We start from the raw sequence: 57,671 nt of genomic DNA, 5'->3' as shown, positions 1-57,671 counted from the left end.
GAAGTCAGTTATGAGCTTTCAAGCAATATTAATGTATACGCTGGTATTGGGTATTCAAAATCTGAGTTTGATGAATTCACCGCAAGCTTTAACGGCGAAGAGCAAGATTATAAAGGATACTCGTTTGCAGGTGCTCCAGAGTGGACTGGCTTACTAGGCCTTGATTACTATAATGATGCTGGATTTGTAGCGAACATTAATGCCAGTTATACCGGTAGCTCACAACGTGTCGCTACCAGCCTAGATCCTCGCAACGATGCGTATTGGTTAGTTAATTCACGAGTAGGTTACCAGTGGGATAACTACGGCGTATACGCGTTAGTAGATAACCTATTAGATGCTGAGTATATCTCTGTGGTTGACGCACAAGACTTCGGCAATCAAACTTTAGGCTCACCACGTACACTCAGCGTGCGCTTTGAAGCTAATTTTTAAAAAATAATAACATGCGGTGTGGCTAAGACTATTAGCCACACATAGGGGCTAAAAAACAAATGAATAAAAAACGAACCTTTTCCGCAACAAAACGGCGTCACCTGATGGCATGTTTACTTGCACTGATCACCGCAGTAGTGATGATCCCTGGCATGACAACTTACTTACCGTTTGCCATGGAAGAACAAATACTAATACCCATCATGTTATTCCCTTTTATTTGGGCTGGGCTATTTATCTACGCCTACATGGCTGAAAAAGCATGGCAACCATGTGTGGTGATGCTGTTAATAATACTTAGCCATGCTGGATTAAGCTTCATGGCGTTATCAGGGGCACAAGGATGAAATCAATCTCATTAAAAAAATTATTTTTACTGCATAGTTGGGTAGGAATAGTTACCGGTATTTTACTTTTTGTGGTGTGCTTTACAGGCGCCCTGGCTGTACTTAGCCGCCCGGAGCTAAAAATTTGGGCCAACCCTGAATTACATCAATTAAATTCCGTACCCAGTGAAAAGGTCACTGAGTTAATTAATCGCTATCATCAACAAGTCCCTCAAGAGTTTGGTGAAAACATTCACGTTTATTTACCTACTGGGCACAATACACATTTACTGACCATCTTATTTGAGTCCCATGATGGTGATGAAAACTACGACGAAGAAGCCGCTTATGCTTATCAATTTGACCCTCGAAACTTTGAGCTGGTCAATGAATATTATGGCGCTGCGGGTTATTTTTACGAACAACGAAAAACTGATGCCCCTTCATTTATCGGTCACTTTCATGCTGACTTACACTTAGGTCGCCCTATTGGCTTAATACTCACCGGTTTTTTGGGTTTAACTTTATTGGTATCAACTATTACCGGCTTATTTATACACCGCCAATTAATCAAAGAATTGTTCACGTTTAGGCGTAAAAAAGACCTTGATGTAGTGGTGAATGACGCGCATAAGATCATGGGAATATGGGGTAGTTTATTTCATGGAGTAATTGGTTTTACCGGTGCATTTTTAGGCCTTGCAACCATCATACTCTTACCTGCAGCTGCCTTTGTTAGCTTTGGGGGCGACCAAGATAAACTGGTAGCAAAGTTCACGGCAATGCCAGAACCTATCATTACTCATGATTATCAAGCAACGGATATAAATACTATTTTAAGTGATGCTCAGGCACGCTACCCAAAAGCTAAAATAGTAGATTTGACGATTATGGCCCATAACGATGTCAATGCTGAGGTTTACCTGCGCTTAATTGGTGGCGATGCTGTTGCATCACAATTGTTGCAATATCATGGCGATGGCGAGTTTAGTAAATCGATGAGTAATTTTGGCGACATACCCGGTCCAGCTATTAAAGTTTTAGAGCTACTTTTTCCACTACACTTTGGTAATTTTGCCGGTGTATTTGTAAAGCTAATTTGGGCTTTATTAGGCTTAACAACGGCATTATTACCGCTTTCAGGCATGATGATGTGGTTAGCGAAGCGCACTAGAGGGAGTAATCCAACACTCACCGAGCTTGGCTATCAGCGTTGGAATCGTATCATTATTGGTAGCTGCGGCGGTCTCGTGTTGGCAACCGCTATCTTATTTCCAGCTCAGGTTCTACTTAACCATTTTGTACCAACGCAGATGCACAATAGTATGTTTGGACCCTTATTTTTCTACTCCTGGCTTTCGTGGTGCTTACTGGCTATTTTACCGTTTAATTACCACCGTTATTTACAAGTAACAATGGTGCTTACAGCGCTTGCTTGTATAGCTGTATTACCTCTTAACTTAGTACTTTCATCTAGCCACGCTTTTACAGCCAATAACTTATTGGTGACAGTTGTCGATATCAGCTTTTTAATCATCGGCATGCTAATTATGTTTTTTGCAAAACGCATTGACGTTAAGCGGCTTGAATTGAAAAGCCAAACTAACGTACGTGAGGTAACGGTATGACGTATATTTACTTAACTCTCGGGTGTTTGCTATTAGTTGCAACTAGCTTATTACTTAGGAATGCAACAAAACGCCAGCGTTTACTTAGCATAGCTACATTTGTGCTTGCGCTGATTTGCTTTATCACCATTTACGGCAATATTGCAGGCGTTTTTGTTACAATTACCTCAGGGCTACTTTTTGGTTTGCTTACAGCCTTTATATTGGGAAAACCTAAAAACAACTAGTATTTTACCTATCTAAGGCCTTCAAATTGTTATATGAGGGCCTTCATCTTCCCCGTAATTTAGAAATTGTATTTCACAAAAAAACAACTAATCGTAATGATAACTCATATCAATTGTGTTAATGTATCGACAGTTTAATTATGCAAAAATCACAACAATATACAATCTACGTCATTACTTGGAGAACCGAATGAAATTTAGCCAACTTCCCGTTGCTGCAGCAGTTATTTATGCGCTAGCCCCACATATGAGTATTGCACAGGAAGAGCCAACAGCCGAGGGCACAAGCATTGAAACACTAGAAATTGTCGGTGTTCGCCAAAATCGAATTTCTGAAGGTGCGACGGGTTTAGCGCTTGAGATTGATGAAACGCCACAATCGATCAGTATTATTTCAGCTGAACAATTAAAAGATTACGCTGCTTTTAGCATCAATGATGCCTTACGACTCGCACCAGGTATAAATGTTGAAGAGTGGGAAACAAATCGTACCAACTATACAGCTCGTGGTTTCGAAATTAAAAGTACACAAGTTGATGGCGTAGGCTTACCTAATGATTGGGGCATAGTAACGGGTGCAATGGAAGCATATGGTTACGAAAACATTGAAGTCATCCGTGGTGCAAACGGTTTATTAACCGGTGTTGGTAATGCATCTGCAACACTTAATTATGTTCGTAAAAGACCAAAAAATGAAAATGGTGGTGAAGTAGGCGTTTCAATCGGCTCATGGGACTTTAAACGTGTCCAAGCAGATTACTCTGTTTTATTGACAGAGTCTGGCAGTTGGGCTGCGAGATTTGTCGCTGCCGCTGAAGATAAAGCGTCTTATTTAGATGGACTTGAAAATAGTCGTGAGTTTTTCTCTGCCATTGTTGATGGACAGTTAACTGATAACGCAACGATAACACTCGGTTACTCATATCAAGATGCCGACACCGATGGCAATACATGGGGCGGCCTAGTTTATAATTACACTGATGGCACTCAGGCACAGTGGGATGTAAGTGACACCACAACTCAAGACTGGACGATGTGGGATACTGTTAATAGCTCAGCATTTATTGAGTACAATTATATTTTTGCTAACTCATGGCAGGTTCAAGCAAGCTATAACTATCGCTCTTTTGAAGAGCAAGACAAACTCTTTTACGCCAGTGGCGCAATTGATAAAGATACAAACTTAGGTTTATCTGGTTGGCCTGGTAGATACGACAGTGAAGTTGACTCTGATATATATGAAATCAAAGCATTTGGTGCATTTGAATTATTCGACCGCGAACATGAAGCAAATTTTGGTGTAAGCGTAGCTAAAAGTAATGATCTAATGTATCAATATGGTTTTGACTTTGCTAATACTCCAGCCTATGGCCCAACTCCGGCATTTCCATATGATTTAGACGCCATTGCTGAACCTGATTGGCTGCCTAAAACACAGTATTCTGATATTGATCAAAAACTGACTCGTTACTTCGGCTCAGCGAAGATTAACTTAACTGACTCATTATTTGCTGTTGCAGGTTTCAATTCTATTAAGTTTAAACGCTCAGGAAACAATGCTGGGGCTGATATTTTGAACGAAGAAAACGAAACGAGCCCATACCTTGGCTTAACATATAAAGTACATGATGACATAAATCTATATGCTAGTTATTCTGATATTTACCAACCTCAAGAGCAAACTGATTTTGATGGCCAATACTTAGACCCAACAAAGGGTAAAAACTTTGAAACCGGTGTTAAAGTACAATGGTTTGATGACTCACTTATGACGTCGTTTGCGATATTCACAGCTGAACAAGAAAACTTTGCCCAATATGCCGGGACCACACCTGCTGGTATCTACTATTACGAAGGGGTTTCGGTTGAATCAAAAGGTTATGAGTTTGAAGCTGTTGGTAGCGTTACAGAACAATTAAACATCGTTGCTTCCTATACTAAACTTGATGTTACTGATAAAGATGGTAACGACACCAACAAATGGGCACCACGTGATGTATTTGGCTTTTCTGTAAATTATGCTCTATCAGATAACTTAAACGTAGGTTTTGGTGGCCGCTGGCAGTCAAAAATCGAAAATACGGATTACAACGTAAAACAAAGCAGTTATTTATTACTTAACGCGTTTGCTCGTTGGGGCATTACGGAACAACTAGCCGTGCAAGCAAATGTGAATAATATCACTGATGAAAAGTACATAAACAGCTTACAAACTGTTGGCTTTTATGGTGCACCTGCTAACGCAAGTTTATCACTTACATATCAATTTTAACTTCTGAAGACTTTTGAGGCCTCACCATGAGGCCTCATTAGGCTAATATCTCTTTTTCTTCATTATCTGTGTGACATGCCGTTATTTAATGTAATAATTACTAAAACTGTTTGATGCTATATACCCTCCGCTTACTTGTAACTTTTTAACACTTAATAAGACGACGCTAGATGAATCCTAAACTATTTCGCTCATTGAGTATCTTTGTCAGAATCGTTGAGACTGGTAGCATGAGTAAAGCTGCCCATGAGCTTGCAATGACGACTTCTGCTGTCAGCCAACAAATTAAACAAATTGAGTTGGATGTAAATTTAAGCTTATTTAACAGAAGCCCTAGAGAGATAACACTCACTGAAGCAGGTGAACTTTATTATCAAAGTTGCTTAACTATTCTCGCAGCTGCACAGCACACCAGTGAAAAGCTGCAATTATTGCAAAATAGACCTAGCGGCCAATTAAAGCTAGTGGCCCCTGTAGGGTTCGGTGGCGGAATTCTTAGTGAACCCTTAAAACAATTGACCGACCAATATCCTGATTTTGATGTACAATTGAGTTTATCTGATGAACCTGTCGACCTAATAAAATCAGGGGTTGATTTAGCTATTGCAATTGGTCCACTGGAGGAATCTAACTTAGTGTCGAGGGCTTTAGCAAACTGGCCCTTAACCCTCTGTGTCAGTAAAAACCATGCTTTAGCAAATAGTTATTTACTGCCACCGAATGAACTCAGTAATTTTACTCGTATTGCCCACACCACGGCTGAGTTTCCACTAACGAATATAAAAGATCAACAAATAGCTCATTTACCGAAACCTCGTATTGTAGTTAACAACATGCACAGTATTATACAATTAGTCTGTGATGGCGTGGGGTATGCTATTTTACCAAAACCCGAGGTTAAGTCCTTATTAGACAATGGCGAGTTGATTGAGGTATGCCCGCAATGGCAGTTACCTAAATACAGTGTGTTTGCCATTACACCACAACGGGATATATTAGCCGCTAAAACAACTATTGCCATTGAAATATTAAAGTTGCACTTTGATAAAATCAGCGCAGCTTTGTAGTTCTTACAATCAGTCAGTGTATCTTAAGCTTTCATGGGTATATACTTAAACAAAATTGTTCTAATAAATTGTAAGTAATGACAACACCTAAAAAGAAAAGTAATTTTTTCAGTAACCTCATTTTTAATATTGCTCTACCTGCGGTTATTTTAAGCCGTTTTAGCACCCCTGATACCCTAGGCCCAGTATGGGCCGTGGTTATTGCACTTGCGTTCCCATTATTATTTGGTTTATGGGAACTCAAGCAATCTGGAAAAGTTAACTTTTTCTCTATTTTGGGAATTATTAGCGTACTGCTAACAGGTGGTATCAGCCTATTCGAGCTCGACCCAAAATATATTGCAATAAAAGAAGCCATGGTACCCGCGATAATAGGTATCATTGTATTGATCAGCCAATACACTCCCTACCCGCTAATTCGCAAGCTGCTAATTAACCCTGAGCTGTTAGACATAGAAAAACTCACTCAGTCACTCGAGCAACAAAATAACACAGCCGTTTTTGATGCTAAAATGCGACTTGCTGGCTTTATTGTTGCAAGTGCATTCTTTTTATCGGCAACCTTAAATTACTTTTTAGCAAAAGCCATTGTAGTCAGTATGCCGGGAACTACCGCCTATGCCGAAGAGCTGGGTCGTATGACATGGTTAAGTTATCCGGTCATTGTTGCACCAACTATGGTGTTACTCGTCGGCGCGATTATTTTTACCTTTATGCAAATTGGTAAACTCACTAAGCAGCCGATAGATGACTTTATTTTGCAGTAAATGGCAACTGTAGCCCTTTAGCTGTACATTTTAATAAACCGCGATACACAATCAGCAACATAATCCGCTGGCGGTAATTCGTCAGCTTTTGCGTGCCCTAGCGCATGGCGCAACTTCCAATCCCCTTGCGTCATGCCAAGTAGCTGTAGCGTTGCATATTTAGGATTCTCAATACTCAGTAAACCTGCCTCAGCCATACACTGTAAACAGACTTCAACTTGCTGTATCACCACTTTTGGGGCGGCATCGTAAAACAATAAAGCCAACTCGGGGTATTCATCTTTATGTGCTACACAAGTGTCATACACTCTTAACGCTTCAGGTGAAAATACTAACGTTATAAAGTTAGTCACCACCCTAAATAAATTTTCTTCAATACTTTGTGCGGGCTCAAAGCCCTCTTTGCGAAGGTTCGAAGCAGAGCAATGAGCGGTCACTGTTTCAACAAATAAATTATTTTTGTCTTTAAAGTGGCTATAAACCGTTTGTTTTGACACTTGAGCGAGTTTCGCAATTTGATCCATGCTGGTATTCGGAAAGCCTTTGTCCATAAACAAGGTCGTTGCAGCCGTAATAATTTGTTGTCGTTTTTGTTCTGACCGACTAAGGGTAGTTATTTCCATTATCACCTCAAATCAAACTAGACAGTCTAGTTTGATTGGTTTATATTTATTCGAAATTAGACTCATGAGTCCAACTTTAATCATTCTGCTTTTAGCGCAAAGTATACCTGTGTTTTCTGCAGCTGACTAACCACACCGCTTTTACTGGCAATAAATAAGGACATTGCAATGATCAAATACTTGCTCAGTGCATTCATTTTACTCACTCCATGTATAAGTTATAGCGAAAGCTTAGTGCATGTAGCCGCATACACAGTACAACAACAAGCAGGTTATTATCAAACACGCACCCTGAGCGGCCAAGTTATCAAGCAACATGATGCCAAACTAAGTTTTGAATTTCCGGGAAAAATCGAGCAGGTTTATTTTGATCAAGGCGAGTACGTTAAACAAGGCGACATTATCGCACAGCAAAATACCCAGCTTTTAGCCATTGACGAGCAAAAACTACACGCACAAAAACAACGAATACAAGCACAACACGCATTAGCTGAACTTGAAAAAAAGCGCTTAGCCGAACTTGATAAAAAAAATTACTCGGCCGCCTCGGCCCTTGATCAAGTTAAAACCAATATTGCAGTGCTTAATGCTGAGCTCGCTGAAATAGAAGCCAGTTTAAATGAAATCAATATTCGCACTCAAAAAGCCCATTTAACAGCCCCTTTTAATGGTATTTTAGGCCAACGCTTTGCATCAAAAGGCGAGATTGTCGCAGCAGCTACCCCCATAGTTCGCTTAATCGAAAACCAACACGCGCAAGTTAGCATCGGTATTCCACTGATATTAAAAAACACCATAAAAAATAGCATGGATATTGAAGTAGCGGGACAAACCTTTGCAGCACAATCACTTAGTAAAGGAGCGAGTATCGACCCAGATACACAAACCTTAACTATGCGCTTTTCATTGCCTGATCATGCCGTGGTTTACTCCGGTCAATTAGCAAAACTAACACTACAACAGTATCAACAACAAACCGGCTTTTGGGTGCCACTTGACGCCCTTGCAGATGGCATTCGTGGTACTTGGCAGGTTTACCAAATTAAAGACAATATTTTAAAACCTATCATAGTTCAGCTTTACTATGCCCATGATGGTTACGCATTTATTGGTGCACCGCTGCAAAATGGCGAACAAATTGTTGCCAATGGCATGCACAAGTTATCAGCCAATATTTCGGTTAATATTGCTGAAAATCAACCGACCAAGGTGTTGTGATGATCCGTTATTTATTTAATCACGGCCGCTTTCAAGCGTTACTGGTTGCGTTGCTTATTGTCAGTGGATTAGCCGCAATAAATGGCCTACCACGCAGTGAGGATCCGCGTATATCAAATCGTTTAGCTATTGTGACTACAGCATTACCGGGAGCCAGTGCCGAGCGAGTTGAAGTGCAAGTCAGCGAAAAAATTGAACAACGTCTTAAATCTCAAGCTGAAGTAAAGCATGTGTCGTCTATTTCTCGCCCAGGCTTGTCGGTTATCACCGTCGAATTAAAAGATGAAGTAACCCATGCCCCGCCAGTATGGTCGCGGATGCGTGATTTGCTCAGTGATGTGCGCAACCAACTTCCCGCTAACGCTGCACAGCCACTGCTTGATGACGAGCGCGGCTACGCATACACCCGTCTTGTGTCACTTGCTGCACGTGATGACTCAATTACAATGGCAACTCTTAACCGTTATGCAAAAGAATTACAAAACCAATTTCGTAACGTCTCCGGCGTTGAACTTGTGCATATATTTGGTCAAGCCGAAGAAGAGATCCGCGTTACTGTTGATCAACAAAAAGCCAGCCTTGCTGGTGTTTCGCTAGCGCATATTCATGCTGCAATAAAGGGCGCTGATGCCAAAGTGGCTGCGGGCACATTAACCAATGCTAAGTCACAAATGCAAATAGAAGTAACAGGGGCATTTAACTCTGTTGCACGCATTGGTGCTATCCCCATCAGCAGTAATCAAACCGCAAGCCAATATCAACTCGCTGATATCGCAGACATTTCACGCACCACCAAAACCCCGGTCAGTGAAATTGCATTAATTGACGCTAAGCCTGGTGTTTATATTGCTATTCGTATGCTGCCTAAACTGCGCATTGATAAGTTTTCAGATAAAATCGATGTGGTGGTACAGCAATTTGAGCAACAGCTGCCCAGTCAAATTGAACTACAAAACATTTTTGATCAACGTGGTTATACCCAAGCCCGTTTAGGCGATTTACTCGCGAATATTGCCGTAGGCTTTATACTCATTTTAGCTGTATTGTTTGTAACCTTAGGTTTTAAGGCCGCATTAATTGTCGGTACTGCTTTACCTCTCACGGTACTATTTACCTTAGTAAGCATGCATTTATATGGTTTACCTATCCATCAAATGTCTGTCACCGGTTTAGTGGTTGCACTGGGGATCATGGTTGATAACGCTATTGTGATCACCGACGCAGTACAGCGCTATCGCCAACAAGGCCTTAATGCTCTTGCCGCGGTTGAAAAAGCAGTGGCACATTTTTGGCTACCGTTACTTGGTTCAACCCTCACCACGATTTTAGCGTTTGCACCAATTGCCTTAATGCCCGGCGCTTCAGGTGAATTTATTGGTGGTATCGCCCTCAGTGTTATTTTTGCGCTGATTGGTTCCTACCTAATTTCCCATTCTTTGGTTGTAGTATTTGCAGGGCAATTTATAAAAAACGAGCAACGTACGGGTATATTTTATCAAGGCATACGTACACCAAAGCTCAGTAAACGCTTTGCCGCGACGTTAAAATACAGCCTAGAAAAACCAAAACTTACATTATTACTGGTGTTTATATTTCCCGTTGCTGGCTTTTTTGGCGCAGGGCAGCTCACGGAGCAATTTTTCCCGCCTTCAGACCGCGATATGTTTCAAATTGAAGTGCACTTTGCCCCGCAAGTGAGTATTGAATCCACCCGTCAAGCAATCAAAGAAATGGACGCCTATATTCGCAAGTCCCAAAGAATAGAAAAACTTGATTGGATGATAGGCACAAATTTCCCGAGCTTTTATTACAATATGATGCAACGTAACCGCGGCGCAAATAATTACGCACAAGCAATGGTAAAAGTCACCGATTTTAGACGAGCCAATGAATTAATTACCGCGTTACAACATCAGCTAGATAGAGAGTTTCCACATGCGCAAACGCTAGTAAGAAAACTCGAGCAAGGCCCGCCATTTAATGCGCCTATTGAAATGCGTATCTACGGCCCAAGCTTAGATACTTTGTCCGAACTAGGTCAGCAACTACGTACGCAGCTGATCGCTCATGATAACATCACACATACTCGCCCTACTTTGCTCTCGGGCTCACCCAAGTTATGGCTAAACACTGATGAAGCAGCTCTCACTCATGCGGGCTTAAGCCTCAGTGACATGGCTACACAATTGCAAAGCCAATTTAATGGCGTTATTGCTGGCAGTATTATTGATAATACTGAAACGGTGCCGGTACGAGTTAGGGTTGCCGATCAAGACCGTGATGACATTAGCGCATTATTTAGCACTCAATTAACCAGCCCCGCAGCAACGAGCCAAGGATTGTTAGTTGAATCTTATGCAAGTGTAGAGCTTACACCGTCGCGTGGTTCAATTGCGCGACGTGATGGAGAGCGAGTGAATATCATTGAAGCCTATTTAAACACTGGCGTATTGCCGCAAACAGTGCTTAATGAGGTGACTGCAACCATAGAAAAATCTGGCTTTGTGTTGCCTCACGGCTATAGATTAGAAATTGGCGGTGAATCGCAAAAGCGCAATGAAGCGGTTAGTAAATTGCTTGGCCAAGTGGGGATTATTGTCGTGTTATTGATCACCGTGCTGGTGATGTCATTTAATTCGTTTACTACCACAGCATTAATTTTAGTCAACGCCTTGCAAGCGGCGATGCTTGGCTTATTAAGTGTATACATTGCAAACTACCCTTTCGGTTTTACTGTGATCATCGGCTTATTAGGTTTAATGGGGCTGGCAATTAACGCTGCGATCGTTATTTTATCCGAACTTAACGCAACCAGTGCTTTAACCGATAAAAACAAGATCATTGCCGCGGTCATGACTTGCTCTCGCCATATCAGTTCAACAACTATTACCACGGTGGGTGGCTTTTTACCGCTGATTTTAGCCGGTGGAGGCTTTTGGCCACCGTTTGCAATCGCGATTGCTGGCGGTACAGTGCTAACTACTATGCTGTCATTTTATTTTGTACCTATCGCTTATTATTTACTATCAAAACGAAAGTTGCACTGTAAATAAGCATTCACTCGAACTAAACAAGGCCTCAATTGAGACCTTGTTTATGTTAAATTACTTAAAACTCCCAGCCCAGTGACGCCCAATAACGGCGGCCGTCTTCAACATAACCGTACTCATCCTCAGTGATGGCTTTATCGAAAATGTTATACACACCAAAGCCAAGCTTTACCCTATTGGTTAAGCTATAGTTACCACCGATATCCGCCAAAGTATAATCCGGTGCAATAAGGCTACTTTGCGATGGCCCGGTTGTTGGTTGGCTTTCTTCACCGCGATAATGCACACGCAACCAGCTGCCAAATGTATCGCTCGGTTGCCAATTTAAGGACGTTTGCAATATATGTTTAGGTAACTGATTTAACGGACTGCCTTTGTACTTACCCGATTTTTGCTCGGAATCGGTGTAAGTGTAATTTGCCCTGACGTCGATATCACTGCTGATGTCATACGACAGCGTAAATTCAAAGCCTTGCGTAACCGCTTCATCAACATTTATATATGTCGTTGGCATTGAGCCAAACTGATTTGGACCATCGGTGCATTGTGTTAACGGACAAGCAATACGGGTAATTTTGTCATCAAACTGATTATAAAACACGGTACTTGAGACATTGAGATCGCGGCTAACATCATAGTAAACCCCCATTTCATAGTTAACGGACTTTTCTGGGCTTAAATCCGCATTACCATAAATATTACCACCTCGACTTACTTGCCCCCAATCTGGCGTTGATTGACGAATATTTGGCGCTCTGTAGCCTGTTGAGATACCACCTTTAATTGTGAAATCATTAGTTGCTGAATAAACGCCATATAAGCGAGGACTCCAATGGCCAGCGAAGTTACCATCGTGATCGTATCTAAGCCCTGTCGTTAACTTAAATGTTTTAGTAGCACTCCATTCATCTTCTGCAAAGATAGACCACTGTTCATTCTCTATGTGTGTTAAATCACTAATTTTATTGCTGGTGTAATCATCCAGTAGTTCTTTTAAATACGCCGCGCCTACCGTAGCATTATGATCGCTAATAACTGGCAAGGTCCAGCTAGTTTGAACGTCGGTGTTTTCAACAAACATTTCACGGGAGGTGTTGTCGAACTTATCGTATTTTAAGTAGCTACGAGAAGAGCCAAAATCGTAAAAGCCATTATGACTGAGTGAAAATGTTTGTTGTTCATATTCGCTCATTGATGATTCTGGACAACCACGGCGCCCACAAGATTCACCAGGAGCGAGTGGCTCTATCGTTTTACCTAAAGTAGCATCAATGGTTTGATTCCCAGTGCCCAGCTCAAGCATAATTTCATGGTTATCTGTAGGGGTTAAAATGAATTTAGCCTTAAGGTTGCTTTGCTCTTTGCCTCTATAACCTGTCGGAAAATCATCTTCATCTCGTTTGGAAAATTGCCCAGAGAACTGCACACCGAGTAACTCAGGAATTAAGCCGCCCGCAGTAAAAAAGCTACCTTGGTTAATATTACCCGACTCATTACGCTCTTGAATTGTGCTATCAAGGCGTACTTCGCCATACCATTGCTCTGGTGTTTTACGGGTAATAATATTGATCACCCCACCAATAGCATCAGAGCCATAAAGCGATGACATCGGACCGCGAATAACCTCAATGCGTTCAATTGCGGAGATCGGGGGCGTCCATGCCCCTTCGACACCCGGTCCATCACTGTTTGGGCGAGTTTCGCGAGATGTCTGCCGCTGCCCATCAATTAAAATTAAGGTATATTGACTCGCCATGCCGCGCAGACTAATGTCTTTTCTATCGCCGCCGCCAGTGACAACAACACCGGGCACGTCGGTTAATGCATCGGTTAAATCACGATAAAAACGTTTCTCGAGCTGTGATCTGTCTATCACGCTAATACTGGCTGGTGCCTCTTTGAGCATTTGTTCACTGCCAGATGCTGATACCACAATCACTTCCATATCTTGCTTTGCATCATCCGCATGGGCTGACACACTTAAAGCGCTTAAAATTGCTGCAGTTAACGGTATAAATTTACGGCTTACCGTATTCATGATGATTCTCCGTGACTTCTGTCTTATAAATGATAATAATTAGCGTTTGCGATATTAATCAGAAGTTCCCTCGTTCTCAACGTGTGAATTCTTAAAGCTATATTAAGTAGGACTTAAAGTTATGAATGGGAAATTACTAAAGGCGCTCAATGTGTTCGCACGCACAGTGGAAACAGGAAATATGAGTGGTGCAGCACAAGAGTTGATGATGACCACCTCTGCTGTAAGCCAACAAATAAAGCAACTTGAGCATGAGTTAGGTTTAAGCTTGTTTAATCGCAGTCCGCGGGTGCTCACACTCACCGAAGCAGGCGAGCTGTATTATCAAAGCTGTATCAAGATGCTGGCCCTGAGTGAATCTGCGTCGCAGCAGTTACAGCACTTACAAAATAATCCCAGTGGCCGATTAAAGTTAGTGGCACCGGTGGGCTTTGGCGGCGGGCTGTTAAGTGCACCACTACAGCAATTAATCAGCCAATACGAGGATATTGATATTCAACTCAGCTTGTCTGACGAACCTGTTGATATGATAAAAGCCGGCGCTGATTTAGCCATTGCGATTGGCCCTTTGCAAGACTCGAACTTAATCGCAAGGCACTTAGTTGACTGGCCTTTAGTGTTATGTGTGCACCACAGCCACCTGTTATCCAATGAGATCAGTAACGATATTGAGCAATTAACACAAATGCCACGCATTGCCCACATAAGCGCAGAATATGCGCTGACACATAAAGCAACTGAACAAAGCGTTACATTGCCCGCAGCACGGATCACCGTAAACAATATGCAAAGCATCATTCAACTAGTATGTGATGGTGTTGGCTACGCCATTTTACCCGAGCCGGAAGTGCGTAGTTTATTACATTCAGGTGAATTAAAACCTTTGTGTACCGATTGGCAACTCCCCCATTACAGTGTGTTTGCAGTCACGCCTGCGCGGGATACTTTAGCTGCGAAAACGAAAGCCGCAATTGCCTTATTAAAAGCAAGTTTTGCGGCTCTTTCGTTAGCAAAAGCCAGTAAAAATTAATTTACTGGTTTTAACTCAATTATCGATACGGAACCAAGAGGATCAATCTTGTAATCTTCACTCGGTTCGCCTTCATCGGCGGTGATGATTAATTTACCATCTGGACTGAACGTTACCATGTCTGGCAGCGATCCGACTGCAGCTATCATTTCAAGCTCATAACTACTGGTGTTAAACATAGCAACAACGCCAGTATCCGTTTTCACGCCTGACTCGATCGCAGCGGCAAGTTTTCCGTTTGATACTGCGACAGAATTAACACCAGCACCATAATAGCTAATATCAATTGCAGCAAGTGTTGCAATGTTACTTGGATCAGCAAAATCAACCACTTCAATACGCGGGGCATTAAGCAAGCTGCCGTTATTTACCACGAATAAACGTTTTGTTTGGGCATCATAAGCCGTGATCTCTGCAGCGCCTTCACCGCCTTCAAATAACAAGCGTGATGTAAAATCAAACTTGCCTTCGCTGTTTTCACTATAGACGGTGATATTACCGCTGTCTTCATTTGCAACCACCAGCTGCGCTTGTGACGCTGGGCTTTGCTCGGCGGGTATAAATAACACCCCCTCAGGTGCATCATCATCTTGTGTTACTAACATTTGTACAAACGATACTGCACTGACGTCTGTTACATCATAAACTGCAACTGCATCGGCACGCTCAAGCGCAATAAAGGCGTATCGCTTATCACCGACCATCCCTGTGGTAATGCTTTCTGGTTCTGTACCTTTAGCGTCACTGCGGTCATCAGGATAAACACCTGCTTTTTGCGCCTCTACTGCAAGTGATGAACCGCTGTCAAACACTTGCTCCCCAGTATCTCCATTGTAGATTGAGAATGAACGCGCACCAAAACTGTAAAGCTTATTATGACTTGATACGGCTGTGTCTGAATCCACATACTGTGACACTAATAAACGCCCCAGTTCATCATCGGTTTGCAACATTGATGGATCTGTAAATACAGATCCATCGAGTACGATGCCTTCAACTTTTTCACCTTCTTCAAAGTTAGTAAACCAATCACGTACATCGCCTTCGTTCGCAGTCAAAACATAGTGAATGCCGTCTTTTGCAAAAGTGGCAATACCATCAGGTTGATACATACCGACAATATTGTTGCGAGTTTGTAGCTTTATAATGTCATCTTTATCACTGGCATCTATTTCATTGCCTTCTAAGCCATAATCCTTAAAACCTAATGGCAGAATATCGGTGATATTCATGGTTACTAAATCAACTTTAGCAAGGCCATTGTTTTCTTGTAATGACACCCAAGCTGTTGTTGAATCAGCTGACACCGCTATGTATTCAGGCTCTACATCAGCAGCCAGATCTGCGCCTTTACCAAATACACGAAAACCTTTGCTTTCAAGTTCAGCTTCTTGGTCGTTAAACGCAGTAAAGTTGAGTGTTGTTGCAGTGGCAACAATGCTTGGTGTGGCAAAATTTTTACGACCAGGGCTGGCATAAAGCTGTGGTGCATTGCCTTCATCTAAATCAATAAAGTCCATTCCATCAGGGAAGCGACCATAGCTATTTACATGAAAATCGCCGTAACTTACCTGTTCATGCACTTCACCTTGGTATTTTAACTTTATAGTTTCGCCTTTACCTAAACCAAAATCTTCATTGTCATTAAATATAGCATTAGCTGGTGCCCCATTAGGCAGCGCTGTACCTTCGAGCATATCTGGTATTAGCACAATAAAACCATGGCCTGGAATTTCAGTACCAGCTGGAATAGTCATGCCTGTTTCGTTATTGGCTTCACGGTCTAAATCAACTAATTCCCACTCATTTTCACTAAATACAAATGTTTCTGATGATTTATTATAAAGTTCAACGTAATCGAAATCGGCATCATCACGACCTTTTGATACCACTTCGTTAATAACGATATCTGCAGCCGTTGCACCTTCTATCACATCAGGTAGTTTATTTGCCATACCAGGCGTAGCTTCTAAGGGTTCACCTTGGGAATGCCATTGACCCCCATCAGGTAAACGACCCCATGTTTCTACATGACTACCATCATTCCAATTCACGCTTTGTACTACTTCATTATTATGCACAAGTAACGCCGTATCGCCTTTACCTAAACCAAAATCAGTATCGCCTTCATTGGCGGCAATCGTGCCCGCAGGCGCATCAAACGGTACACTTGTTTGATCCACAGCAATTACTAAAAAGCCGCCGGCTTCAATGACCGTACCTTGCGGAATTTTAACTCCAGGTTCTTTATCTTCTGAAAAACCTTTAATGTCGTTTACTGCCCAGTTTGCATCAAAGGTAAATGCTTCATCTGAGGTGTTATGCAGCTCAATATAATCATAGCCACCACCTGTTGAACGCAACTCATTGATAACAATATCACCCTCTTCAGGCATCACAACAGCGCTAAATGTCGCTGTAATATCTTTATGGCTATCCATGGTTAATGTGAGTGATTGTGCTGCATAATCTGCGCTACCAATATCACCGGTCCATGACACAAACTCATAACCCTGTGCTGCTTGCGCTGTTAGCATCACAATGGCATTTTCTTCGTAATCTTCCCTCTCAGGGGCAATGACAACATTACCCGCACTTTGCGGCGTTATTTCAAGCATGAGTTGATAACGTGCTGGATCCATATCATTGTTATTATCAATATCACAGCCAGTTAAAGCACCGAGCATAAGTAAACTGCCCACAAGTGGTTTTAATTTCATCTTAGTTCCTTGGTAAGTACAAAATTATTATTTTAAGAGCAGCTACAATAAGGAAGGTTTTTGACAGTTAGATGCCATTTACATGGCAACTGAGTAACAACTTGGTGACATTATTGTGAAAATGGATTTACATATAGGTACAACAAAGCAGCTAAAAATTAGAGGGTTAAAAAACAATGTCCTTTAGCTGAACAACGTTGTTTACTACTTAGAATTTAAAATAAAAGGCGCGGCTCACATGATGATGAACCGCGTTTTAGTCATTGAGATTATAACTACACTCAATTAATCAGCTGGTGTAGCTCCCTCAGCAGGACTTTCATCACTTAATAAATACTTTTCCAACCACTGCTCTTGCTCCCACAAAACATGTAATAAGCTCTTACGTGCTTTATAGCCATGAGCTTCATAAGGTAGCATTACCAAACGAGCATCTTTACCTAAGCCTTTAAGTGCGGCGTACATGCGCTCACTTTGCATTGGGAAGGTGCCGTGAGATTAAGGGTGGATCTTCTTGCACTAAATTGAATATAACGTTGAATAAAAACGCGGTATTTCGCCGCGTATTATGTCAAGCAATACTGTTACTCAGCAGAAGTGCTCTCTTTTACTGGACCTTCATCACTGAGTAAGTACTTTTCAAGCCATTGCTCTTGCTCCCACAAAACATGCAATAAGCTCTTACGTGCTTTATAGCCATGCGCCTCATAAGGTAGCATTACCAGGCGAGCATCTTTACCTAAGCCTTTAAGTGCGGCGTACATGCGCTCACTTTGCATTGGGAAGGTGCCCGAATTAGGATCTTCTTGCCCATGGATCATTAACATGGGTTCGTTAATTTTCTCAGCATGAAAAAATGGCGACATTGCTGAATACACATCTTGTGCTTGCCAAAAATCACGTTCTTCACCTTGAAAGCCAAACGGTGTTAGAGTGCGATTATAAGCGCCACTTCTGGCAATACCAGTTTTGAATAAGTCACTGTGTGCTAATAAATTTGCCACCATAAAGGCACCATACGAATGTCCTGCAATGGCAATTTTATCTTTATCAGCAATACCTTTTTCAACAAGCACATCAACCGCTGCTTGCGCACTTGATACCAACTGCTTTCTAAACAAGTCATTCGGCTCTTTACCCTCTACGCCAACGATGGGCATTTTCGGGTCATCAAATACCGCAATTCCTTTAGCTAAGTATGGCATTGGTCCCCAATAACCTACATAGGTAAACGCATAAGGCGATTCACGTACTTGAGATGCAACCGCTTTATCTTTATATTCAAGCGGGTAAGCCCACATTAACACAGGTAAGGTACCTTGAGTTTTGTCATAACCTGCAGGAAGATAAAGAGTACCAGATAGTTCTACACCATCATCACGTTTGTAACGCACTAACTCTTTGGTTACTCCTTTGAACGCAGGGTATGGGTGTTCAAACGTTGTCAGCTGGGTTAGTGTATTGTCATCTAAATCACGAATAAAAAAGTTAGGTTGCTCTGTTTTAGACTCACGAATGGTAATTAATCGCTCACCTTCATCATCAAGCATGGCACGAACGCGTTCATAATATGGCGCTTTTGACTGCCATAAACGCTTTGTTGTATTTGTTTTTATATCATACTGATCCAAAAACGGCACATTACCTTGCTCAGATGCACCATTGCCGCGTAAGTATATGTACCGACCGCCCACTACCTTAATGACGCTGCTGCCTAAATCATTACGTTCATAAATTGCACTGCCTGGATTTTTATAAGCATCATTATAGCTTCGCTGTGAAAACAACACTCTGTTTCTATCAGCGTTACGCGGTTGAATTACAAAAGTGCGTACTTGGCGATCACTAAAGCGCCAATCTCTTAACATTGCCACATTTTGATTAGCCCACTCAATGCCAGCAAAACGGCGCTCAACTTTAGCAAACAGTTTTGGCTCTCGTTTAAAAGGCGCACGTAAAGAATAAATATAATCATGATGCTGCACATCGGTTTTCATATCACCGCCATCTTGCGCCTCGGCCCAAATGACTTCAGCACCCTGATCTGCTCGCCACTCAAAATCACGGCGACCAGTTCTTACACTGTCATAACCTTGCGGAATATTATCTGCAAGTGGCTGTTTCGCCAGTTCTACTAGCGCATAACCTCGCATTCCCAAAATTTGCCATGTGGTTGCAAACCGACTGTACGGCACTTGATAAGAAAAGGGCTCATCTATACTGGCTACCAGTAGATTCGTCGAGTCAGGTGAAACAGAGAACGACTTAAATAAAGCCGGCTTGCCAATTGCTCGCGCTACACCACTAAGTGGAATATAAGTTAATTGCCCTTGACCATAAAATTTAAATTGTTGCTCATCAAACGGGCTAGTCAACAAGTTTTGATAAGTACGTGCTGGCGCTTTTTCGCCCGTACTTTGCTGAATGATCGGAAGGATATTTTGGCTGTCGTTAGTTAGCCTTGGCTTACCAATATTCACCGCTGCGTTAGCTACAATTGCGGTGCTATCGGGTAACCATGTATAAGGGCTACTGGTTAAAACCGAGTTTAAAGCAACATCTGCAAGCTGGCGGGCCAGTTTTGTTTGAGTGTTATACACCCATAAATTAGCCTGCTGTGGCTGCTCGACAATAAAAGCAAGGTATTGTCCGTCAGATGACCACTTCGGCGAGCGGATCACACCCGCAGGTAAATTAGTAACAGTAACCACGGCACCGGTTTCAATATGCTTTAAAAACAAGCTTGTAAACTTAGTGCGTTCGCGAGAGCGTGAAAAATTAGCAGGGTTGAGCTTTACACCCGCAAGTTTAAACTCTTCTTTGGCTAGATCATCAAGTGACTCTATGCGTTTTCGATCAAATAGCGCAAGCCATTGACCATCCGAAGATAAATAACTGCTTGGCGCAAGCTTAGCATCAACTAACGCAGCTAAATCATTAGAGGGAGTTTGATAGCCTTGCTCAGCATGGGTTGGGGTTGTGGCCCCAAATGTCACTGCAAGGGCTAAAAAAAGCGAAAAAACCTTCATCATTTTTCCTTTTTAATTGTTATTAGATAAGTAAAACATGTTTCGGTACATTCATAAAGGCTTTACCTTGATTAGCCTATAAATCATTCGTATAGCAGCTAATACACAGCTTTAATGACTTTATCAGTCTGTTTACGTTAAACTTAGCTATTATGTTGACTCTTGTATAATGATGAATGAAAAATAAAACCAATAAAGTCACAATTTTTGATGTAGCCAAAGAAGCTGAAGTATCAAAATCGACTGTCTCATTAGTGCTTACGCAAAGTGACAAAGTCAGCGATAAACGCAAAGAAAAGGTACTACAGGCAATTGATAAGCTAGGTTATGTCTATAATCGTGACGCTGCCGCACTGCGAAGCAAGCGCTCAAACTTAGTCGCGGTAATTATTAACGACCTAACAAACCCGTTCGCAGCTCAGCTTGCTGTCGGGCTTGAAGAGCATTTATACGCTATGGGTATGTTGCCTATGTTGGTGAATACAGCAGAGAGCTATCAACGCCAACAACAAGTTGTTAAAAACCTCAAAGAGTACAACGTAGCAGCATTTATAATGTGCCCGGCACCGGGGACTGAGCAAGTATGGTTAGATGAGCTAATTCACCATAACTTTCCTGTTATCAATATTATGCGAGAAGTACCATTTAGTCGTGCGCCAACTATTTTACCTGACAACAAAAAAGGCACTCACCTAGCGACAATGCATATTCTTGAACAGGGGATCACCGACATCGCGTTTTTAGGCGGTACCGACGATATTTCTGACTACCACGAGCGCCTAAATGGTTTTTTGTCTGCACTAGAAAAATTTAACATTCAAGCCCAACCAGTCATTAAAGCAGTAACCAATCGACAAGGCGGTAGAGATGCTTTTAACCAATTATATAAATTAGCCCCTGATATAAAAGCAGTGATTTGTTTCAATGATGTCATTGCTTACGGCGTCATAGAAGCTATCGGACAATACGGACTCAGCGTAGGCAAAGACATAAAAGTAGTCGGATTTGACGACCTTGCTGATTCAAAACTTATGTCGCCTTCATTAAGCACTGTGGCTATTGATGCACATGAGATTGGCAAACGCACCTGCCATACCCTACAAGAGCTGTTAAACAATACCGTGGCCCCCGTACGCACCTTGGTAGATGTAAGCTTACAAATTAGAGATTCAAGTAAATGAAAAAAGTATTAGTTATTGGCTATGTATGGCCTGAGCCTAATTCATCAGCTGCTGGTACACATATGATGTCACTGCTTAAGGCATTTAAGTCACAAAATTGGCAAGTAGAGTTTACCAGCCCTGCACAAAAAACTGAGCATATGGAAAACCTAGAAGACAACGGTATTAGTAGTCAGGTAATAGCACTTAATTGTAGTAGCTTTGATGAATATGTAACGGCTTATGCGCCAGATATCGTAATGTTTGACCGCTTTATGATGGAAGAACAATTTGGTTGGCGCGTAGATAAACACTGCCCAAATGCCCTTAAAATTCTCGATACTGAAGATTTACAATGTTTACGTAATGCACGCCATGAAGCACACAAAGGCAATCGCGAATTCAATCACAGTGATTTACATTCAGATATTGCCAAGCGTGAAATCGCCGCGATTTTACGTTGTGATTTAAGCTTAATTATTTCAAGTTATGAAATGCAATTATTATCTAATGTATTTAAAGTAGATAACCGTTTATTACATCATTTACCCTTTATGGTCGCTTTAGATGCATTACCAACGCAAACCAAATCATTTGAGCAGCGCCAGCACTTTATGACCATTGGTAACTTTCGTCATGCGCCAAATTGGGATGCGGTATTATACCTTCAACAAATCTGGCCACTGATTCGTAAACAACTCCCTAAGGCAGAACTGCACATTTATGGCTCTTACCCACCGCCAAAAGCGACGGCACTGAATAACCCTAAAACCGGCTTTTTAATTAAAGGTTGGGCAGATAATGCCTATACAGTTATGGAAGATGCCCGAGTTTGTTTATCACCACTGCGCTTTGGTGCAGGTATTAAAGGTAAACTGTTAGAGGCAATGATTATGCAAACGCCCAGTGTAACCACAACAATTGGCAGTGAAGGAATGCATGGCGAATTACCTTGGCCAGGTGTAATTGAAAATGATCCCGAACGTTTTGCAGATGCAGCAGTGGCACTTTACCAAGATCCACTCCAGTTTTTAAACGCACAAAAAAATGCCCATTCACTGCTAAGCGCTCATTATGATAAAGCACAACTAGCAGCTAATTTAATAAATAAAATTGTGGCTATTGAAAGCAACTTAATACAACATCGAGAAGCTAATTTTACCGGCCAAATGCTTAAACACCATACCATGCGCAGTACTCAATATATGGCACAATGGATAGAAGCAAAAAACAAGTAAAAAAAGCTAGACAGGAACAAATTTGTGTTTAAAATCGCCGCCAAATAACTGGGCAATTTAAGCTGTATTGTCTATATTTTTTAACTGAATAATTTAAATTTTGGTTCAAAACTCATTTGAAAACCGCAACGTTTACTGAAAAACGCAAATTTATCGTAAAGCTTGGCAAAATGCTTCATAAATACGGTACGCCTGCGTACCGCCTTGAAGCACATTTAATGGAAGTGGCAACCTACCTTGGCTTAAAATCATCGTTTGTTATGTCGCCTACATCCGTCACCTTTGTTATTTGGACTGACGGTCATGAAGATGAATACACTCATGTAGCACGGGTTGATCCAGGCGATCACGACTTAGGCTCATTAGCCGACACGGATGATCTAGTAAATAAAATGCTGAACGATGAATTAACCTTGCAAGAGGTTGATCACCAACTGGATATTATTTTTGCAGCTCCAAACCCATATAATAAGCTTTTAACAGGTATTGCTTTTGCCACTTCGGGCGGCGCATTTGCAATGTTGATGGGCACCAGCTGGAATGACGTCATCTGGTCCGGCTTACTTACATTTATTGTATATTTATTTGTACTTTGGTCGGCTCGTTCTAAACGGGTTGCTCATATGCTTGAGCCGCTTGTGGCAATTATTTCAGCTATATTGGCCTGTGCAATAAGCGTCTATATAGATGCGCAAATTAATATTCGCCTTATTGTGCTCTCTGCCATTATCGTGTTTATACCTGGGCTTGCACTGGCACTTGGCTTAGCAGAACTTGCTGCGCGGCATTTAGTGTCAGGTACCGCACGGGTGATGGACTCGTTTATGCTATTATTTAAACTCTACTTTGGCGCATTTATTGGTATTGCAATTGGCTTTGCCATGTTTGGCCAAACTGATTTTATTCAACCCGAGCCGTTACCTAAATGGACCGCTTGGTTAGCAATTTTGCTTTTATGTAGTAGCTTAATCGTTATTTTTAGAACAAAATTAAAGCACGCAGCGTGGTCAATTGCCTCTGGTTTTATTGCCTATGGCACCAGTATCGGCCCAGCCATTTATTTAGACTTAGATTATACCTTAGGTACATTTATAGGCGCATTTTCAGTGGGAGTGTTTAGTAACTTATTTAATCGAGTTGCGAACGCACCGGCTTCTATTGTTGCCATGCAAGGCTTGATTGTATTAGTACCTGGTAGCAAAACCTATATCGGACTAAACTCGTTAATAGAAGGGCAAGATTTTGTATCCGCAGATCATATCGGTCAACAAACCTTCTTAATATTTATGTCCCTCGTGGCAGGGTTAATATTTGCCAATGTAGCGCTCCCGCCGAAAAAGAGCTTATAACCCCCACCAGCGCTTAGCCTATGTTAAGCGCTGTGCAAATCTACTCACAAGCCATATCAATACGGTCAACCTTAAATTCTCACTTAATTTTAGTCGTAAGTGGTCAGCTTACTACTTTCAGCAGTTAACACGTTTATTACTTAAATTTACGTGGGTTCTAGATATCACAACCTGTGAATTAGCCATAAATTTTTGTACCACCGATATAAGTAAACTTAATTTATTAAAAATAACAAAATAAAATACTAACCTAATATGATGATTAATATCAAAAAAAATAAAAGAAAAACTATATTCAATGTCGATTTAGCTAATTTCACAACTATTCACTTAGTTTCAAGACTCGGTAAATCAAAAAGCGTTTAATAGAACCACAAACCCAACTCAGTACATGTTATTACCACACTAATAACGGCTAAATTTGGGGGCGTATATTAGTTTTAAAATATGGCTGTGCTTATAAATAGAAAACGTGCCATTAAAACTATTCCGTTAAACAACAAAACGAAGTGTTGATTCAAGGGGAATCGATAATGATAAATATAAAAATGAAAAGACTGCACTTAGCTATTAGTGCATCACTTATGACATCGGCGTTAAGCTTACCTATGATGGCACATAGTGCCCAAGCACAAAGCACCGACGAAGTAGAAGTAATCCAAGTGCGTGGTATTCGTGGCAGTGTCGTTAAATCATTAAACACCAAACGCTATGCAAATTCGATTGTTGATGCTGTTACCGCCGAAGATATAGGGAAGTTCCCTGACCAGAACGTGGCCGAATCACTTCAACGTATTACCGGTGTTTCAATAAGCCGCAATTTTGGTGAAGGTGAGCGTGTAAGTATTCGTGGTACCAGCGAAAGCCAAAACCGTACATTATTAAATGGTCAAGCTGTTGGCTCTGCCGACTGGTGGACTAACTCAGCGGCGAGCCGTGGCTTTAACTATACCATGCTACCGTCTGAAATTGTTTCTGGCTTAGAGGTATATAAATCACCGGAAGCAGATATAGATGAAGGCTCAATTGGTGGCACGGTTATCGTAAGAACCCGTAAACCGCTTGATTTAGAAGCCAATAAGTTTGCCGGCTCAGTGCTTGCGCAACACAGTGAAATATCGGGTGAAACCGATCCACAGCTATCGGCTATGTATAACTTTAAGACCGAAGATGAGTCTTTCGGTGCGCTTATTTCACTAGTACGCCAACAGCGTAACCTACGCCGTGATGGTATTGAATCATGGAGCTGGGCAAAGCGTGATATCACTTTAACTGATGGCACTGAATATAAAGACGTATACAGCCCTGGTGGCGGTGGCTCAGCCATGTTTTTACAAGAGCGTATTCGTACAGGTATAAACTTAGCCGTACAATACCGCCCGACTGATCAACTTGATTTAACATTCAATGCACTTGATTCGACCCTCGAAGCAAATAACGAGAACCAAAACTTCTTATGGCTACCTGGTTATGGTGGCTCGCAATACACAGATGTAACCTTAGTCGAAAACGACCAAGTGGGAACTATGCTTCTCGGTGGCACATTAGGTTTATCACCCACTGCAAATAACATTCTTGATGAAACCAAGGTACGTAATTCAGAAATCAAAACTAAATCGTACGATTTAAAAGCTGATTATCAAGGTGAGTTATGGCTGACTAGTGTGCATGTTGGTTATACCGAAGGCAGTGGTGGCTCACAAGCTGATAGAAGTGTGGGCTGGGAAGGCAATTACGTGCATAGCTTTGATACTTCAAGTGTTAAGGACGTACGTACCAGCTACGGCGCAGATCCTGCTGATGGTAAAAACTGGGATTTAGGTTTTTTACGTTACGACAGTAACGATGCCAAAGATGACGAAACTTACCTACAAGTGGATTTTTCGCGCCCAATTGACATCGCTGTCTTTAGTGATGTTAAGTTTGGTTTGAAATACCGCGACCACTCTCGCTTTAATACTAAACACACCACCGATAATCGCACAGATTTAGGTTGGAGCTTAGCCGATTATTCACTCTCTATGCCATCTGATTACTTGTCAGGTCTAGGCTCAGACGGCACATTAAGGGATTACGCAATCACTGATTCAGGCAAAGTCCGCCAAGATGGTGATGCGCTGGATTGGGATTACCGTGTGCTTAAAGCCAGTACCTTTGAGGTTGAAGAAAAAATCACTGCGGGTTACGTGAAGGCGGATATTGATGTTGAAGGTATGCGCGGTAATTTAGGGGTGCGTTTAGTACAAACTCAGCAATCCACCGCTGCTTATGTGGGCGAAAGTGGCTCTGAAGTGTGGACCAATGATGACCGCGATTACTTTGATATTCTGCCAAGCATTAACCTTGCCATTGATTTAGAAGAAGACTTATTACTACGCTTTAGTGCAGCACGGGTAATGTCGCGCCCAGACTATGCCGCAATGACACCATCAACCTCATATAACCTTGAAACACAAACAGGTAGTGGCGGTAATCCTGAGATTGACCCATACCGTGCAACACAGTTTGATACAGGTATTGAATGGTACTTCAGCGAAGCTGGTTTATTCTCTGCGGTGGTATTTTATAAAGATATTCAATCTTTCTTAGATGTAACACCTACACTTGAAATGCACGAAGGTGTCGAAATACTGGTAAACCGCCCTACCAATGGTCGATCTGGTCGTATTCAAGGTTTAGAGCTTGGTTATCAGCAAGAAATTTTAGAAGGCTTTGGTTTAAATGCAAACTACACCTTTGTAGATGGTGAAGCAAAAGATAAAGATGGTAATGATACAATTATTCCAGGTAACTCAGAGCATACGATTAACTTAAGCACGTACTATGAAACAGAAACATTTAGTACCCGTATCTCTTATAACTTCCGAACGGGTTACAACTCAGGTCAAGGCCATGGCTACGTTGATGACTACGGTCAAGTAGACGCTAATTTTACTTACAACGTAAATGAAAACGTATCATTAGTGCTTGAAGCTATTAACTTAACCGACGAGCACACCTTTAGTTACCAAGAAAAAGGTGTAGAACAAGCGCTCACCGGTGTTTATGCCGACGGCCGTCGCTTTGTAGCGGGAGTACGCTTTAACTTTTAAGCTTATTTTTGTCGATTTACTTAGCTAACACAGGTATTCGACTCTCGCCAAGGAAGGCTGCCCCTATGCCCAGGGGTCTAAAGCAGGTAACCTTTTGGTTACCTGCTTTTTTATTAAAGACTTAGTCTGTTGGCGCTAGTAATAATAAACAAAACAAGTACAATCAATAGGTAAAACACCACAAGGTTCATATTAGCGATAGCTAAAGTGTAAATTCGTGCTAACACATTTATCCAAGTATCTAAACAAATTCAATATCAAGCTTTTAGCCTCAAAAGCCTGCATAATTATGTGTGGATTCATTTTTATGCCTGGTGCAAAAGCAGATTTGCTCAGTGCAACTTTTGATTACCACCAAGGTAATTTCGCGCAGGCAAAGCATGAATTTACGCAGCTTGCTCACTTAGGTAACCCTGATGCTATTTATAATATTGCAGTAATGTATTTACATGGTCAGGGCGTTGATAAAAATAACGCACAAGCTTATGCTTGGTTTAATTTAGCAGCGGATTTTGGCTTAGCTGACGCCCGTGATACTGCTCGGTTAATAGCTAAACAAGCAGAAAGTAAACAACCTCTTGATGATGCCTACACAGCTCTTTTAAAACAACTCAGCTTTAAATGGTATAACGAGCAATTACGCCCTGAATTAAACTCAACACCTATCAATAACGCTAGCATCAATCGCGCTTATACGGTAGAGCCCAAATACCCAGAATATGCCTACGCAAACGGTCTAGAAGGCTGGGTTTGGCTGGAGTTTGATATTGACGAAAGTGGTGCTGTCACTGATATCACACTCATTGATTCAAATCCTGATAAAACCTTTGATAAAGCAATTATTAATGCTGTTAAACGTTGGCAATATAAGGCCTCTGAGGATGAGCTTCCCTATTATAACCGCTCATTACTTTACCATTTCACGACTTACAAAGGTAAGCAATATGCGCAGAGTTTTAAAAGCCAACAGCGTGAATATAATGAAGAAATCACTGACTTAATCGATGCTGCCGAGCAAGGCAATGCCCTTGTGCAATACTATATCGCAAATTGGCTCAGTTCTGATCAATATAACGCAACACGACTATTAAAATACCATTGGCAGCAAGATAATGCCGCGGATGAACTATTATTAAAATCGGCGAGTAACGGTTACGCCAACTCACAATATCGTATAGGTGCAAACTTATTACGAGGTGCATATGGAAAAATAGAACGTGAAAAAGGACTTAATTGGATTTTACTTGCCGCACAAAATGGCTTCGCACAAGCACAATACCGTTTAGGTAGAGAGTTACTTAATAAAAAACATTTAGATTATGCACCTAATAAAGCGCTTAAATGGCTCCAAGCGGCCGCCAGACAAGGCCTATTTACAGCAAAACGAGATTTAGCAAACTTGCTATATTCATTAAGTAATATTGATACTGAAACAGTTAAAAAAGCATTAGACACAGCGTTGGCAGATGATACCAACCACCCTCAATTACTATTACTTAAAGCAAAAATAGTCGCTGAAAAAGACACTAATACAGCGAAAAAAATTGCCAAACAGGCATTAGATGAAGCAAAAAACCGTAATTGGTACCTTGGTCATATCACTGACTTTATTACCGCTCAGCCTTAGTTGCTTGATGCAAAAGTATATCTGTTTCTATCCCATCAACCTGACTAAACACAACCTGCTTGCCGTCCAAGGAGCTGCTAATATTTAAATTGATATCTAAATCGAAGCCATAAACGCCTAGCTCTTTAATAAATACATTACGCTTTTGCTCGGTCAAATAACAATAAAGTGATAGTTGGTGGCCTTGGCGTAGTACGTAATAAATTCCACCTTTGAACACTGCCGGTTTAAACAAGGTAAGTGAAGGTAATAATTGTGCTAGAGGTAATTGCTGCTCAAGCTCAGTGGCTAGAAAGCGCGCAACATGATCTTCGTACTCAATATAAGAGCTATTTAACTGCCACAGAGGGTGCTCTAGGTCCAAGGTTTCTAAAGGCGCGTTTTCACTCACTAAAGTATTGCTCATGAGTTGCATGTCGTATCGCCAATCTTGCCATTGCCCTTGATTATTTTTGGCTTGATAGTAAATGCTATGACTATCCTGTGACCAATGTACCCCATTGAGTTGCTCAAACCCTGATATGATCGGAACTAAACGCCTTGAAAAAGTATTGATCAAGTAAATATTATGCTGCTGATCGGCGAGTAAGATATTGTCACCACTGGGTGAAAACAGTAAATATTTTGGCGTAATATCACTGGGTAAAGTCGCAATTAAATTAGCACTTTTACGTTGTTTATGTTTAAGCCACACTTCTATATTTGTAAACCCTGTGATCCCACGGCGCTGCAATGAAATAAACGCACTTTGCTGACCATCCATAGACACCGCTGGGAGTATATCTATACGTGATGAGGAAGATAACTGGCTTGTACTAACGATAGGTTGCTCTTTATTGAGTGCTAATTCAATTTGATATAAATTTATCCGCGCTTGTCCTTCGGCATGAGCTATATCTCCATTAGTCGGGTTAATCGCTAAATCGGCGATAAACCCTAAAGGTTGATGGATCATCTGCTCTGCGCCATCATAAGCGTAACGCCTTAGGGCATCATCCCCTAGCCAATAAAACCCGGGCTCGCTGTCTAGTAACAAAGGCGCATGAAAGTGACGGCTTTGTTTAATTTTTTTACGCGTAAGTCCTTTATTTAAGTCTACTTCACTGAGATTAAACCAGCCCGCTTGTTTCTCTAAAACCAGCATTTTATTGTGGCTATTAATATCAACAGCTAACGGTTTAAAATCACCTATTACATGTTGCTCAACTATCTTAGGATTCGGTGATAATGACAAACTATATTTGACTAATCGCGGTTGTTCATCCTGCCAGTGAGTGGTGTAAATTGTTTGCGCATCTACCCAGTGCAATTTAGTTGGGCCATGGCGTTGTTGACATTTAGCCAGCCTAAACTCTGGGCTCAAGCGCCACGTTTCTATCGCATTGCCCACCGACATAACTCTGATATCGCAACTAATAGGGTCGTATCTAAAGTAAGCTAACCATTTACCATCAGGCGACCAAACCGGTGCTTCTTCTGAATAACCTGAACTTTTTATACTGTGAACGGTTTTACTTTGATGATCAAAAACGGCTAAATCAAATTGGCTTTGTTGATGGTTCGATTGACTAAAAGCTAAGTATCGCCCATTCGGAGAGTAGCGTAAAAAAACCTCAGCCCCAGGCGCAGAAGTAATACGCGATTGATACTGATACGCTAATTTAGATTTTTCCGGCGCGAGTAAATGCTGACTCAGTAAAGTAACGATAGTGCCTACAAACAAGCCCACAACAATAAATAACATTGAAGTACGCGGGCTAGCAGGCATTACTTTTTCTAAAATAGTTGGCGCATCACTAACTTGAGCAATTAACTGATAGCCAACTCTTGGCACTGTGCGAATAAAATGGGTTGTTTTTTGATCATCATGCAAACTTTTACGCAATTGTGTGACTAGTTGGCTAACCGAATTATCGCTCACTACCACATCAGGCCACACAGTATCCATAATGGTATCTCGCGAAACAGCTTGCCCTTGATGACTAATCAACAGCTTGAGCAACAATAACTGCTTAGCTTCAATAATGCACCACTTACCCGCCACCTTAATTTTTAACGCGGCAAAATCAATAAGTACATCATTGAGTAATATCTGTTTTAGCTCAGCTTCGGACATCGTTTAGTTTTTACACAAGTTAATCTATGGTTAAATATGCGAATAAAGCGTATTATATACAAATGCGGTACATATTAGCACAGCCGTTTTCTGTGTTCTTATTTTATAAGTAGTTATCACAGCTCATTTTTCTCATGTTGTTGGCGTTGGGTCATCTATGACAATAAATATTACAAAATTTGTTAACATAATACTGATTTATAGTGCATTTTATGCGCTACATGGAGCGGCTAATAATACCCCGCAAACCGAGCTAAACCAGTTAGAAACCATACAAATTAGGGGCTATCATGACAGCGCTGTCAGATCATTGCTAGATAAACGTGACAATCAATCTATTATAGATGCTATTAGTGCGCAAGATATCGGGAAATTTCCTGATAAAAATGTCGCAGAAGCACTCCAAAGGGTGACCGGGATCTCCCTATCAAGAGCTCAAGGTGAAGGTGAGCGAGTGGGTGTACGTGGTACAACACCAGAACAAAATCGCACCTATTTAAATGGTCAATCTATCGCATCGGCAGACTGGTGGATTTCAACGCAACCTAACCGTGGCTTTAATTACACCTTATTACCTGCTGAACTTGTTGCCTCCTTAGACGTTTACAAAACACCGCAAGCAGATCATAACGAAGGTTCTTTAGGGGGGACCGTTAATATAAAAACGCAACGCCCTCTGCACATAAACACCAACCAATTTGTAATTAATGCTCAGATGCAATACAACGATTTATCCGGTGAATTCGATCCACAATTTAGTGCTTTTTATAACTGGAAAAACACAGCTAAAGATTTGGGCGTGCATATTACACTTACCCGAAACCAGCGCTCATTACGCCGAGACGGTTTAGAGTCTTGGGGATGGCATGAACAAAATTATAATCAGAATAATGATGGTACTCTTAGCCCAACAAACAACGAAGCTGCAGACATAACTAATGTCTGGACGCCTGGGGGAGGTGGTTCAGCATTATTTAAGCAACAAAGAGAGTTAACCAGTGCGACTTTAAGCGTTGAATATCAGCCCAATCTTGATTGGAATATACAGCTTAATACTTTATATTCAGTACTTGATGCCGATAATAGTAACCAAAACTTTTTGTGGCAACCCAGCAGCGTTTTTGCTCGTGGCGGTCATATTAGCGAGCACGAAATTATTGATAACACGTTAGCATACGCCCGCTATTCGCAGGTGCCAGAGCAAAACACACAAAGTTTACCCTTTAGTACCGCGATGGAAGCTATTTGGCGTGATTCGCAAATTGATACCAGCAACGTGCATTTAATTGCCACCCAACAAGCAAATCTGTGGCAAAACCAGTATCAAATCGGCTTTACCAAAGGCGGTGGTGGCTCAAAACAAGACTATACGTCGCAGTTTTCTGCAAATACAGCCTTTACTGTAGATACCCGCGAACATAAAAATATTATAGCTAACTACGACACCTCTCCACTAGATGCCTCACAATGGCAGCTCACAGAGGCGCGCAACGACAGCCAAGACTCGAACGATCAGGAGTTTTATTTACAAGGCGATTTTGAACGAGCTGTTGACCATTCAATTATTAGTGCCGTTAAGTTCGGAACTAAATACCGTGATCATCAGCGTGACTTTATCAGGTATCGCTCAGTAAATGGCGCTTATGATGGGTTAGTAAAACAACTAGATTGGACTTTAGCTGATTATCAAGGCACTTTCCCTAGCGGCTTTTTGACAAATATTGGCAGTCAAGACACGCTGAAAAAATATAGCTATGTAGATATCAGCAGATTATCAGACGACTTCAATAACATTAATTTTGAACAACAAGAAGAAAAAGCCAGCCGTTTTGATATTCAAGAGCGTACTTTAGCAGGTTATGTAAAATTAATGCTCGAAGGCCAAGACTACCGCGCCAACCTCGGAGTAAGAGTGGTTAATACACAACAAAACTCAGGCGCCTACAAGCGAATTGCAACCACACCACAACAAGAGCTGTTTATCTGGCAACAGCACGATAAAAATTACCTTGATATTTTACCCAGCGTAAATATCAACATAGACCTTTCTGAAAATTTAATCACCCGTATTAGTGCTGCTAGAGTCATGTCACGACCACAATACAATCATTTAATGCCCTCTACAAACTACAATGTCACGCAAGCACAAGGCCAAGGCGGTAACCCAGATTTAGATCCATACCGCGCTAATCAGTTTGATTTTAGCCTTGAATGGTATTTTGATGATGCAGCTTTACTTTCAATGGCGTTATTTAATAAAGACGTTGAATCCTTTGTCGAATTTAAGCGAGCTATCGAACAACATGAGAGCATCGACATGGCCATTGATCGGCCGATAAATGGCAGTGGTGGTACAATTCGAGGTGTAGAGCTCAGTTATCAGCAGGAATTATTTTATGGTGTAGGCTTAATTGCCAATTATACCTTTGTCGACGGCGATCGTACTGATAGCTTAACAGGACGAAAAAACTATGTACCTGGCACCTCAAAACACACCATAAACTTAACCAGTTATTATGATAATGATTGGCTCAGTGCTCGCCTTGCCTATAACTATCGGACTCAGTTTGCCACCGGTGTAGGTGAAGCTATGATGGACGATTTTGGTCAGCTTGACGGTAACCTCACATTTAAAGTGACAAATAGCCTCGATGTTGTACTTGAAGCAATCAACTTAACTAACTCAATCACCTATGTTTATGAACGTAACCAATACGCGCCAACGGGTATTTACGAAAATGGCCGACGCTTCTACTTTGGCATACGATATAGCCATTAATCTTTTCAGATTGCCTATTAAACGCATATTTTAGTTTTACAGGTACATCCTGATATACTGCATTGATAATTAAAAACAAGCGAAGGAAATTTTCATGTTAAAAACTAGTTTAGCATTGGCAATTGGGCTTTCAAGCTCTCTTGCGATTGCAGCAACGCCTCTTACAGTTGAAGACATTCCAAAAATTCAATCAGTAATACAAACAAGCGTTAGTCCTGATGGCGACAGCGTTGCATTTACTCGTTCTGTACCTCGTGAGCTTTATGTTGATGAAAATGGCAGTAATTACAGTGAACTTTATGTTGTCGATGATGAAGGTGTTGAGCGCCCTTTCATTACAGGCTCTGTCAGCATTAAAAGCATTCAATGGTCAAACGACAGCAAAACCATCTATTTCTTAGCTAAACTAAAAGACGATAAGTTCACTGCATTGTACCAAATTCCGGTTGATGGTGGCCAAGCACAAAAAGTGTTGTCATTAAAAGGCACGTCTATTTCAAGCTATCAGCTTAGCCCTGATAATAATCAGTTAGCCATTTTAGCGATGCCTGCTGCCGATAAGTCTGATAAAGAACTAAAAAAACTGGGCTTTAAAGCTGAAGTCTATGAGCTTGGTTTAAAAAACAAGCAGCTGTTTATTGTTGATTTGGCAAAAGCCGACAAACCACTCACCCCGAATGCTCTAAACGTAGAGAACTACGTGAGTGATGTTAACTGGGCTGCAAATGGTGAAAAGCTCTTAGTTAAAACACAGCCGACTGCTTTAATTGATGATAAATACACAAAATCAATGTGGCATTTATTTGATATTGCCAGTAACCAAGTGACTCTATCGTTTAAAACAGAAGGTAAGCTCGGCGATGCAGAACTCTCACATGACGGTAAATACATTGCCATTTTAGGTGCAGAGGATAAACACGACCCGGCAACTGGGCGTTTATATATTGCCGATACTAAAACAGCCAAAATTACTGAGTGGTTACCTAATTTTATGGGCCATGTTGCTGATATTGAATGGTCGAATAAACGTAACACCCTTAACTTTATCGCCAACGTGGGCACCGAAAGCTTCGTTGCAAGTATAAAAACCGGTTCAAATAAATATAAAAAGCTGGTTAAAGAAGGTAAGTTTATTGCATCTAATCTGAGTATTTCTGATTCAGATAAAACCATTGCACTTCGTGGTAATACAGCTAAGCACCCAAATGAAGTATTTATTGTACGCAGTAAAAAAGCCAAACGATTAACTGATTCAAACGAATGGTTTAACGATAAGCGTTTTGCAAAACAAGAGACTATATCTTTAAAAGCTCGTGATGGCGTTGAGATTGATGGTGTACTTGTATACCCACTTGATTACAGTGAAGGTACTCGCTACCCGTTAATTATGTCTGTTCATGGTGGTCCTGAAAGTCATGATAAGAATGGTTGGATAACGAATTACTCGCGCCCAGGTCAAATGGGGGCAGCACGTGGTTATGCAGTATTTTATCCTAACTACCGTGGTTCAACCGGTAAAGGGGTTGAATACTCTAAGCTTGGTCAAAACGACTATGCTGGTAAAGAGTTTGATGACTTGGTTGATTTTAAAAACCACCTTGTTGACATGGGCTTAGTAGATACTAAACGTGTAGGTATCACTGGTGGCTCTTATGGCGGTTATGCATCTGCGTGGGCAGCGACTAAACTGACTAAACATTTCGCTGCAAGTGTAATGTTTGTAGGCGTTACAAATCAGTTATCTAAATTTGGTACTACTGATATTTCAAATGAAATGAACCTAGTACATGCGCGTTCATATCCATGGGATAAATGGCAATGGTACTTAGAGCGCAGCCCAATATACTGGGCGGGGCAATCTGAGACCCCATTATTAATTATGCATGGTAAAGATGACCCTCGTGTACACCCTGCGCAATCAATGGAAATGTACCGCTACATGAAGGTACAAGGTAAAGATGTACGCTTAGTTTATTACCCTGGCGAAGGCCATGGGAATCGCAAAGTTGCTGCACAATACGATTACAGCTTACGTTTGATGCGCTGGATGGATAACTACTTAATTGACGGCAAAAAAGACATGCCTGAATTTGAAATTGACCATGCAGCTAAACTCAAAGCAGTAAAAGATGCTAATAAGTAATCGCTAAGCTTACTTATCCTAAGGCCAGCCACTGTGTTGGCCTTTTTCATTTAAGCCTGTAAATTTTACATTTCAACCTCCTTCCACCCATTAGTTGAAATCACCTTTTCATTATAAAACAGTATGTTAAAAACTGGCTTGTCACTTGCTTCTGTATTTTGTAAATGAGCAAAGCAAGGAAACATCATGAATATTTTTGAAGCACTACGTCACGATCACGATAAGCAACGTTCACTTGTCGATTCACTAATAGAAACACACGGTGATTCGCCAAAACGACAGAAACTAATGGACGACTTAAAAACCGAACTAGAAGAACATGCTAAATTTGAAGAGCGCTTTTTCTATAACCCATTAATGTGTGATGACTTAACTCAAGATAAAGCACGCCACAGCGTTGCTGAACATCATGATATTGATGAGTTAGTTGAAGAACTTGAGCAAACGGATATGAGTTCACCTGCATGGTTAGCGACAGCCAAAAAACTGCATCATATTGTGCATCACCACCTTGATGAAGAAGAGCAAGAGGTATTTCAATTGGCAGGTAAGGCGTTAACGCAACACCAGAAACAAGTGTTGGCTGAAAAATACAATAATGCTATGCATTAGTTAGCCCTTTTAAACAAAGCCGCGTATAACGCGGCTTTTGCTGTTTTTATTTTACAGTGAATTTTACATCTTGATCGCGTAATAAATAAAGCGCAAAACATGCAGCCCACATTGGCCATGCGGCAAAGAATAATAAGTTATTAAAGCCATCAATATATTGTGCATAAGAAGACAGTGTTGATGCGCCATGCATTAAAAATATCACCCCGTAGGTAATGCGCTTTTTAATACCCGCCATAAATGCAAAAACCAAAATCAGTTGCAACGCGCCCAATATATAAGCCACCGTGTCATTTGAACCACTAATGCCATAAAAGTGTTCAAAAATACGTGTGCTATGTCCGGGATTTACGAACTTATCTAGCGTCCACATTAACATCACTACAAATACGCCTAAACGTAATGAAAACAGAGACCACTCAAGGCGATTTTGAGTATCGGTTGTTAGTGCTTGTGTCATTATATATCCTTTGGGGTTTTTGCTATTAAAAACAACAAGACCGAAAAGCACCGCTTTTCTTACAAAAATAATTAAATAAAATTAACTACATATTTTTTGAAAGTATTTTTACACCTTGAGGGTCTCATTCAACGTATATATACACAAACCAACTCAAGCGAGGAGGTTGAGTATTAACTAATTACAGTGAGATGATTTTGAAATACGCATTTTTAGCACTCAGCATTTGTGTCAGCTTTGCAACATTAGCAAAAGCGAATAGCGATATAGAAGTGATACATGTTTCGGCAGATAAATTAAAAGCAAACCCGCTGTCGCCCAAGGATGCCTCAGTGAGTGGCCCTTTTGGTGATGATCTTGCTTTGATTGATATAGCCAGAGCAATCACACCTATTAATAGTGATATGATTGAGCAACTCAATATCTCTACACTGCAAGATATATTAGCGGTAACACCAAATAGCTATGCAGCTAGTGGCTTTGGAGCTTCAAGTTTGCCTACTCTTCGCGGCCAATTGGGTGAACTTTATCAAGATGGTGTACGCAGACAAGCAGGTAATAATGGATTCGGTATACCCGTGTCATTCAATGCAATTGAACAAATTGATGTTGTCAAAGGTGCTCCCCCTGTTTTATTTGGCAGTAGCCAACGTAATGGTGGTTTCGTCAATTTACATTCAAAAACACCTAACATTCAATCATCACAAGGGAAAGTTGTTCTTTCTGCAGGACGTTGGGACCAATACAGTGCTCAAGTCGATTACTCGGCCCCCATTGTTGAAGGTGAAAGCGGTTTTAGAGTCAGCGCAGAGCACATAGATAATGGTAGTTATTACGATTATTCTGGCTATGAAAGTGACAGCCTATTTGCTGCTTTACGCTTTTTACCTGATGATAAAACCAGTTGGGATCTTAACTTTGAATTATACCAAGTAGATTATACCGATAACGCTGGCATAAACCGCCCAACGCAAGCATTGATTGATGATGGCCTGTATATTACCGGACAAGGCGTACAACCCAATGGCAGTACAATCGCAGGTGCTAATGCTGTTGTGTCTCCAACGGGGCAAGTTGTTATACCACGAAGCCAAGTGTTAACCGACCCTGATAATATTAATAATGCGACGACGTATTTACTGCACAGCACCTACAAACGCCAATTAAATGATAAAACATCAATTAAAAACATTACCTATTTTCAACACCTCCAACGAGAAGGTATTGCGCAAAACAGTTTTGTCGAAATTATAGATGGTGCAGACACGGCGCAGAACAGGACCGAGTTAAATTATCAGTGGGATCAAGATCAGAGCACTATTTTTGCATTTGATGTTCGCTACAACAAAGTCAAAGGCTATAGTCAATTTACCACCGAGGCAGACTTACCCATTGATTTAACAGGCCCAATTGAAAACCGTCGTATCCCTTTAACTGAGGAACAACAAGCGCGTTTAGTTGAGCTTCGCCCAGGTGTGTTTGTCTCCCCAGGCGGCCAGTATGATTTAAATAACGATGGCCGTGGCGACTTTTCACTATCAGATACAACTAATTCCACCAGCTGGCAAACCGGCATAGCCATACAGCATGATAGCCGATGGACTAACACTCTAAGCACCAATGTAGGTTACCGTCTTGATTATTATGATGTTAAAGCAAGTGATCCTATTGCACCACTAGGACAGGTTGCTGCAAGCGACACAATTGATGAAATTTTACATTCTGCTCAAGCAAGTATTAATTATAAACTTACCCCAGAACTGACCAGTTATATTACAGCAAGCTATAACCAAGCTACCTCTAATAGTATGGCTGGAGGCACAGTACTTGGTAGCGATAACAAAATTAGTGATCAAAATTTTGCCACCGACAACACCCTTGCTGAAGTCGGATTAAAGTACTCTCCCGATGATAGCGCTTGGTACATTGATGGCGCACTATTTAATCAACGCCGTAGCTTACGCAACCGCGACGGTAGTAATACCGGTATTCGGACTCAAGGGTTTGAAGCACAGGCTTTTTACGATACAGCTGCTTATTGGTTTAGCGTAGGCTATAGTTACATTGATGCACGCTATGACAATTCGGCCAGTAGCCAAGATTCTAGCCAAGTGGCCGATGCATTTGATAACTCGCGACCTGATATTATAAATGGTACATCAATAGGTGCACCTAACTTTGCATCTTTTGCGCCTTCAACACAGCGCGTACAGGGCATTCCAGAGCAGTCTGTTAGTTTTAATGGTGGGGTTTCAATTACCGATAATTGGGATGTCGGCCTTGGAGGCATATACACAAAGAGTTACCCATTGGATTATTTAGCAACAGTTTATATACGCGATCAATATACATTAAACGTAAATAGCCGTTATTCATTTAATGAGCAAACATCATTACGTTTGGATATTTCTAATGTAACCAATCAAGATAATTGGCGTCCGGTATTTGAAGGCGGTTATTTTGGTTCAACCTTGGTTTATCCCGAGTTACCGATTCATGCAAAACTTACATTTCAACATAACTTTTAAAAGCGAGTGCACATGTTAAAGAAATTATTACTACTTATTATAGCCTTGCTTGCTGTAGGGTTATTTTTTCATTTTGATTTACACCAATTACTTACCTTAGATGGCCTAAAAGGTTCAATGGAGCAATTTAGTCAATGGCGAGAACAATCTCCTTTGCTCGTTATCGGCGGCTTTTTCTTATTATACGTCGCGGTCACTGCCCTATCATTACCAGGCGCTGCAATTTTAACTTTAGCTGCGGGCGCTTTATTTGGCTTGGTTGAAGGCCTACTCGTTGCTTCATTTGCCTCAACACTTGGCGCGACTCTAGCATTTTTAGTATCTCGTTACTTATTACGAGATACAGTAAAAAAACGCTTCCCTGAGCGTCTGGATGCCATTGATAAGGGCGTTGAAAAAGAAGGCGGCTTTTACTTATTCACATTGCGACTCGTGCCTGTCTTCCCATTTTTCTTAATCAATTTATTAATGGGTGTTACAGCTATTAAAGCATGGACATTTTACTGGGTAAGCCAACTAGGTATGTTGGCAGGTACTTTTGTATATGTTAATGCGGGTACACAGCTAGCACAAATAGACAGTTTGTCGGGCATTTTGTCTCTGAATCTTATTTTATCTTTTGCATTATTGGGTATCTTTCCTTTTATCGCTAAAGCAATTATTAACTCTCTAAAAAAACGTAAAGTTTATAAAAACTATAACAAGCCAAAACAGTTTGACCGTAACATGATAGTTATCGGCGGTGGTGCAGGTGGTTTAGTAACCAGTTATATTGCAGCAGCAGTTAAAGCAAAGGTTACCCTAATTGAAGCCGGTGAAATGGGTGGTGACTGTTTAAACTATGGTTGTGTGCCAAGTAAAGCGATTATTAAAAGCGCTAAAGTCGCTGAACAATTTAAACATGCAGATAAGTATGGCTTAGAAAGTAGCACTGCAGAGTTTTCATTCAAAAAAGTGATGGCCCGCGTACATCAGGTAATTGCTGATATCGCCCCGCACGACAGTGTTGAGCGCTATACAAAATTAGGTGTTGAAGTACTTAAAGGCTACGCCAAAATAGTTGACCCATGGACCGTCGAAATTAAACTAAATGACGGTGGTACACAAACGTTAACAGCTAAGACCATTGTTATTGCGACAGGCGCACGTCCATTCGTACCACCACTTCCTGGTATAGAAGAAACTGGCTATGTCACTAGCGATACATTGTGGAGCAAATTTGCTGAACTAGATCACGCTCCAAAAAAATTAGTCGTACTGGGCGGTGGCCCAATTGGCTCAGAGCTTGCGCAAAGTTTTTCTAGATTAGGCTCATCGGTTACACAAATCGAAATGGCTGATCGTATTATGATTAAAGAAGATCTAGAGGTCTCTGAATTTGCTACTCGTGCACTCAAAGCCAGTGGCGTAAATGTATTAACTAATCATCAAGCGCTGCGTTGTGAAGCTCGCGATGGTAAAAAGTACATAGTTGTTAAACACCAAGAGCAAGAGCTTGAAATTGAATACGACGAACTGCTATGCGCCGTAGGCCGTAGTGCTCGCTTAAAAGGCTATGGGCTTGAAGAGTTAGGGATAGAAACTAACCGTACCATTGTTACTAACGAATACTTAGAAACCCTTTACCCGAACATTTTTGCCGCAGGTGACATTGTAGGGCCTTACCAGTTTACTCATGTTGCAGCACATCAAGGCTGGTACGCTGCTGTTAACGGTTTATTTGGCAACCTGAAAAAATTCAAAGTCGATTACCGTGTGATCCCATGGACGACATTTATTGACCCAGAAGTTGCACGAGTCGGTCTAAATGAACAAGATGCGATTGATCAAGGCATAGATTACGAAATAACCCGTTTTGAATTTGAAGAGCTTGACCGAGCAATCACAGAAAGTGCAACCCAAGGTTTCATCAAGGTGATTACCCCTAAAGGAAAAGATAAAATACTCGGTGTCACTGTGGTTTCGGAGCATGCAGGCGACCTAATAGCTGAATTTGTGTTAGCAATGAAACACGGCTTAGGCCTTAATAAAATACTCGGTACTATTCATAGCTACCCAACATGGGCTGAGGGTAATAAATATGCAGCAGGTGAATGGAAACGTGCGCACGCACCACAAACCGTTCTCAATTGGCTTGAAAAATACCACACGTGGCGTAGAGGCTAATATGCGCTTAGTGTATAGCTCAGTTATACTGTGGAGCGCTGCACTGGCATTATTTGTCAGTTCAGCGTTTGCTGCTGCATCAGCTAATGACTCAATTCACCAACCATGGCAGCAACTACTCAACAATAATGTAAAAAACATAAATAACGGCGTCAGTAGTCAGGCTAATTACGCAGGATTTAAAGCTGAACAGGCAAAGTTGCAGGCTTACTTAAATACATTATCTCAAGTAGAAAAGAGCGACTTTGACAGTTGGAATAATACGACCCAATTAGCCTTTTTGATTAATGCATACAATGCTTGGACCGTTGAATTTATACTAAGTGAATACCCAAATATAGACTCTATTAAAGAGCTGGGCAGCTTTTTTAGTTCACCTTGGAGTAAAGAGTTTATACCGTTATTAGGTGAGATTCGCAGCTTAGATAATATTGAACATACTTTGATCAGAGGTGAGAATAAGTATAACGAACCGCGTATTCATTTTGCAGTTAACTGTGCAAGCATCAGTTGTCCGGCTTTACGAGCCCAAGCTTATAATGCGCCTGAGTTAAACAAACAACTTGAGCAACAAACAACGCTCTTTTTAGCTGATAAAACACGCAACTACGCTGATGGGAATACTCTGTATCTTTCATCAATCTTTAAATGGTATCAAGATGACTTTGAAAAAGGCTTTGCTGATTCACATTCTTTAGCCACCTTTATTTTATTATATTCAGATGCGCTAAACTTAAATGCAGAGCAACAACAGCTATTAAAAAATAATGCAATGAAAATAGAGTTTTTAGATTACGATTGGGCACTGAATGATATTCAGTAAATGTAACCCCTTTAACTGTCAAAAGAGTCGTTTTCGGGCCATTATTTTAATGCTATTAGCCATTTCATGGATACCGACTGGATCAGCTTCAGACTGGCAAGAAGTTGTTAAAAAAGGTGAAAATGGCACTGTGTATTTTCATGCTTGGGGTGGCGACCCACAAATTAATAAATACATTGAGTGGCTAGCTGATCAAGTAAAGCAAAAACACAACATTGACTTACACCACATAAAACTCACTGACACCAGCGAAGCGGTCAGTCGTGTACTTGCAGAAAAATCTGCGGGAAATCATCATAACGGTAAAGTAGATCTTATTTGGATCAATGGAGCTAATTTTGCAGCCATGGCTCAACATGGTTTATTAACACCAAACTGGGCGGAGCAGCTACCAAACTTTGCGTTAACAAACCCAATAAAAAACCCAGCCGTTACCTTAGACTTTGGCGTGCCTACTCATGGTATGGAATCTCCATGGGGGCAAGCAGCCCTGACATTTTATTATGATAGCCAAGCGACTCAAAGTCCTCCATATACATTACAAGATTTACTTTCTTGGAGCGCAAAAAACAGCGGCCGCTTTACTTATCCAAAACCGCCTGATTTTATCGGGGTGAGTTTTCTAAAATATGCCTTGATTAGCTTAACTCCGAAAGATAAACAGCACTTACTCTATCAAGCAGCCACTAAAGAAACAGCCGCTATAATATTGCCCAAACTATGGCACTATTTAGATGCTTTACACCCAAATTTATGGCGCAAAGGCCGCTTTTTTGTCTCTAATAGCACAGCACTTCGGCGCTTAATGGGTGACACTGAATTAAGCTTAGCATTAACGTTTTCTGCAGCAGAAGTACCAGCTGCGGTAGAACGTTACGATTTACCCACGAGTATTCGCAGCTATGCCATGCACGATGGTAGCCTCAGTAACATTCACTTTGTAGCTATCCCCTATAATGCGACTCAGCATAATAGCGCCAAGATTGTCGCTAACTTTATGTTAAGTGTACCGGCGCAAGCTAAGAAGCAACAACCCTCGGTATGGGGTGATCAAACCGTACTTGACCTTACCACACTCAGTACGGAACAAGCGGCGCTATTTAATCAAACAACCGCACACCCAAGTAGCTTAACAGTGAGCTCTAAAAGCCCTTCTCTAGCCGAGCCTCACCCAAGTTGGGTGGCATTAATAAACCAACAATGGTTGATGCGATATGGGGCAAAAAGTACCATGCAGAAGGTAAATTAATGATCAAATCCCGTGATTTTTTTACTCAAGCTGTGTTGCTATCTCCCAAATTACTCATGGCTTTACTGATTCTACCTGTTTTAGGTGGCCTTGTTGGCGTGTTATTACCCGCGTTCGGTTATATCCCTGCACTCAATAAAATGAGCTTTTCACTAGAAGGCTTTACTGCACTTTTTAACACCCCAGGGTTTTGCCAGATGGTGCTGCTGAGCATATCTAGTGCACTGGCTAGTACCTTACTTGCCTTTGTAATCACTACATTGATACTTGCTTGTTATTTTAATAGCCCTTGGCTTTATCGAATTCAGCGCTTATTAGGGCCTATTTTAGTCATACCACATGCTGCAGCAGCTATTGCTATTAGTTTTTTAATCACTCCCTCAGGAATGATATCACGGCTATTTTCACCTTGGCTCACTGCTTGGCAAACCCCACCAGATTGGCTATTGCCGCATGACTCATGGGGTATTAGTATGATTTTAGGCCTGACATTAAAAGAGTTACCTTTTTTATTATTGATGGCACTCGGTGCTTTATCACAAGCTGATTTAGGCGCTAAATTACGTGCCCAACATAAAATAGCCATGAGCTTGGGTTATTGCCCAATGACGGCTTTTTTTAAAGTTGTACTACCTAACTTGTATCCTTTTTTACGGTTACCTTTACTCGCCGTTTTGGCTTATGCCAGTGCAAATGTTGAGATACCACTCATCTTAGGGCCTAATGCGCCTCCTACTCTCGCAGTGGCAATAATGCACTGGTTTAACGATGTGGACTTAACGTTACGAATAAAAGCCTCTGCAGGCGCTATAATTCAATTGGTATTGACCGTTATTTTATTAGTTTCTTGGTGGTTACTTGAAAAGTTAACCAAGCGCATCAGCCAAACAAGCATTATTAATGGTAAACGTGATTACGCAGGCCATCTTGTTATGCGTTTTACCCATGCGACAACGTTCATTTTAATCAGCTGTGTTGTACTTTCGTTAGCTGGCCTTGTACTGTGGTCTTTTGCAGGGTATTGGCGTTTTCCAGCAAGTTTGCCAGATCAATTTGTGACTATGCATTGGCATAATGCACTAATGCAAATGCACACATCATTAATAAATACTCTTTTAATAGGCTTTGCAACCACATTTATTGCAATTATATTTGCTTTATTCACCCTAGAAGCAGAACAACAACGAGCACAAAGTTTGTCTCGCTTCGCAAGCTTAGTTATTTATTTACCAATGCTTATTCCAAGCATTGCGTTTTTATTTGGTTTAGTGTGGTTACAAGAACAAGTTAATAGCCAGCATGCATTATTCAATGTTATTTTTAGTCATTTGTTATTCGTTGTTCCCTATGTTTTTTTATCACTAGCCAGTAGCTATCGACGACTAGACCCACGTTTTGCTAATTTGGCAGCAAGTTTAGGCGCCACCCCAGCGAGTGTATTTTGGCGAGTAAAACTACCTATGCTGATAAGCCCAATTTGTATTGCTTTTGCTCTTGGATTGGCGATTAGTTTTAGTCAATATCTACCCACTTTATTGAATGGCGGTGGACGAATTAACACAATAACAACTGAAGCGGTTACATTAGCAAGTGGTGCCAGCAGACGGGTCAGCTCTGTCTATGCATTAATGCAGATGCTGTTGCCTGCACTTGCTTTTGCACTGGCCTGGTTTATCCCTAAACTCCTAAATAAATATCAACATAAGGCGTAAGATGAACTCTTTATTAGCTATTAAGCAACTTACTATCTGGCGTCAGCAAACCCAACTGATCAGTATTGATGAGTCTATACAAGGAGGAGAAATCCTCAGTATTATGGGCCCGTCAGGCAGTGGAAAATCAACGCTATTGAATTGGCTTACTGGCATGTTGCCTCATCAGTTTCGCGCTCAAGGTAGCTTATTTTTAAATCAACAAGACATCACTCAGATCCCAAGCCACCAACGCCATATTGGCTTGTTATACCAAGACCCTTTGTTATTTCCGCATTTGACGGTTGCTGGCAATATTGCTTTTGCAATGCCAAATGGGGTTAAAAAACACCGTGCTGATAAAATATCTCACGCCCTTGAGCAAGTTGGTTTAGGTGGCCTAGAGCAGCGTAACCCAGCCAATTTATCTGGCGGACAACAAGCTCGAGTAGCATTATTACGTGTTTTATTAAGTGAGCCTAAAGCTATCTTACTGGATGAGCCTTTTAGTAAGCTCGACAGTCAACTACGCCAAGAAACTCGCCAACTAGTGTTTAATCAAATACGAGAGCACCAATTGCCCGCAATAATGGTCACCCACGATCAGAGTGATACAGATGCCGCCAATGGTAAAGTTATTAATTTAAGCTCACAGGAAAACACCTATGCTTGATAAATATATCACCCCAGTAATCAAACCACTGTTACTGCCTGTGGTTATGTTTCTAGACAAACAAAAAATAACCCCAGATCAACTGACAGTGATTGGCTTTATTATTGGTCTACTCGCAGTGCCATTATTAGCATTTGAATTATGGTACGGTGCGCTCATCGCCATTGCTATTAACCGTATTTTTGATGGCCTTGATGGCGCTTTGGCTCGTTACAGTAAACAAAGCTCAAGTGCTGGCGGCTTTTTAGATATTACCTTAGATTTTTTGTTTTACGCCGCAATCCCTCTTGGCTTTATATTGGCAAACCCTACACAAAATGCCATAGCGGGAGCGATTCTATTAGCAGCCTTTATTGGCACTGGTTCGAGCTTTTTAGCCTTCGCCATTGCCGCCGAGAAGTTTAAACTCGAAAAGCCACAGTTTAAATATAAAAGCTTTTATTATTTGAACGGCCTCACTGAAGGCACTGAGACCATTGCACTGTTTATAGCTTTATGTATCTGGCCGCAGTACTTTGCGCTATTAGCCAGCTTATTTGCTTTTGCCTGCGCAATAACAATAGTAACACGTATCTACGGTGGCTATTTGACACTTAAACAACAAGAATCGACTCTCAATGAATAATGAACTGTTTTGGCGCTTAGGGTGTTTTATAAGCATTTTGGTGATCATGATGTTACTTGAATGGCAAGCCCCAGCTCGTAAGGCTCGTATTGCGCCAAAGCATCGCTGGCTTGGCAATTTTGGTTTAGTGTTTATCTCCTCTGTTGTCGCTAGATTAACAATACCTATCGGCTTAACTGCGCTTGCAATTTATAATGAAGAGCAAGGAATTGGCTTATTTAACTTCCTCAATCTTCCTTCATGGTTAATCGTGATCTTGTCTATTTTGCTATTAGATCTATTAATTTATTGGCAACATCGATTGTTTCACCAAGTCCCGTTACTGTGGCGTTTACACCGAGTGCACCATGCTGACAGTCATGTAGACTCAAGCACTGGCTTACGCTTTCATCCATTTGAAATAGTATTAAGTATATTGATTAAACTAATTGCGGTGACTGCATTAGGTGCTCCCGCAATTGCCGTGCTCATATTTGAGATTGCCCTCAATGGTTTTGCTTTGTTTAATCATGCCAATATTCGCTTGCCAAAAAGTATTGAACAACCACTTAGGCTGTTTATCATTACGCAGCAGTTACACCGGATCCACCATAGTCAAAAACCCAGTGAGACAAACAGTAATTATGGTTTTAGTGTTGTATGGTGGGATAAACTATTTAATAGTTATAAGGCAACCGCGCGGTTATCTGATAATGATTTACAAATTGGCCTAAAGCAGTATCCTGCAACGAATAAAAATACTCGTGTATTAACCTTATTACTGATGCCATTTAAAAATAATAGATAATTGCGCCCTAGTATGCTCGGTACTGTTGTGTTTAACTGTATAAGTCAAAAGAATTTAAAACTTGAGACATAAAACTTAAGTAAAAATACAAAGGAGTTTAATAGTGGACAAGGTATGGCTATTAAGCCTATTTCTATTGGTTAGTGTCAATACGCACAGCCAACAAGCAAATGACAAATCAAATGCTAAACTAAGCTATAATGCGCAGTTAACAAACTATAAGTACGATTTTACTCCCCTATTTTTTGATATTGAATCCCAGCAACACTCATTAAAAATGGCCTATATTTATTTACCAGCCAAAGGTAACAAGCCTGTTGTAACACTGATGCATGGTAAAAACTTTAATGCTCATTATTGGACATCAACCGCGCAGCTTTTACAAAAATTTGGCTATGGGGTATTAATGCCTGATCAAATTGGTTTTGGTAAATCATCTAAGCCAAAAAATTACCAATTCTCGTTTGCAGCGCTTGCTAATCACACCCACGCCTTAATGGCCTCTCTTAATATAAAGAGCTCAATTGTTTTAGGTCACTCAATGGGTGGCATGCTTGCGAGTCGATTTGCTTTGATGTATCCAGACATGACTGAAAAACTCATTCTAATGAACCCTATCGGTCTTGAAAACTACCTGCAATATGTACAATACAAAGACACTGATTTTTTCTATAAAAATGAATTAGCTAAAACTCCTGAGGGAGTTAAACAGTATCAGCAAAAGAATTACTATGATGGTAAATGGAATAGCCAATTCGAATCACTTACTCACTTTATTACTGGCCAAATTCAAGGCCCAGATCAAAAGCAAATTGCATGGGTCAACGCAAAAACCTACGATATGATTTTTACCCAACCAGTAATCACCGAGTTTGCTAACCTCACAATGCCCGTGAAGCTTATAATTGGTACACGCGACAGAACAGGTCCAGGCCGAAACTGGAAAAAGCAAGGTGTTGACTATGAACTTGGCCGCTACGATAAGCTAGGTAAATCAGCCGCAGCGTTAATTCCAAATTCAGAGCTATTTGAACTGGATAATATCGGTCACCTACCGCATATTGAAGACTTTGATCGCTTTAAAAAGGTGTTTATAAAAGCGTTGGAAGGTAAATAATTGAAAGTTAAATCTAGTAACTCTCGTCATCGCTGAATACGTTGACAGAGAGTTCTTCATCCATCGTTTCAAAAACTAAAAAATTAATCGGCTTACAGCAAACCTGGCAGTCTTCAATATATTGTTGATCTACGTCAGCGGGGTCGAGTAGTACTTCGATATGCTCACCACAATAAGGGCATGCGATGGTTTTTTCTGTTAATTGATTCATCGGTTAAAACTTCCTCTATTAATTTACAAGCCTGTATTGAAAAGATACTCCGTATATTTATCTCTACACTCTACTTTATAGCAATGGCAGAGCTTCATAGCTAGGTACGTTGTTGAAACTTTTTGCCCATGTCGCACAACTACCCACATAGATTTTAGCCGTTGGCTGAATTGTAACTGCGCTATCCAGGCTACCAGCAGGAACCACAATACAATTCATTTTCTCAACTCTTGTTGGAAGTGCAGACCCACAGTTTTGACAAAAGCTTCTGCTGTGTAATGTGTTAGCATGCTGGTAATTTTTAACTTCAGCTTCGCCTTGTATCCAGTTAAGTGTTGCTGCAGATGCAAACAAATTTGCAGCATGTGCTGAACCTGAATCTTTTCGGCAATGACCGCAATAACAGAGGAAGAATGAGTGAAAATCGCCATAAAGCTCATACTTCACGCAGCCACATAAACACGAGCCTAAATGTTGCTTACCCATAGAGCCTGATTTATGAAGTGCCATACTTATTATCCTTAGCGTCATATTACTTGTTATAGAATAGCTATAATATTAACAGCACTTATTGTAAAGTGCTGTTAATTTGCTCAAGTAAGGCTGCTGTTGTCCATTCAAGTCCATAATATGGAATATCAGGCTGATAATAGAATCCTTTTTCACGGGGTCTGTCTACGTATACTTTATTAGGAATAATCACCTTGCTCAACCCAGAAGGTGTATCAACTAACCTGACTTCCATATAAGTAGAGTCTGAACTACTTGGCGCGCCAAAAAGCTCTGTATTTGAAAACAGCTTAAAAGTATCAACAGCATCCAGGCAGGCGCTACCGCACTGCCCTGGTACAATCACCATCGCTTTATTTTGAAAAGCGCTACTTGTTACTTCATCTAAACGGTGCTCAGGTGGCTGATTATGCTCAACGTAAAACGCATTTCCCTCATGTAACGATAGTTGCATGCCTGCAGACACTTCTTTTACCATTTGGTACATTTCTGGTTGGTCTTTTAAAATTCCCTTTAATGACTCCACATATTCGGTATTATCTTTTGATGCGCGCCACCAAACTTGAGTTTTTGCGTTCGCTTTTTCTCTACGATAACTAACGATTTTTTGCCCCCATAACTGCTCTGCAACTTTTAGACTCCAAAAAGAAGATCCCCCTTGGTTATGGCGAAGATCAAGAACTACCGCTTTGGCCGTTAATAACTGGGCGCGCTGCTTTGCTAAATCGGCAAATAGTTTTCGGTAATCAACCTGTTGTTGCTCATTGGGTGAAAATGTTGGCATTGCAATCCAAGCGATATCCTTATTTGCCCAATGAAGACCGATAGGGAGCTCATCCCCATTAAAAGCATTCGCAAGGTACTCGCGAACGTTTTGTGGGCGAACAGACCACTTAAGTTGCACACTATAAGTCGCTCCATTTACGTCGACAAAATCACAGCTTTTTATTTTAGGCAAAAATGGGTTTCCATCATCAATAAGCAATCGCCGGCCTTGATTCCACCAGTGCCCAGGCTGCTCAACCTGCCCATGAAATGTAAAAATGGTTTTGCGCATTAAAGGCTCAACCGGGGTGTTATTACAGCGTATTACTTTGTCACCTTTAGTAATTTGATTATGCTCGCTGTAATACACTTTTAAGCCATCACCTCGCCATACTGCCGCAAACCCAGGCCAGCGCCTTGGCAACTTAAATTTGTCAGGCAAAACGGCGACTGCACCGGCATGCCCATCCTGTAAAACCGTATTAAAACGTGCAATTGCAGCTGCATAGGCCTGAGGCGTTGTTACTTGTTTAGCGAGTTCCAGGGCTTGATATTTAGCACTATCGAGTAACTCTGGAAAATCAAGGTTGAGCTTGTCAAACATACCCGGGTGATTCGCTGCTGTTTGCGCGTAGGCATATTGAATATCTTGCTCTGTTACAGCTTGCCACTGCGATGCAGTTAGCGGAAAATTCGCCATAGAGCTGCCCTCATCGCCTTGTGCATAAACATGGGCTGCTAGTAAAGACATAGCGATCACTAGTAGCTTAGGAGACGATTTAATCACCTTTTTCATACAAATCCTTTTTAATTATTATATTTTACTGATACCTAAGTAAACCAAACTAAGCTCTAAATGTAACTAGTTTATATACAAAAAAGCGCAGCCAGTAGCCACGCTTTGCATTACTTAATTAAATTACAGCTTCGCTTAAACCGCGTTTAAAAAAAGCCGAGTGGATCTTCGCTGTAGCTAACCAACAAATTTTTAGTTTGCTGGTAATGATCTAAAGCGAGTTTGTGGGTTTCACGGCCAATGCCTGATTTTTTATAGCCACCAAATGCCGCATGAGCTGGATACATGTGGTAACAGTTAGTCCACACACGGCCGGCCTCTATCTTACGGCCAAAGTGATAAGCGCGATTCATATTACGGCTCCATACACCTGCACCTAAACCAAACTCAGAGCTGTTAGCAAGTTCAAGCGCTTCTGCTTCATCTTTAAAGGTCGACATTGAAATAACTGGGCCAAAAATTTCTTCTTGGAAAACTCGCATATCGTTAGTACCTTTGAGTAAAGTAGGTTGAATGTAATAACCGCCATTTAGCTCATCACTTAATTGCTCAACATTACCTCCCGTGAGTACTTCTGCCCCTTCTTTTTTACCAATTTCAATATAACTAAGTATTTTATCAAACTGAGCCTGTGACGCCTGCGCGCCCACCATAGTTTCACTATCAAGCGGGTTGCCACGCTTTATTTGTAAAGTGCGCTGTAAAATACGTTCAATAAACTGCTCATATATGTCTTCTTGAATAAACAAGCGCGACGGACACGTGCACACCTCACCTTGGTTAAAGTAAGCAAGTACAGCCCCTTCAATCGCTTTGCTTAAAAATGAGTCGTCCTTATCCATTACATCATTAAAGAAGATGTTGGGAGACTTACCCCCAAGCTCAACAGTGGATGGAATAATGTTATCAGCTGCACATTTTAGAATATGCGAGCCAACTGGCGTCGAGCCAGTAAAGGCAATTTTAGCAATACGAGTACTGGTAGCCAGTGCTTCGCCGGCTTCTTTACCAAAGCCATTAACCACATTTAAAACCCCAGCAGGTAGTAAGTCCCCAATAATTTCCATCAATACTAAAATGGAGGCTGGAGTTTGCTCCGCGGGTTTTAGAATCACACAGTTTCCCGCGGCAAGGGCGGGTGCGAGCTTCCAAGCAGCCATTAAAATTGGGAAGTTCCAAGGGATTATTTGCCCTACTACGCCCAGTGGCTCGTGAAAATGATAGGCAACGGTGGTTTCGTCTATCTCACCTATTGTCCCTTCTTGGGCGCGAATACAACCAGCAAAATAACGAAAGTGATCTGCTGCCAGCGGAATATCGGCCGCTAAGGTCTCGCGAATTGCTTTACCGTTATCCCAAGTTTCAGCCACAGCAAGTAGCTCTAAGTTTTGTTCAATACGATCAGCAATTTTTAATAAAATGTTGCTACGCTCTGTGACTGAAGCTGTGCCCCATGCCGCTTTTGCTTCGTGGGCTTTATCAAGTGCAAGCTCAATATCCGCTTTATCTGAGCGCGGTATTTTACAAAATACTTTACCGTTCACAGGGCTTATATTGTCAAAGTATTGGCCATTAACAGGTTCAAGCCATTGCCCACCAATATAATTACCATACTGAGATTTAAAGTTAATGAGTGCACCGTCACTGCCTGGATTTGTATAGATCATTGTGTGTGTCCTATATTCAAGTTGTTGTTTATTTACTAAGTTCAAGCGGGGAATTATTGGTTATTTATCCGCCATTTATTGACATTAGCGCATAACAGGCATACAAACTTGATTACCTGTCCAAAAAACGTGTCTGTGTGTCCAGACTTACAAGTGAGGTAAAATGGAAGCTTATTTAACCAAAGAAAAGCTCACCAAACAGCGCCAAGCGGTTGACGTACTTATCGAAAACAAAGTTACTTTTGCCTCAGATAACGCACAGCTGAGTATTTACGATACCTATCAGGATGCACAAAAAGTGGCGCTGCACTCCAGCGAACTACTATTTTGCGGCATGATCAGCGGTAAAAAAATCATGCATGTTGGCGACAGTGACTACCACAAAGAGTTTTTACCACAGCAATCATTTGTATTAGCACCGGAGCAAGGTGTGTTGATTGATTTTCCAGAAGCGTCAATTAAGCAACCAACCACCTGTTTAGCGATTGAAATTAGCCGTGATAAAATTAGCCAAGTCGCTGATGCACTTAATCTGCAGCAACAAATTAGCAGTGATGATTTTTTTCAATACATCCCTAAACTTATCCATGCCGAGCATAATCAACAAACCCAACAGTTACTTGAGCGTATGATTGGCTTATTCAGTGAAAACGAGCAAGATCGTCATTATTTAATAGAGCTTTCAGTTAATGAATTAATTACTCGCTTACTACAACAACAAAGCCGCGATTTAATGCTCGCTAATTGCCATCAACCACAAATTAATTGCAGCCTTAACAACGCGCTGGAATACTTAGCAGAAAACCTAAATCAAACGCTCGATATTGATAAGTTATGCAAAATAGCCTGTATGAGCCGCAGTAAGTTTTATCAACAATTTAAACTCGCATTTGGACAAAGCCCTGCTACATACCAACAACAATTACGATTGAAAAAAGCAAGACAATTACTGCAATCAGGCCAACAAGTCAGTCAAATATGCTATGAACTAGGTTTTACCAATCCGAGTCACTTTAGCCGTTTATTTAAGCGAACGTTTGGCGTGCCACCTAAGCACTATAAGCATTAAAAATACAGTCCGGCAGTCTGATGCAGAATGTATCAGACTCAGATAAAACAACTTGGAGCTTCAACCTTGCTAACTTTATCTTCGCAAGCTTTACTGTTTTAAAATTAACTGTGACTATTACTTGTATGTACTCCCCTAAAAAGCGGATAATTGCAGCTAAATGAAAATACACTGATCAAGCCTGGCACAAACACTTTGCTGCCTTGCTTTTTAGTGCGCATGAAGGTGGACCAACTCAATGGAAATTAAAGTTAATTTTCTCGATAATCTTAGGTTAGAAGCTAAGTTTGACGATTTCTCAGTTATTGCGGATCAACCAATCCGTTACAAAGGCGATGGCTCTGCGCCAAGTCCATTTGACTATTTTTTAGCATCGTCGGCTTTATGTGCTGCGTACTTTATAAAAGTGTATTGTAATGCCCGTGATATATCGACCGACGGTATTCGTGTTGCGCAAAACAACATTGTTGATCCAGAAGATCGTTACAATCAAATTTTCCAAATTCAGGTGGAACTGCCTGAAAGCATTTCTGAAAAAGACCGTACCGGTATTTTGCGCTCAGTAGATCGTTGTACAGTTAAGCGTGTTATTCAAACTGCGCCTGAGTTTAAAATTGATGCAGTAGAAAGCCTCGATAACGATGCTGAGGCCATGTTAATGGCAAAACCAGAAGGTAGCGAAAATACCTTTATTCTAGGTAAAGACTTACCGCTTGAGCAAACTATTGCTGATATGACCGCGATTTTAGCCGATTTAGGGATGAAGATTGAAATTTCATCGTGGCGCAATATCGTACCAAACGTATGGTCGTTACATATTCGTGATGCCGCCTCGCCAATGTGTTTTACCAATGGTAAAGGTGCCACCAAAGAAAGCGCATTGTGCTCTGCCCTTGGCGAGTTTATCGAGCGCTTAAACTGTAACTTTTTCTATAATGATCAGTTCCTTGGTGAAGAAATTGCCAACAGTGAGTTTGTCCATTACCCAAATGAAAAATGGTTTACTCTTACCGATGACGATTCGCTACCTGAAGGTATTTTAGACGACTACACACTAAGCATATATAACCCTGAAGATGAGCTGTGTGGTTCGCACCTAATCGACACCAACTCAGGCAATGTTGAACGCGGCATTTGCTCTATCCCGTATGTGCGTCACTCTGACGGCGAAACCGTGTATTTTCCGTCAAACTTAATTGAAAATTTATTTTTAAGTAATGGTATGAGCGCCGGTAATAACTTTGCCGAAGCCAAAGTACAATGTTTATCAGAAATTTTTGAGCGCGCGGTTAAGCGCCAAATTATCGAGCAAGAAATTGTATTACCCGACGTACCTGAGTCGGTACTTGCTAAATACCCTGGCATAGTTGCCGGTATTAAAGGCTTGGAAGAACAAGGCTTTCCCGTTGTGGTAAAAGATGCCTCATTAGGTGGTCAATTTCCCGTGATGTGCGTTACCTTAATGAACCCAAAAACCGGCGGTGTGTTTGCTTCATTTGGTGCACACCCTAGCTTTGAAGTGGCCCTTGAGCGTAGCTTAACAGAGCTTTTACAAGGTCGCAGCTTTGAGGGGTTAAATGACGTACCCAAGCCTACTTTTAACAGTATGGCGGTGTCTGAGCCAGAAAACTTTGTTGAACACTTTATTGATTCAACCGGTAAAATTTCATGGCGTTTTTTCAGTGCTAACCACGATTATGACTTTGTAGAATGGGACTTCTCAGGCACTAATGAAGAAGAGACTGCAAGCTTATTTGGCATCCTAAAAGACTTAGGCAAAGAAGCCTACATAGCTGAATTTTCAGATATTGGCACCGCTTGTAGAATTTTAGTACCTGACTATTCAGAGGTTTACCCAGTAGAAGACTTAATTTGGGATAACACCAATAAAGCTCTTAAATACCGTGCTGACATTTTAAACCTACACAGTTTAGATGAAGATCAACTAGCCGATTTAGTTGAGCGACTTGAAGAAAGTCAATTGGATAACTACACAGATATTATCACCCTGATTGGCGTTGAGTTTGATGAAAACACAGTATGGGGCCAGCTAACAATTCTTGAGCTTAAATTACTTATTTACTTAGCATTAGGTGATTTAGAAGCAACAATGGAACTGGTTGAAACCTTCTTACAGTTTAACGATAACACCGTTGAACGCGGGTTATTTTACCAAGCAATGCATGCAACGCTAGAAGTTGCCTTAAGTGATGACCTGGAAATTGAAGACTATATTTACAGCTTTACGCGCATGTTTGGCCAAGAAGTAATGGATGCTGTGGTAGGTTCAATCAATGGCGATGTATTGTTCTACGGTTTAACACCTACCAACATGCAACTTGAAGGCTTAGAGCGCCATCAACGTTTAATTGACAGCTATAAAAAGCTACACGCCGCACGTGCTGCAAGAGCGAAATAAAACGTGTGAGCGTGAAATAAATTTGCGCTTACACTGACTATTAAATCCTATATATTTAAGCACCTAGCATTGGCAGGTGCTTTTTTATAGTATCAAGCCAGTACAAATCATTATAGCAATAGCATTGGTATAACGTTAATCATATCTATCCATGTCCTCGAGCAGATACGCTTAACGTTATCAATGTCTGAGCAAAGTACATTCCACGCCCTACTTACTTGTTCAACAATATCGTCATAACTTGCAAACGTAAGATTTGATAGCACTCTGTTTCTCATCCATGCCCATACTTGTTCAATCGGGTTCAGCTCGGGTGAGTAGGGAGGCAACGGTATCACCGACACATTTTTAATGTCTTGTGCAACATTACCCATATGCCAGCTTGCGTGATCAACGATGACCACTGCGTGCTCTCCACAGGGCGTCGCATCCGAAATGAGTTGTAAGTATTGCCTCATTATATCCTTACTCAATAAGGCGCTATAATTGCCTCTGTCTGACCTATTGCAGGGCAAACTGCACCAAAAATATGAGTTGATAGAAATTGTTGCTGCTTGACCACTCGAGGCCTGGAATTGTGATGTTCGTATTACGAAGGAAATTTTTTAAAGTCTTCTTGCGCCTGAACTGATTGCTTAGGGTGCTTCAAACGAGATGTAATCCATGACAAATTAAGTTCATGTAATAGACGATAAACATTATTTAGCTTGTACTGAACACCAAATGTATCGCAAATATACTCACGAATATCTTCACCGATTAATCGCCCCCCTTCATCTTTAACCGTATGTTTGCATACATAATCTTTGAGTTGCAGTTTTTGTTTTAGGGTTAAAGCGCAAGGGCGACTGGGCTATTTCTTAATGTCCAATGCTTCAATTCCATCGGCAAGATAAGCCGTCACCCACTCATTTACTAGGCGTCGACTAACGCCTGTCGCTTGTGCAACAGACGTACGGTTTTTAACTTTAAGAAATAGGCGAACAACTTAGTAACACGTTTTTAGTCACGCATCTCGGCTGTAGGGAAAATCTGGAATGTTGGACAATTTAAGTTCAGTAAGAATGACTGTATTTAGCTCTATTAGATCACAAAAAGCATAAGATTAAAATAGATCATCCATTAAATGTATTTGGTATAACAAATGCTACACTATCATTGTCTGTGGCGTTCTTTTATCTGTAGGTTTCGTGATACTCAACCCACGCTACGGCGGTCAGGTTGACGCTGTGCAACTCGCTAGCTTTACTCTCGCTAACTATTTCACTTTCCTGTAAACGTAAAAAAGCCCGACTCAATGAGTCGGGCTTTCTTGTATTTGGAGCCATGGTGCGCTACGCAGTAGGATGACCTACTTTCGCATTGACGGCTTAAAGCTGAGCGCTATACTTTATTCCAGACAGCAAAAAACCCGTCACATTGCTGTAACGGGTTTCTCTTATTTTAAGCCTGGCGATGACCTACTTTCACATAACAAATGCTACACTATCATCGGCGCTGTTTCGTTTCACTACTGAGTTCGGCATGGGGTCAGGTGGGTCCAAAACGCTATTGTCACCAAGCAAATTT

The 57,671-nt window shown here is 41.1% G+C and carries 41 protein-coding genes, 1 rRNA gene and 2 pseudogenes (1 of these 44 running past the window's edge); 29 read left to right on the top strand and 15 right to left on the bottom strand.

The annotated features are described in order from the left end of the window. The 7 genes from AAEU30_RS17380 to AAEU30_RS17350 form a co-directional block, all read left to right on the top strand. On the top strand, positions 1 to 435 hold the end of the coding sequence (locus AAEU30_RS17380; RefSeq protein ID WP_421961606.1) for a TonB-dependent receptor. Its footprint begins 1,869 nt before the window's first position; the window shows 435 of its 2,304 coding nt (coding positions 1,870-2,304); its start codon lies off the left edge, out of view; it ends in the stop codon at positions 433 to 435. A gap of 59 nt (positions 436 to 494) precedes the next feature. After that, positions 495 to 782, top strand: a complete 288-nt coding sequence (locus AAEU30_RS17375) for a hypothetical protein (protein ID WP_421961605.1) — start codon at positions 495 to 497, stop codon at positions 780 to 782. Then, positions 779 to 2,389 carry a PepSY-associated TM helix domain-containing protein gene (locus AAEU30_RS17370; RefSeq protein WP_421961604.1) on the top strand — a complete coding sequence of 537 codons (1,611 nt, stop codon included), beginning with the start codon at positions 779 to 781 and terminating at the stop codon, positions 2,387 to 2,389. Before AAEU30_RS17375 ends, AAEU30_RS17370 begins: the two co-directional genes overlap by 4 nt. Further along, positions 2,386 to 2,616 (top strand): hypothetical protein, encoded by a 231-nt coding sequence (locus tag AAEU30_RS17365; protein ID WP_421961603.1) that lies wholly within the window; start codon positions 2,386 to 2,388, stop codon positions 2,614 to 2,616. Before AAEU30_RS17370 ends, AAEU30_RS17365 begins: the two co-directional genes overlap by 4 nt. 190 nt (positions 2,617 to 2,806) lie before the next feature. Then, positions 2,807 to 4,888, top strand: coding sequence for a TonB-dependent siderophore receptor (locus AAEU30_RS17360; protein WP_421961602.1), 2,082 nt, complete (start codon positions 2,807 to 2,809; stop codon positions 4,886 to 4,888). 170 nt (positions 4,889 to 5,058) lie between these two features. Next, positions 5,059 to 5,955 (top strand): LysR family transcriptional regulator, encoded by an 897-nt coding sequence (locus tag AAEU30_RS17355; protein ID WP_421961601.1) that lies wholly within the window; start codon positions 5,059 to 5,061, stop codon positions 5,953 to 5,955. Between the two features lie 77 nt (positions 5,956 to 6,032). Further along, the gene (locus AAEU30_RS17350; protein ID WP_421961600.1) at positions 6,033 to 6,722 is read left to right on the top strand and encodes a VC0807 family protein; all 690 of its coding nucleotides are present in this window, start codon (positions 6,033 to 6,035) and stop codon (positions 6,720 to 6,722) included. Between the two features lie 17 nt (positions 6,723 to 6,739). Here the strand turns inward: AAEU30_RS17350 and AAEU30_RS17345 are convergent, their stop codons facing one another. Next, positions 6,740 to 7,345, bottom strand: coding sequence for a TetR/AcrR family transcriptional regulator (locus tag AAEU30_RS17345; RefSeq protein WP_421961599.1), 606 nt, complete (start codon positions 7,343 to 7,345; stop codon positions 6,740 to 6,742). A 168-nt stretch (positions 7,346 to 7,513) separates the two neighbouring features. Between AAEU30_RS17345 and AAEU30_RS17340 the strand changes: the two genes are divergently transcribed. Both AAEU30_RS17340 and AAEU30_RS17335 read left to right on the top strand, forming a co-directional pair. After that, positions 7,514 to 8,563: an efflux RND transporter periplasmic adaptor subunit gene (locus tag AAEU30_RS17340; RefSeq protein WP_421961598.1), complete on the top strand. Its 1,050-nt coding sequence runs from the start codon at positions 7,514 to 7,516 to the stop codon at positions 8,561 to 8,563. Then, positions 8,563 to 11,616, top strand: coding sequence for an efflux RND transporter permease subunit (locus AAEU30_RS17335; protein WP_421961597.1), 3,054 nt, complete (start codon positions 8,563 to 8,565; stop codon positions 11,614 to 11,616). Before AAEU30_RS17340 ends, AAEU30_RS17335 begins: the two co-directional genes overlap by 1 nt. A 55-nt stretch (positions 11,617 to 11,671) precedes the next feature. On the opposite strand, the gene AAEU30_RS17330 is transcribed toward AAEU30_RS17335, so the two are convergent. Then, positions 11,672 to 13,651: a ligand-gated channel protein gene (locus AAEU30_RS17330; protein WP_421961596.1), complete on the bottom strand. Its 1,980-nt coding sequence runs from the start codon at positions 13,649 to 13,651 to the stop codon at positions 11,672 to 11,674. A 121-nt stretch (positions 13,652 to 13,772) separates the two neighbouring features. Here AAEU30_RS17330 and AAEU30_RS17325 point away from each other — a divergent pair, with 121 nt between their 5' ends. Beyond that, the gene (locus AAEU30_RS17325; protein ID WP_421961595.1) at positions 13,773 to 14,681 is read left to right on the top strand and encodes a LysR family transcriptional regulator; all 909 of its coding nucleotides are present in this window, start codon (positions 13,773 to 13,775) and stop codon (positions 14,679 to 14,681) included. On the opposite strand, the gene AAEU30_RS17320 is transcribed toward AAEU30_RS17325, so the two are convergent. The 3 genes and pseudogenes from AAEU30_RS17320 to AAEU30_RS17310 form a co-directional block, all read right to left on the bottom strand. Continuing rightward, positions 14,678 to 17,401, bottom strand: coding sequence for a choice-of-anchor I family protein (locus AAEU30_RS17320; protein ID WP_421961594.1), 2,724 nt, complete (start codon positions 17,399 to 17,401; stop codon positions 14,678 to 14,680). The two genes, AAEU30_RS17325 and AAEU30_RS17320, sit on opposite strands and share 4 nt — an antisense overlap. A 285-nt stretch (positions 17,402 to 17,686) precedes the next feature. Continuing rightward, a pseudogene (locus tag AAEU30_RS17315) lies at positions 17,687 to 17,893 on the bottom strand (alpha/beta hydrolase family protein); the annotation flags it as partial. A gap of 92 nt (positions 17,894 to 17,985) precedes the next feature. Then, positions 17,986 to 20,430: a S9 family peptidase gene (locus AAEU30_RS17310; protein WP_421961657.1), complete on the bottom strand. Its 2,445-nt coding sequence runs from the start codon at positions 20,428 to 20,430 to the stop codon at positions 17,986 to 17,988. A 176-nt stretch (positions 20,431 to 20,606) separates the two neighbouring features. Here AAEU30_RS17310 and AAEU30_RS17305 point away from each other — a divergent pair, with 176 nt between their 5' ends. The 5 genes from AAEU30_RS17305 (at position 20,607) to AAEU30_RS17285 (ending at position 28,896) form a co-directional block, all read left to right on the top strand. Next, positions 20,607 to 21,611 (top strand): LacI family DNA-binding transcriptional regulator, encoded by a 1,005-nt coding sequence (locus AAEU30_RS17305; RefSeq protein WP_421961593.1) that lies wholly within the window; start codon positions 20,607 to 20,609, stop codon positions 21,609 to 21,611. Next, positions 21,608 to 22,828, top strand: a complete 1,221-nt coding sequence (locus tag AAEU30_RS17300) for a glycosyltransferase (protein WP_421961592.1) — start codon at positions 21,608 to 21,610, stop codon at positions 22,826 to 22,828. Before AAEU30_RS17305 ends, AAEU30_RS17300 begins: the two co-directional genes overlap by 4 nt. Positions 22,829 to 22,944: 116 nt before the next feature. After that, positions 22,945 to 24,177 (top strand): threonine/serine exporter family protein, encoded by a 1,233-nt coding sequence (locus tag AAEU30_RS17295; RefSeq protein ID WP_087533431.1) that lies wholly within the window; start codon positions 22,945 to 22,947, stop codon positions 24,175 to 24,177. 533 nt (positions 24,178 to 24,710) lie between these two features. Further along, positions 24,711 to 27,269, top strand: a complete 2,559-nt coding sequence (locus tag AAEU30_RS17290) for a TonB-dependent receptor (RefSeq protein ID WP_421961591.1) — start codon at positions 24,711 to 24,713, stop codon at positions 27,267 to 27,269. Between the two features lie 307 nt (positions 27,270 to 27,576). After that, positions 27,577 to 28,896: a TonB family protein gene (locus AAEU30_RS17285; protein WP_421961590.1), complete on the top strand. Its 1,320-nt coding sequence runs from the start codon at positions 27,577 to 27,579 to the stop codon at positions 28,894 to 28,896. Here AAEU30_RS17285 and AAEU30_RS17280 read toward each other — a convergent pair. Then, entirely contained in the window at positions 28,880 to 31,012 is a 2,133-nt protein-coding gene (locus AAEU30_RS17280) for a winged helix-turn-helix domain-containing protein (protein WP_421961589.1), read from the bottom strand. The two genes, AAEU30_RS17285 and AAEU30_RS17280, sit on opposite strands and share 17 nt — an antisense overlap. 157 nt (positions 31,013 to 31,169) lie before the next feature. On the opposite strand from AAEU30_RS17280, the gene AAEU30_RS17275 reads away from it, so the two are divergent. The 3 genes from AAEU30_RS17275 (at position 31,170) to AAEU30_RS17265 (ending at position 36,546) form a co-directional block, all read left to right on the top strand. Then, the gene (locus AAEU30_RS17275; RefSeq protein ID WP_421961588.1) at positions 31,170 to 33,791 is read left to right on the top strand and encodes a TonB-dependent receptor; all 2,622 of its coding nucleotides are present in this window, start codon (positions 31,170 to 31,172) and stop codon (positions 33,789 to 33,791) included. Positions 33,792 to 33,885: 94 nt separating this feature from the next. Then, positions 33,886 to 35,934 (top strand): S9 family peptidase, encoded by a 2,049-nt coding sequence (locus AAEU30_RS17270; RefSeq protein ID WP_421961587.1) that lies wholly within the window; start codon positions 33,886 to 33,888, stop codon positions 35,932 to 35,934. A gap of 186 nt (positions 35,935 to 36,120) precedes the next feature. After that, a complete protein-coding gene (locus tag AAEU30_RS17265) occupies positions 36,121 to 36,546 on the top strand; it encodes a hemerythrin domain-containing protein (RefSeq protein WP_421961585.1) in 426 nt (141 codons plus the stop codon). 46 nt (positions 36,547 to 36,592) lie between these two features. Here AAEU30_RS17265 and AAEU30_RS17260 read toward each other — a convergent pair whose 3' ends face one another. Further along, positions 36,593 to 37,006 carry a hypothetical protein gene (locus tag AAEU30_RS17260; protein ID WP_421961584.1) on the bottom strand — a complete coding sequence of 138 codons (414 nt, stop codon included), beginning with the start codon at positions 37,004 to 37,006 and terminating at the stop codon, positions 36,593 to 36,595. Positions 37,007 to 37,203: 197 nt separating this feature from the next. Between AAEU30_RS17260 and AAEU30_RS17255 the strand changes: the two genes are divergently transcribed. The 9 genes from AAEU30_RS17255 (at position 37,204) to AAEU30_RS17215 (ending at position 48,665) form a co-directional block, all read left to right on the top strand. Further along, a complete protein-coding gene (locus tag AAEU30_RS17255) occupies positions 37,204 to 39,534 on the top strand; it encodes a TonB-dependent receptor (RefSeq protein WP_421961583.1) in 2,331 nt (776 codons plus the stop codon). 12 nt (positions 39,535 to 39,546) lie between these two features. Then, positions 39,547 to 41,700 carry a dihydrolipoyl dehydrogenase family protein gene (locus tag AAEU30_RS17250; protein ID WP_421961582.1) on the top strand — a complete coding sequence of 718 codons (2,154 nt, stop codon included), beginning with the start codon at positions 39,547 to 39,549 and terminating at the stop codon, positions 41,698 to 41,700. A 1-nt stretch (position 41,701) separates the two neighbouring features. After that, positions 41,702 to 42,523, top strand: coding sequence for a DUF547 domain-containing protein (locus AAEU30_RS17245; RefSeq protein WP_421961656.1), 822 nt, complete (start codon positions 41,702 to 41,704; stop codon positions 42,521 to 42,523). A 49-nt stretch (positions 42,524 to 42,572) separates the two neighbouring features. Next, positions 42,573 to 43,772: an ABC transporter substrate-binding protein gene (locus AAEU30_RS17240; protein ID WP_421961655.1), complete on the top strand. Its 1,200-nt coding sequence runs from the start codon at positions 42,573 to 42,575 to the stop codon at positions 43,770 to 43,772. Continuing rightward, positions 43,772 to 45,484 carry an ABC transporter permease gene (locus AAEU30_RS17235; protein ID WP_421961581.1) on the top strand — a complete coding sequence of 571 codons (1,713 nt, stop codon included), beginning with the start codon at positions 43,772 to 43,774 and terminating at the stop codon, positions 45,482 to 45,484. The genes AAEU30_RS17240 and AAEU30_RS17235 overlap by 1 nt, the downstream gene beginning before the upstream one ends. Position 45,485: 1 nt before the next feature. Next, positions 45,486 to 46,136 (top strand): ATP-binding cassette domain-containing protein, encoded by a 651-nt coding sequence (locus AAEU30_RS17230; protein WP_421961580.1) that lies wholly within the window; start codon positions 45,486 to 45,488, stop codon positions 46,134 to 46,136. Further along, positions 46,129 to 46,761, top strand: a complete 633-nt coding sequence (locus AAEU30_RS17225) for a CDP-alcohol phosphatidyltransferase family protein (protein WP_421961579.1) — start codon at positions 46,129 to 46,131, stop codon at positions 46,759 to 46,761. The genes AAEU30_RS17230 and AAEU30_RS17225 overlap by 8 nt, the downstream gene beginning before the upstream one ends. Beyond that, positions 46,754 to 47,548, top strand: a complete 795-nt coding sequence (locus AAEU30_RS17220) for a sterol desaturase family protein (RefSeq protein ID WP_421961578.1) — start codon at positions 46,754 to 46,756, stop codon at positions 47,546 to 47,548. The genes AAEU30_RS17225 and AAEU30_RS17220 overlap by 8 nt, the downstream gene beginning before the upstream one ends. Positions 47,549 to 47,651: 103 nt before the next feature. Further along, positions 47,652 to 48,665: an alpha/beta fold hydrolase gene (locus tag AAEU30_RS17215; protein ID WP_421961577.1), complete on the top strand. Its 1,014-nt coding sequence runs from the start codon at positions 47,652 to 47,654 to the stop codon at positions 48,663 to 48,665. 13 nt (positions 48,666 to 48,678) lie between these two features. Here the strand turns inward: AAEU30_RS17215 and AAEU30_RS17210 are convergent, their stop codons facing one another. The 4 genes from AAEU30_RS17210 to exaC all read right to left on the bottom strand — a co-directional run bounded on the left by AAEU30_RS17210 (position 48,679) and on the right by exaC (position 52,614). Next, positions 48,679 to 48,876, bottom strand: coding sequence for a CPXCG motif-containing cysteine-rich protein (locus AAEU30_RS17210; protein WP_421961576.1), 198 nt, complete (start codon positions 48,874 to 48,876; stop codon positions 48,679 to 48,681). Between the two features lie 75 nt (positions 48,877 to 48,951). Continuing rightward, positions 48,952 to 49,386, bottom strand: coding sequence for a GFA family protein (locus AAEU30_RS17205; protein ID WP_421961574.1), 435 nt, complete (start codon positions 49,384 to 49,386; stop codon positions 48,952 to 48,954). A gap of 58 nt (positions 49,387 to 49,444) precedes the next feature. Next, entirely contained in the window at positions 49,445 to 50,947 is a 1,503-nt protein-coding gene (locus AAEU30_RS17200; RefSeq protein WP_421961573.1) for a S41 family peptidase, read from the bottom strand. 146 nt (positions 50,948 to 51,093) lie between these two features. Further along, positions 51,094 to 52,614, bottom strand: a complete 1,521-nt coding sequence (exaC, locus tag AAEU30_RS17195) for an acetaldehyde dehydrogenase ExaC (RefSeq protein ID WP_421961572.1) — start codon at positions 52,612 to 52,614, stop codon at positions 51,094 to 51,096. 163 nt (positions 52,615 to 52,777) lie between these two features. On the opposite strand from exaC, the gene AAEU30_RS17190 reads away from it, so the two are divergent. Together AAEU30_RS17190 and AAEU30_RS17185 are read left to right on the top strand one after the other, a co-directional pair. Continuing rightward, positions 52,778 to 53,683 (top strand): AraC family transcriptional regulator, encoded by a 906-nt coding sequence (locus tag AAEU30_RS17190; protein ID WP_421961571.1) that lies wholly within the window; start codon positions 52,778 to 52,780, stop codon positions 53,681 to 53,683. 238 nt (positions 53,684 to 53,921) lie between these two features. Then, positions 53,922 to 56,102 (top strand): OsmC domain/YcaO domain-containing protein, encoded by a 2,181-nt coding sequence (locus tag AAEU30_RS17185; RefSeq protein WP_421961570.1) that lies wholly within the window; start codon positions 53,922 to 53,924, stop codon positions 56,100 to 56,102. A gap of 110 nt (positions 56,103 to 56,212) precedes the next feature. Here the strand turns inward: AAEU30_RS17185 and AAEU30_RS17180 are convergent, their stop codons facing one another. The 4 genes and pseudogenes from AAEU30_RS17180 to rrf form a co-directional block, all read right to left on the bottom strand. After that, the gene (locus AAEU30_RS17180; protein ID WP_421961569.1) at positions 56,213 to 56,560 is read right to left on the bottom strand and encodes a transposase; all 348 of its coding nucleotides are present in this window, start codon (positions 56,558 to 56,560) and stop codon (positions 56,213 to 56,215) included. A gap of 131 nt (positions 56,561 to 56,691) precedes the next feature. Continuing rightward, positions 56,692 to 56,862: a helix-turn-helix domain-containing protein gene (locus tag AAEU30_RS17175; RefSeq protein ID WP_421961654.1), complete on the bottom strand. Its 171-nt coding sequence runs from the start codon at positions 56,860 to 56,862 to the stop codon at positions 56,692 to 56,694. Positions 56,863 to 56,955: 93 nt separating this feature from the next. Next, positions 56,956 to 57,078: pseudogene (locus AAEU30_RS17170) on the bottom strand (hypothetical protein); the annotation flags it as partial. Between the two features lie 471 nt (positions 57,079 to 57,549). Continuing rightward, a 5S ribosomal RNA gene (gene rrf / locus AAEU30_RS17165) occupies positions 57,550 to 57,664 on the bottom strand. Between the last annotated feature and the right edge of the window lie 7 nt (positions 57,665 to 57,671).

The organism is Pseudoalteromonas mucoides (assembly GCF_049257175.1).
GTDB lineage: Bacteria > Pseudomonadota > Gammaproteobacteria > Enterobacterales > Alteromonadaceae > Pseudoalteromonas.
This window is presented reverse-complemented; position numbering and strand designations above follow the sequence as displayed.

Coding starts and splice junctions, on each gene's coding strand:
- AAEU30_RS17375 (WP_421961605.1), top strand. CDS start 495: ATGAATAAAAAACGAACCTTTTCCGCAACAAAACGGCGTCACCTGATG.
- AAEU30_RS17370 (WP_421961604.1), top strand. CDS start 779: ATGAAATCAATCTCATTAAAAAAATTATTTTTACTGCATAGTTGGGTA.
- AAEU30_RS17365 (WP_421961603.1), top strand. CDS start 2,386: ATGACGTATATTTACTTAACTCTCGGGTGTTTGCTATTAGTTGCAACT.
- AAEU30_RS17360 (WP_421961602.1), top strand. CDS start 2,807: ATGAAATTTAGCCAACTTCCCGTTGCTGCAGCAGTTATTTATGCGCTA.
- AAEU30_RS17355 (WP_421961601.1), top strand. CDS start 5,059: ATGAATCCTAAACTATTTCGCTCATTGAGTATCTTTGTCAGAATCGTT.
- AAEU30_RS17350 (WP_421961600.1), top strand. CDS start 6,033: ATGACAACACCTAAAAAGAAAAGTAATTTTTTCAGTAACCTCATTTTT.
- AAEU30_RS17345 (WP_421961599.1), bottom strand. CDS start 7,345: ATGGAAATAACTACCCTTAGTCGGTCAGAACAAAAACGACAACAAATT.
- AAEU30_RS17340 (WP_421961598.1), top strand. CDS start 7,514: ATGATCAAATACTTGCTCAGTGCATTCATTTTACTCACTCCATGTATA.
- AAEU30_RS17335 (WP_421961597.1), top strand. CDS start 8,563: ATGATCCGTTATTTATTTAATCACGGCCGCTTTCAAGCGTTACTGGTT.
- AAEU30_RS17330 (WP_421961596.1), bottom strand. CDS start 13,651: ATGAATACGGTAAGCCGTAAATTTATACCGTTAACTGCAGCAATTTTA.
- AAEU30_RS17325 (WP_421961595.1), top strand. CDS start 13,773: ATGAATGGGAAATTACTAAAGGCGCTCAATGTGTTCGCACGCACAGTG.
- AAEU30_RS17320 (WP_421961594.1), bottom strand. CDS start 17,401: ATGAAATTAAAACCACTTGTGGGCAGTTTACTTATGCTCGGTGCTTTA.
- AAEU30_RS17310 (WP_421961657.1), bottom strand. CDS start 20,430: ATGAAGGTTTTTTCGCTTTTTTTAGCCCTTGCAGTGACATTTGGGGCC.
- AAEU30_RS17305 (WP_421961593.1), top strand. CDS start 20,607: ATGAAAAATAAAACCAATAAAGTCACAATTTTTGATGTAGCCAAAGAA.
- AAEU30_RS17300 (WP_421961592.1), top strand. CDS start 21,608: ATGAAAAAAGTATTAGTTATTGGCTATGTATGGCCTGAGCCTAATTCA.
- AAEU30_RS17290 (WP_421961591.1), top strand. CDS start 24,711: ATGATAAATATAAAAATGAAAAGACTGCACTTAGCTATTAGTGCATCA.
- AAEU30_RS17285 (WP_421961590.1), top strand. CDS start 27,577: ATGCCTGGTGCAAAAGCAGATTTGCTCAGTGCAACTTTTGATTACCAC.
- AAEU30_RS17280 (WP_421961589.1), bottom strand. CDS start 31,012: ATGTCCGAAGCTGAGCTAAAACAGATATTACTCAATGATGTACTTATT.
- AAEU30_RS17275 (WP_421961588.1), top strand. CDS start 31,170: ATGACAATAAATATTACAAAATTTGTTAACATAATACTGATTTATAGT.
- AAEU30_RS17270 (WP_421961587.1), top strand. CDS start 33,886: ATGTTAAAAACTAGTTTAGCATTGGCAATTGGGCTTTCAAGCTCTCTT.
- AAEU30_RS17265 (WP_421961585.1), top strand. CDS start 36,121: ATGAATATTTTTGAAGCACTACGTCACGATCACGATAAGCAACGTTCA.
- AAEU30_RS17260 (WP_421961584.1), bottom strand. CDS start 37,006: ATGACACAAGCACTAACAACCGATACTCAAAATCGCCTTGAGTGGTCT.
- AAEU30_RS17250 (WP_421961582.1), top strand. CDS start 39,547: ATGTTAAAGAAATTATTACTACTTATTATAGCCTTGCTTGCTGTAGGG.
- AAEU30_RS17245 (WP_421961656.1), top strand. CDS start 41,702: ATGCGCTTAGTGTATAGCTCAGTTATACTGTGGAGCGCTGCACTGGCA.
- AAEU30_RS17240 (WP_421961655.1), top strand. CDS start 42,573: ATGCTATTAGCCATTTCATGGATACCGACTGGATCAGCTTCAGACTGG.
- AAEU30_RS17235 (WP_421961581.1), top strand. CDS start 43,772: ATGATCAAATCCCGTGATTTTTTTACTCAAGCTGTGTTGCTATCTCCC.
- AAEU30_RS17230 (WP_421961580.1), top strand. CDS start 45,486: ATGAACTCTTTATTAGCTATTAAGCAACTTACTATCTGGCGTCAGCAA.
- AAEU30_RS17225 (WP_421961579.1), top strand. CDS start 46,129: ATGCTTGATAAATATATCACCCCAGTAATCAAACCACTGTTACTGCCT.
- AAEU30_RS17220 (WP_421961578.1), top strand. CDS start 46,754: ATGAATAATGAACTGTTTTGGCGCTTAGGGTGTTTTATAAGCATTTTG.
- AAEU30_RS17210 (WP_421961576.1), bottom strand. CDS start 48,876: ATGAATCAATTAACAGAAAAAACCATCGCATGCCCTTATTGTGGTGAG.
- AAEU30_RS17205 (WP_421961574.1), bottom strand. CDS start 49,386: ATGGCACTTCATAAATCAGGCTCTATGGGTAAGCAACATTTAGGCTCG.
- AAEU30_RS17200 (WP_421961573.1), bottom strand. CDS start 50,947: ATGAAAAAGGTGATTAAATCGTCTCCTAAGCTACTAGTGATCGCTATG.
- exaC (WP_421961572.1), bottom strand. CDS start 52,614: ATGATCTATACAAATCCAGGCAGTGACGGTGCACTCATTAACTTTAAA.
- AAEU30_RS17190 (WP_421961571.1), top strand. CDS start 52,778: ATGGAAGCTTATTTAACCAAAGAAAAGCTCACCAAACAGCGCCAAGCG.
- AAEU30_RS17185 (WP_421961570.1), top strand. CDS start 53,922: ATGGAAATTAAAGTTAATTTTCTCGATAATCTTAGGTTAGAAGCTAAG.
- AAEU30_RS17180 (WP_421961569.1), bottom strand. CDS start 56,560: ATGAGGCAATACTTACAACTCATTTCGGATGCGACGCCCTGTGGAGAG.